Here is a 55,041-nt window from a genome sequence, read left to right on the forward strand (position 1 = left end):
CCCGTCGCACACCGGCGACAGCGCGGGCTGTGCGGTAATTGCGCCGCCGCTGGTTGCGGGCGGCAAGTTCCGCGTGCTCGAGCATCACCAGTGGCGCGGCATGGACTTTGCCGCGCAGGCGAAATCCATTGAAGACTTAACGAAAAAATACACCGTGGAGTATATCGGCGTGGACGCTACCGGCATCGGCCAGGGCGTTTTTCAGCTGGTCCGCCAGTTCTACCCGGCGGCACGCGAAATCCGCTACTCGCCGGAAGTGAAGACGGGGATGGTCCTGAAGGCCAAAGACACCATCGGCAGCGGGCGGCTGGAGTACGACGCCGGGAGCACCGACATCACGCAGTCCTTTATGGCTATCCGCAAAACCATGACCGCCAGCGGCAACCGCTCAACCTACGAGGCGAGCCGCAGCGAAGACGCCAGCCACGCGGACGTTGCCTGGGCAATCATGCACGCGCTGTTAAACGAACCGCTTACCGCTGCCAGCGGCGGCGCTAACCCTTCAATTCTGGAATTTTACTGATGAGCAAACGCAGCCGTAAGGCATTCACAGCAGCACCAACAGCACCGGCCGCGCCGCAGCAGGTTGAAGCATTTACTTTCGGCGAGCCAACGCCGGTGATGGATAAGCGCGACATTCTGGATTATGCCGAGTGTATCGGAAACGGGCGCTGGTATGAGCCGCCGGTCAGCTTTCACGGACTGGCAAAAAGCCTGCGCTCGGCGGTGCATCACAGCTCGCCTATCTACGTGAAACGAAACATTCTGGCCTCAACCTTTATCCCGCATCCGATGATGAGCCAGCAGGAGTTCAGCAAGTTCGCGCTGGATTATCTGGTGTTCGGGAATGCGTTTGCCGAGCTGCGTCGCAACAGCCTCGGCAAGCCGTTCAGGCTGGAAACCACCCCGGCGAAGTTTACCCGCAAGGGCGTGAAGGACGGCGAATACTGGTTTGTGAACGACTGGAAGGAGCCGCACCAGTTTGTAGCCGGCAGCGTGTTTCACCTGATTGAGCCGGACATTAACCAGGAGCTTTACGGCCTGCCGGAATACCTCAGCGCCCTTAACTCCGCCTGGCTGAACGAGGCGGCCACGCTGTTTCGGCGTAAGTACTATCAGAACGGCGCGCACGCGGGTTACATCCTGTATATGACCGACGCGGCGCAGAGTTCCAGCGACGTTGACCGGATGCGTCAGGCGATGCGCGATACAAAAGGCCTGGGCAACTTCCGTAACCTGTTTATGTACGCGCCGAACGGCAAGCCGGACGGGATTAAAATTCTGCCGCTTAGCGAGGTGGCGACAAAAGATGATTTCTTTAACATCAAAAAGGCGAGCCGCGACGACCTGTTAAGCGCGCACCGCGTGCCGCCGCAAATGATGGGGATTATCCCGGATAACTCTGGCGGGTTTGGGGATGCGGTGAAGGCGTCACAGGTGTTTGTCAGGAATGAGCTGACGCCGCTACAGGAGAGGATGAAGGAGATTAATGAGTGGCTCGGCGAGGATGTATTAAATTTCTCTCGATATAATTTTTAAATATAAAATAGATTAAGGCAAGCTACTTAATTGGCTTGCCTTAATAATTATATTCCGTATTTTGCTTTCACTTCTTCTACTTTATCTTTGAGACTACTTAATATTTCTTCGAATTTTGAGTGGTCATGCGGGTCTGCTTGCTCATAAATTATCAGTTCAATGTTATATTGTTTTTTTATTGATTCTTTTATCTTTGCTGCATATGACAAACTTCCAACCAAAGCATAGCTTGGGCTGGATGTCCCTATCCGCAATCGTATATTTTCAAGTATTAAATTAATATCCGGATCTTCAATTCCGCAACCAATAAAGAGTACAGTATTAATTTTATATAGCGATGTAACTATTTCAAATGTAACGTTATGCTCATCCCTCAATTTAAAATAATCAGACCTGCTAAGTATTATATTTCTCGAATGTTGAGCGCAACCGTGAAACTTTAATAAAATTGTTGCTGGGGATCTAATAGCATCGATTAAACCATCAGTATTATACTCGAAGGAATGAAATGAATTCCTACCAGATATTTCAATCATTGCATCTTCAATTATAGAATCATAATTTGTAGTTACAATTATTTTTGGGGACACTTCGACTATGATGTTATGTGAACTAGAAGGAATATAGCGTTTAGTAAAAAAACACTCAGTTATAATGCTGTAAAAGTCAGCTTGATGCCCGTGGGTTCGTATAATCTCGGCCGCGTCCAAGAATTTTTTCTCGCTGATAAACTCACTCACTAATAATCTCAGTCCAGAGTCTGACACAACGCGGTCATTTAAGTCTGTTAAAAGATTACTCCAACTGAGAGGTCGCTCCTGATTTTCATCCACTGATTGACATGACAAGCCCGACCCAAGATGAAAGATGCACCTGTTTTCTGCTATTTCTCTTGCTAAAGATTCAGGCCAGCTCATGAGACTCTCCTAAATTTCTCATTATTTTTTGACTTATTTCATCAAAAGCCTTTATGTAGTTTTTTGCTTGAGTATATTGTGACCCAGCCATACCATCACCTGAATTCAGGTTAACAATTGGAGCAGCAACAAACTGAGATAGAGCCAATATCCCAAACATGTGAGGTATTTCACCTAAGTTAAGATCTTTAAAATTACTTATTTCATCTTTTTTAAATGAGCTTAAATTGCCATTTATTTCAGGCTCGAAATTATCAATTATTTTTTGGTAACTTTGAGTTGTCCTGATTGTACCATCACCATGTTTTCTAGATATATAAGACTGCAATGTGTAGCCTATAAATCCTGAGTTTATATTTACTTTCTCCTTTATTTCAGGTGAAATTTTATCCCATATATGGGCCTTGTCCCTCTTGAATTCTTGAGATTTACTATCGTAGAACCCTATCCATTTATCAAACCATTGTTTTATGTTCTTAATGGCAATTAAACTAAAGATATCGCAACTCATAGGGGATATAAAATAATCGGCAGCCAGTAATGAAGTTCTATTTATAGCCCCTAAACTTGGACTTAAATCAAGAAATGCGTAATCATATTCATCTTCATATTCTTTTAATAAGGTATAAATCCAATTAGATATCCTCAAACCACTAACATTGTCGGGATCGTTCAACTCATTCCATTTTTTACTTAAAACATCCTCAAAGGAAGCTAAGAAAGGATTACCAGCTATAATTGAGCAATTAAATCGCTCACACCATATCGGTTTGATCTCAACATTGATAATACTTTCACCCAATTCGTAATTATCGAATGCGTCAACAATGGTGCCATTATTCTTAGGAATTTTTCTATCATAATAAGGGGCAATTATAGCACTAGCTAAATCTTCTCCAAGCATATAATGCGTCATGTTAGCTTGGGGGTCTAAATCTAAAACTAATACTCTCTTACGATGCCTTACTGCAAATTGTGTGGCAAGATTAGCGCAAAAAGTGGTTTTGCCGACGCCACCTTTATTATTGAATACTGCAATAGTCTTCATTTTAACCAGCTTGTTTACAGAGGATTTTTGATAGGGTAGTTTCAAAAATTACACTGTCTTTTTTGATCTGTCTAGTATGAATCACTATCATGCGCGCAATGCTATCCCCGCCACGCCTGCCCGCTTTGTGCATCGCTTTTAATGCAGTTGCATGACCCAGCCAGATCCGCGCCAGTTCTGGCCTTCAAAGGGATCCTTAGAAGGTATCGAAGCATGCAAAACCATGCACCTGATGCATGCATGGCTGCTTACCCGTTTTGCTGACAGTCACCTGAAATTATTTTTGACAAGATACAGTCGAAAATGCGACCGAAAAATTTCCATCTGAAAGCGTGTTGTTGGCTGCGATCTCGGCGATCAGATTCAGCGCGATTTCTCTGTCCCGCTCTTTACACATCCCTTCTGTTGTCAGCCTGGCTATCAATTCGACACGTTCAAGCGTGACACGCTCTTGTAACTCGTTATCCACATTCCCTCCCATCTTTACTGTGTTTTTATACAGTATCACAACCTCAAATCCTAGCGTAAGAAAATTCTCATGCCAAATATCAATTTTTATCTTACTGATTAGAATGGGTTTTCATGCATAGCGTGGATTTAGCGTTTTTACTTTAAACGCTGGGTAAGTTGCGCTTTAAAGTTAGCATCTACTCCAGCGCATTCTTTGCCCTGCCCTTATCCGCCAGCCGGTTGAATCTGCTTAGCAGGCTTTCAGCATCAATACGCTTTTTCGGTCTGAACAGCTCTCCACTGGCAGAACTGCGGAACAATTGCCCGTCGATTTTGGTTTCTGTGCCGCTAATAAGGCGCACGGCAACCGCCCGGCTGATGGTTTCGCGGGTGATGTCGCGTATCTGGCCGATCACGTTGTCGCACGCAGCCTCTGTTTTGTCAGAGCGGCGTAGCCGGATATGCCTCTTTTCCGGTATATCAGCCCTTACCCTGGCTAACAGCCTCCGGCGTTCCTTACGGGTTAACGCTGAAAGGTCACGATCACCAATACTTTCCGGCAGTTTCGAATCTTCGGATCTCAAACCTTCCGTACAGTTATTGACAGAACTCCGAGAGGACGCGGACGCGTCCTTAAAATCAACGGCCAGGTCAACGGCGCGCTTTGGCACAATCTTCCACTGTGCGAGGCGGGTTAAGATCGGGGTGTCTTCACCAACTGACGTGGCGTAAACGCCCTTAATGCGCACGGTTTCCTCGCCGTACTCGTTGCAGTCTTCGCTTGCCTGATACCAGGTGCGCACGGCCAGCTCGTCACGCTTCACGAACGGGCCGCCCTGGGCGTTGACATATTCCGCCCAGTCGCCCGCGTCTGCAGCATCGTGCGCGGCGGCAAACTCAATGCTTAAGCCCTGCGCCGTTTCGCTGTCAGCCATACGGCGCAGCTCACGATAAACCGTTACCGGCGCACCGCCGACAAACTGGAACTGGCGGATGTGCCAGCGCGCCGCCCAGGCAGATACTGCGGGCGCGGTATCTTTCAGCTCTTTCCCGCTTTCGTCGTCCAGCTCACCGTCAAGCGCGTAGCCGTCGATATTCTTGGAAATATACTTAGCCACATAGCCGGTCGCGCTGCCTTTCTCCGGGGCAATGGCTTCCGCGTGGAAGCGGGCCTTTCTGGCTTTGTCCGTGGTCAATTCGTAGCTGTCCTGCTGATACGCGTAATCGCGGATCACCTGACGCACGCGCTGTACGTCTTCCGGGCGCATGAACATCAGCATATGCCAGTGTGGCGTACCGTCGTGATGCGGCTCGGCCACGCGAATGCCGAAAATGCGGATCTCTTCCCGGTGCAGTTTGGCGCGGACTTTCTGCCAGACGTTGCAGAGATAGCGCTGCGTTTCCGCCGGGCTGGCACCGCTCCATTTGCGGTTGCGATAGCCGGTCTTGATTGTGGCGTGATAGCGGGCGGGTGCGGTCAGCGTATAGAAATCGCCGACAAAGCCCATATTGTTGCAGATATTTTCAAAGCCACGGATGCGGGTCATCAGCTCGCAGCGACGGATCGCCGGGTTCGCCACGCTGCCATCGTATTTTTCAATCAGGCTGATACGGTTGCCTTCCTCGTCTTCCAGCTCCATGCCCTTGAGGAATTCACGCGTGCGACGCTTTTGCTCGCGCCACTCGTTTACAGTCATGGTGCTGGCGTAAGGGGTATGTTTTTTACTGACGTTTGCGAGCGCTATTTGCAGGTGCTCGCGCCATGAGGCAGCCACGCGGCGCAGGCGTCCTTTCCACCATTTTTCGGTCTGCATACGCATGATCGCAGGCGTCACGTCTTCCGGGCAGAAAATACGCGAGGTAACTTTCTCCCACAGTGGCGGGATCTGCTTCAGTTCGCGGGTGATGGCCGCAGCCGTCATGTAAACCCGGTGCGTGTATTTATAGTCTGATTCATTCTCAGACTGGCCGTGCGCCTGCACCATTTCCGCCAGGATAAAGCTGGCGATATCCCCGGCCAGTAAATCCACGTCGGCACGGGCCAGATCCGGAAGGCGGTTAAAGCGGTTCATCAGCTCCCACAGCGTACCCGCCGCACCGGCGGCCCCGGTTTTATCAGAGGCGTTACCGGTAAGCAGCGTAAAGGTGCCGGCGCTCATTTCGCCGAGGCGATACTGCGAGCTGACGCTTTCAACGCGTGGCAATGTGCGCTCGACGAACGTTTTCGTTAAGTACGCATTGGCACGCGCTGTGCCGTGAGTTTTTTCCAGCTCACCGGTGCGGCGCTTTACGTCAAGCTGAACGAGCGTCGGCTGCTTCTCCAGTAAATCCTGTGCATGCGACAAAGCCGCAATCATTCGACTGCGGCTGCGCTCTTCTTCATAGGTGCGATAAGGGCTGGCAATTGCTTCCCGTGGAGCATTCCACGGGTAAGCGTATTCCTGAATCATTGCGCGCTGCTCTGACGGTGTCTGCTTTGCAGCTCGTCCATTTCCTGACAGGCCACGCAGCGGGTAACACCCTGAACGGCACGGCGGCGCGCTTCAGGGATAGGCGCATCGCAGTCTTCGCAAAAAGAGGCACTGACAGTTACCGGGCGATAAATTACCTGGGCGATATTACGCGCCAGCATTTCTTCAGTGCGAAGCTGCACCAGATCCATTGAGTCGGCCATCAGTGCAGCTCCTGCGATTCACTGGTGTAACGCTCGGCCTCACGGCGGATAAGTTCGGCGGCTTCGGCACCGTTCAGTTCCTGCTGATGAATATGTACGGCCAGCTCAACCAGGCGATCGGAAACGGCCATCGCAAGGTCTTTACGCTCTTCAATGCGGGCCTTATTCAGCAGCGCGGTCAGCGCCTCTGTTTCGCTGTCAAAATTACGGGTTTCGATATTTCTCATTTCTCTTTTTCCTGAATGCGGGCAAAGGGATGCCCGACGGGTTGACGTCATTTATTTAAAAAGGATGATTAGTTGGGCAGAGTCATTCTCTTGGGAAATAAGCTCACAACTGCACGAAAATGGTTCATCGCACGGATAAGCGCGCTTCTTTCATCAGTGGTCAGCTCACTGAAATCAAGCTCATGCCGCTCAGTCCGAATATTCGCCAGATAGAAAATAGCGCTTAATGCCCGCTTGTTTTCCTGATAGTTCCGGTCAGTGGTATCGCGCATTTCATCAAAAAAGCGGGTGATATCTTTTCCGCAGTCATTGCCCCAAAATTTAGAGCGCAGCTCGGCAACGTGATTCAGTCCTGCCACTCGCGCGCCTGTTTTTATTTCAGCCAGTGCTGTTTCAGCTTCGATAGCCATGATTTACCTCTTTTGCTTACTGCCATATTTTCGGCGGGTTGCTGCTTGCTTAATGTCGGGTGCCAGCGCTGGCCTTCTTTAGTCATAATCCAGCCATGACCGTATGCGGGCAGCGGGCTTCGGCGCTTTAATAACGCAGCCATTGAAATCGTCATAATTAACTCAGTCCCATGGAGGCACTGAGGCCGCTAATTGCATCAACGGTGTTAGCCAGGGCGGGATTAGAATGCACACGGGCGTGAACGCTTAGACCGATCAGCGACAGACAACGGATGCCTGCATTGATGTTTTCCATAAAAGCGCTCTTACAGGAAGGCGTCATTTTCTGACCTGACACGGCAGCAGCGGCCACCTTCCCTATTTCCGACGTTGCCTGTAAAACGTAGTGCGTCATACGTTCGGCTTTTGCTTCATTGACCGGCACCGCTGGCATGCATTTCATTTGTGCCAGCAAACCATCTATCAGCGTTGCGTCCTCGGTAATATCGGTAATCGCCGCTATCTCCATCGCTGTAAGCTGATGCGCCTGTTCCGGGTTCAGCTTGTTACGCAATGTCTGGTGCTTCATCCCTAACCTGTCGGCCAGCTCACGAATGTTATGGCGGCTGGCAAAAGCCTGACAGGCGTTATCGAAGTGCGGTTGTATGGAAACCTGATAATCAAACATGATTCGCTTCATCCTAGCTGATACGATCTTTTTACGCCTGAAGTGATACGTTGCATTCACTTAGCGCCTGAATAGTCAGCGCCGCCATGTTCACTTCTACTAAGGCCTTTTTCTGTTTTCCTTTAGCCTTGATAGGCAGTTTTCCGTATTCAATCAGGTTCTTAGCTGTCTCTTTGTTGGTGCCTGTCCTGCGGCAGTACTCATCCAGCGGCAGATAAGGTTCGGGTATCACAATTGTAATGTTGGGACGCATGGGGCAAACTCCGTTGGTTAATCCGATAGGTCAATATCGGGCAATAAGCGTTAATACTTCCTTAAACCTACAAAGCGAAGTTTAAACTCACTTCGTGAAAACTTGCAAGGTCAAACTTTCGTGAACCTACAAATTAATTTCACTCAGGGCGGAGCTGCGGTACTGGATCGGGTTATTGAAGCGTACGGTTTTAGTACAAAACTTGCTCTGGCCGACCATCTCGGGATCGCAAGTAGTAGTCTCGCCAATCGTTATAAGCGTGACTTTTTCCCTGCTGATGTTGTGGTGAGATGTATGGCGGAAACAGGTGTGACGCTGGAATGGCTGGTTACGGGTCAGGGGCTTAAGCGCAGCGACGGCGAGCTGGATGTGTTGAGTTTTCCGCGCCACAAAATTGTGGATGGGCAGCTTTTTGATGATGGTACTTTTATGCTTGATAAGAACGCATTCTTGCCCGGAAAGGCTTTACCAAAAGATCCTGTCTGTGTGGTAGAAGGCTCAACGCAGTACATTATCGATAAAGATTTTGATGAAATTTACGATAACAGTTGGTTGATTGAGATTGAAGGTAAAACCAGCGTAAGAGTACTTACACGTATTCCTGTTAAAAAAGTGCGCGTGTCCGGTGTTGGCGCAGGAGCATCTTTCGACTGCTCGCTTGATGAAATCAATATAATCGGCCGCGTTGCTTTAACGATAAATTAGCTAAAGGATTGATTATGTTAGACTACACAAAAGCAACTGAAGCACAATTAAAAGAAGAATTTAAAAGGCTTGCACAGGTTGTAGGCGATATTCCTTTCGGTACAAAAAAAGAATTTTTCCACTTACCGAAAATTCTGAATGCATCGGAGCAGCCTTTAGCCATTGCCAGCGGAATGATGGATGGTAATACCTGGCTAATAACCCTGACCAATCAGCGCATCATATTCCTGGATAAAGGGATGCTATTCGGCGTGAAGCAGGTTGATGTGAACCTCAGAAACGTTGTCAGTGTCGGGGGCAAAACTGGTGTACTTCTCGGTGAGATTTTTATCAGCACAAGCGGGCAAAATTACACCATTAAAAACGTGCAAAAAGGTACGGTTGTCCCTTTCACTAACCTAATCAATGCAACCCGCAATGCGATGGACGAAAAGCCGCGAGCACCAGAAAGCGGCGCGCCTACAGATATCGTCTCCCAACTTGAACGGCTTGCTACGCTGAAAGAGAAAGGCATCTTGAGTGATGAGGAATTTCAGCAGCAGAAACAAAGGATTTTAAACAGCTAATTATGCCAGTCAGAAAGCTCCCCAACGGTCAATGGATCGCTGATTTCTACACTATTGACCGTAGCAGCGGAAAAGAAGGTAAGCGCGTCCGCAAGAAGTTTGCGACCAAAGGCGAAGCCCTGGCGTTTGAAAGCTATACGCTTGAGAAAATAGAAGCGGCTCCTTGGTTGGGTGAAGCGAAAGAAACGCGCCGCTTAACTGACCTGGTAGAACTTTGGTTCAGCCGTCACGGTATTACGCTCAAGGATGGCGAAAAGCGTAAAGCCGCTATGACGTGGGCGTGTGAATGTATGGGCTTTCCGCTTGCAGCAGAATTCAATGCACAGCTTTTCACTTCCTATCGAGCTAAACGGCTTGAAGGTCATTTCGCTCGCACTAAGCGAATAAGTAAGGTCGCGCCGCGAACCTTGAATCTGGAACTGGCTTATTTTCTTGCCGTATTTAATGAACTTAAAAGGTTAGGCGAATGGACGTTACCGAATCCCCTCGAGAACGTCCGCCATTTTCGCGTCGATGAAAGCGAAATGGCTTACCTGACTACAGATCAAATCGCATTGTTATTAAACGCCTGCGAAGCCAGTTCAGCGAAAGACCTACTGATGATCGTTAAGCTATGTCTGGCGACCGGCGCGCGATGGAGCGAGGCGGAAGGACTGAAACGTTCACAGGTTTCAGGACAGCGTATTACCTTCGTCAAAACCAAAGGGAAGAAGAATCGCACCATTCCCATTTCTTCAGCCTTGGCCGAAGAACTGCCTAAAAAGAACGGCGCGCTTTTTACACCTTGCTATTACGCGTTCCGTTCAGCTTTAGATCGGGCCGGAATCGAGCTGCCTGATGGTCAAATGACGCACGTGCTGCGCCACACCTTCGCCAGTCACTTTATGATGAATGGCGGGAACATTTTGGTACTGCAGCGAATACTCGGTCATACCGATATCAAAATGACGATGCGTTATGCGCATTTTGCGCCCGATCACTTTGAAGATGCCGTTAAGCTCAATCCGTTAGATTTCCAATATAAGGAAAGAATGAAATGAATGTCATTTTAAAAATAATTTCAGGAATAATATGTTTAATCGTCATAGCCCTTCCAACCATTTTTTATGTGAAGAATTTTGATACACCTTTATCTGGAAAGACAGAAATATGGGGGTACTTTGGCTCATATGTTGGTGGGATATATAGTTCCTTATTCGGTTTTATAAGTGTTATATTACTTGTTATAACTTTAAAAGAAACGCAGAAGCAAAACCGCAACCAGACCAACCAGAGCAGAAGAGACCAAGCAATATCAAATATTGTTTTACTGACAAACATATTAAAAGACTCTTTTTCATCAATACCATTAGTGCAAGCATCAACAGTTAATGAATCTTTTAAATGGATCACAGATAATTTATACAGAGATGTTAAAGATGGCTGTTACAATCATGAGCTCGAAATTAAATCATGGGCTAATATTAGAATGGAGAAGGATAAAGGGTTTCTTGAACATCAAATGATTATCCTTAAAGAAATATTAAAAAGGATTGAAAATTATGATGAAAAAAATACTCAAGAGACTTTAAAAGTTTTAGTTAAAGGCATGTTAACCAGTAACCAACGATTATGGTTAGAAAGCTATGCTAACGTGTGGGATGAAGACAACAAAAAATTACTCTCACGGTGGCCTGATTTCGCCCCCCTTGAACCTAGACTACAAAAACTAATCGTACCTGCGACATGAATGTGTCGCAAAAGTGTCGCTGAAAAATAGGAATACTGACCCATATTGCCCTGTATTGACTTTGTAACTTACTGATATATATGTAAGTTACTGTTTTTTAGGGGTGCTGAATGGTTCTCATAATCGCTTGGTCGCTGGTTCAAGTCCAGCAGGGGCCACCAGAATTTTCCTGTTAAATCAGGGCATTAAGCCACCTTTCGAGGGTGGCTTTTTTGTTTGTGCTTTGTGAGTGGCGATGAAATGGCGATAGGTTTTTGCTTTTGCAGAATGCAGGCACAAAAATCCCGTTTTTCTTATCATGCAAAATCGTCTTTATTCATAGATTCTCATGTAACAGCATTAAGCCATAGCAACCATGCCCGAGCATGGTCGAAATTATCACAAAAGAGAGGAAATACATGCAACACAATGTACTCACGCTTACTGGATCAATAGGCTTTTGAGCAAGGCGTAGAGCTGCGGCTTATACAGCCGGGCAAGCCGACCCAGAACGGTTTTATTGAGAGTTTTAACGGGCGATTTAGAGATAACTCACTGAATAAGCACCGCTTCAGCGATATAGTTCACGCCAGGAAAAAGATTAATGACTGGCGGCAGGATTATAACGAGTGTCGTCCACATTCATCGCTAAATTACCAGGCCGCGGCTGAATTTTCAGCGGGCTGGCGAAACAAGAAATATGAAGAAAAACTAACCGACCTTACTAACTGAAGGTTGTATCTAATCCTGGAAGCAGGTCAATTGACATAACGCATCATCTGTCAGGCATCATACGGTTAATTTAGCAGCACAAACGCCAGTTATGACGATCCATATCTCACCTTTCCCCTCCTTCCACTAGAGTCAACTGACTCTTGATGATATAAGGACAAGCTGCTAACACATTCCAGGCATTGTGCTTAAACATCAGAGTAATTACTATGAATTCAGATACATTGAAAGGCCTACAGGCACTCCGAGGGCTGGCAGCCTTGAGCGTCATGTTTTTCCATTTCCGTTGGAATATCAATGATGTCTGGCCAGGCATGGGTGACAAACTATTTGGCTGGGGAGCTACAGGCGTTGACCTTTTTTTTCTGATAAGTGGTTTTGTCATTACCTTGACGGCAAAAAAAAGCGCACCTGACTTTACAGGATCCTTTAATTTCCTGAAGCGACGTGCATTAAGAATAGCTCCCGCTTACTATATTATTTTTCTAATTACATTCTTTTTATCTGGCGCAATGAGTACATTCCACTACCCGGATAAAACTCAAAACTTTATTAGCGCTTTGTTTTTCCAACCAATATATCCTGACCATGGGCCATTCTATGTTGATGATAGTGGGATGTATGGTATTCGGTGGAGCCTGAATTATGAAATATACTTTTACTTAATTATAGGTATTTTAATGATAACGCCTTTTCGCTGGCTAACTACATGTTTATACTTCTCTCTCACATTAGTCGGGTTACCAATAATGGCAGAGAAAGGGTTTTCATTTTCAGCAGAAGGTTACCATACTGATTCAGCATTTTTTGGCCTTATTACTAATCCAATAATATTTCTTTTTCTTGCCGGAATGCTTGTAGGCCATACTTACCCGATAATTAAACGTCTTAACGGTACCATAATGAGCATATTGCTTATATGCTCGTTAGCGTTAGCTTTTGTCATGTTCTGTGATGGACGATTTATTAGTCATGGCCTTCTAAGTTCGGGGTGGATTTATCTGTTAATCATGATATTTACAATTGGATCAGAGAAAAAAATTGGAAAATTTACACCTTCTTTTTTGGTTCGATTAGGTGATATATCATTCTCTCTTTACCTTGTTCATACTCTCATGAATGCTGGCATTGGCAAAAGGCTGGAAAAATTCGGGATTGAAAATGGCCCTGAGAGATTTTTCCTCTCCTGTGTACTTTCATTAGTGCTCGCATGGCTTTCATGGCGATTTATCGAAGCGCCTTTTCTAAATAAAAAAAAGCATAATGCAAAAAAAAGTGAATCAACCGGCCCGACATTTTAAATATAGTTGTCGGCGGCATAAATATATCGGATTGTGAAATAAAAAAATCAAAACCTGCGATATGCAGGTTTTAATTTATATGTAATTCAATATGAATAAAGCTCACCGCTGGTGAAACGTTACAAAACTGCTCTTATTTCTAATTAAGTGAAGTAAGGGTTAGCCTGTTAATAATAAAAAATCACGCCTTTTCTCATAGCGCTAAAACCCGCCGGACTATGCTAAACCGGCCGCCTGTATCGGCCTGCCGCAGCGCAGCTTTGCCAGCACCAATATGAAACATTAGTGCTGTCCGGCCCGATGTAGTTTGATCTTCTTCCTGACCAATGATAACAATTATCATTTATTGAGTTAGCCGGACGGTCCTGAATGAATACCTCTACCCCTTCTTCCTGCTGCATCGTCGGCGCCGGCCCGGCCGGGCTGATGCTGGGTTATCTGCTGGCGCGCAACGGCATTCCTGTGACGGTACTGGAAAAACACGGGGATTTTTTACGGGATTTTCGTGGCGACACTATCCATCCCTCTACGCTGGAAATTATCTGGCGGTTGGGCTTTCTGGATGAGTTTCTGGCGCTGCCGCACCAAAAAGCAGAAAAGCTCTACGGCGAGATCGATGGCCAGCCGGCTACGATGGCGGACTTCACTCATCTGCCTACCCGCTGTAAATATATCGCTTTTATGCCGCAGTGGGATTTTCTGAACTTCCTGCACGCTAAAGCCTTACAGCTGCCCGGTTTTCAGCTGATCCAGAACGCGAAGGTTGACGCATTAATTGAAGAGCAGGGTCAGATCAAAGGCGTTAAGGCGACAGTGGAAGGCGAAGCGCGCGAATTCCGCAGCGATCTTGTTATTGGCTGCGATGGCCGCCATTCCGTTATTCGGGCGCTCGCTGGCCTGGAAGTGCAGCGTTTCGGTTCGCCACGGGATGTTCTGTGGATGAAGGTGGCTAAACAAGCCGACGATCCTGAATGGTCGCCGGGTCATCGTGGGCCTAAGAACCATTTTATAATGATCGATCGCGGCGACTACTGGCAGTGCGGCTATTCGATTACCCAGGGCAGCTTTACTGCTTTGCAGGAAACCGGACTTTCCGCTTTTCTGCAGCAGGTTGCCAGCGCTTCGCCATTTTCCCTTGAGCGACTCCAGCTGGAAATTGCCGACTGGGATCGGGTTAAGCTGCTGGAGATCCGCATCGACCGTTTGCAGCAGTGGGCCAAACCTGGCCTGCTGTGTATTGGGGATGCCGCGCACGCCATGTCACCCATCGGCGGCGTGGGGGTCAACCTGGCGATCCAGGATGCCGTAGCGACCGCTAATCTTCTGTCAGGGCCGCTGAGAAAGGGTTCGCTGACTTTGAAAGACCTGGAGAAAGTCCAGCGGCGGCGCGCTTTCGCTACCTGGGCGACGCAGTCGCTGCAAATAATGATTAGCAAGGCGGGGAAAAAGCCTCGACGCAAGCCGCCGGGTCGTATGGAGCTTTGGCTGCGTCGTCGCCCTTTCCTGCCATTTTTATTCGGCAGGCTAATAGGGATGGGATTTTATCGTGAGCTGCCTGAAGAAGCGCAGAAATGAAAGCGGCCCCGCAGGGCCGCATTTAATCAGCTGGCGGGCGGTGTTTTGCCTTCCTCAATAAACTCTGGGTCCAGCTCTTCGCTGTTGCCTTCGTGATCGCGTCCGGAAAGCAGGTTCCAGCAGGCAATAAACATTGCGGCAATCAGCGGGCCAATGACAAAACCGTTGATGCCGTAGATTTCCATTCCGCCTAACGTAGAAATGAGGATCAGATAATCCGGCATCTTAGTGTCTTTGCCTACCAGCAACGGCCGCAGGAAGTTATCCACCAGGCCTACAATCACCACAAAGAAAGCGACCAGGAAAATGCCTTTCCAAATTAATCCGGTAGAGAAAAAGAAGATGGCGGCGGGCACCCAGACAATAGCCGAACCTACGGCCGGCACCAGCGACAGGAAAGCAATCAGCGCGCCCCACAGCAGGCTGGCATCAATGCCGGTCACGTAGAAGGCGAAGCCACCAAGCGCGCCCTGCACCACCGCTACCACGACCGTGCCTTTTACCGTGGCGCGGGCCACCGCAGCGAACTTCGCCAGCAGATGGTGTTTCGCATAGCGTGAAAGCGGCAGCGATTTCAGAATAATGTTGACCAGCCAGGAGCCGTCTTTGAGCAGGAAGAACAGCAGGTAAAGCATGATACCGAAGCCTAACGCAAAGCTCAGGCTGCTTTTCCCGATCAGGAACACGCTGCCGGCCAGATACTGGCTGCCCCGCAACGCAACCTGAGAAAGCTTCTGCTGAATGCCGCCCACGGTATTCAGCTGATGATCGGCCAGGTAATTTTGCGCCCATTGCGGAAGATGGTGCACCGTATTCGTCATCATTGTCGGTAGCGGCGTGCTGTTAGCCTGAATTTTGCTGTAAACGATGTTGAACTCAACCGCCAGCGACGAGAGGATCAGCGCCAGCGGCGTAATAACGATCAGACAGATAATCGCCACGGTCACCAGGGAGGCGGCGCCGTTTCTTTCTCCCATCCACTGGCGGATTTTGTTTTTCATCGGATGGAAAATGACCGCCAGGATCGCTGCCCACAACACAGCAGAATAATAAGGTTGCAGCACCTCGAAAAAAGCGACGGTCACGATAAGCAGGATTAAGAGGAAAAATCCTTTGGTCAGGCCGGGAAATCTCATTTTATGCTCTCTGAAGCAAGAATTTGCTAACGCAGCATAGAGGGCTGTGCTGGTTTTGCAATACCAGCACAAAGATGAGGCCGTATGCCCGGCCCTTTTATCCACGCTTTTTTCCGCATATGGCTTTAGTGCCGTAAAAAAACTCTCTTTGCAGCAGTGGTATAACGAGATGCTGATGGCAATCAGGCAACCTGACACACATCCCTCTCCCTGACTTCCTTCTCCGTTGCTTTTCAGCGGGTAAAAGGCTACCTTTCATGTTGTTGTGACATAAGGGTTGGCCTCACTTTGATAATATCGGGTGGGGCCTTTCTCTTTCTGTCCCTTGCCATGCCCGGGACCGAAAGATCCAGAGCACCCGCCGCGCAGTTTACCCCTTTCCCTTTGTTATCCCACCGGCAAAGCGCGGAGTTGCGTGACGGCTCGGCAATTCCTGCAACGGCGTCAATGGATCGCATTCCCGATCGTGGGGTCGATCAAAAAAATACCTTACTGAACGTTAAAACAGAGCCGCCACAAATATAATCCGCAAGTCCATTTATCAATATTTGTGGCCCTAAAAAAAGAGTAACGTACAAAAAGAAGGGTGCTCGTGGATCATGCCGCAACAGGCGGCGGGACTAAGCCCGCCGCCGGGTCGCCTTACCTTCCGGATTCGTAAGCCAGGCTGGCGACAACCTCCGTTCCTCCCTGTCTGATATGCAGTTCACACAGCGAGCCGCGCGTTATCCATGTAAATATCAGTACCGTTACACAGAAGATGAGCAGGCTCAAAAAGAGTAACTTTGCTGCCTTCATTGGCTTCCTTCTCCGTTGCTTTTCAGCGGGTAAAAGGCTACCTTTATGTTGTTGGACATAAGGGTTGGCCTCACTTTGATAATATCGGGTGGGGCCTTTCTCTTTCTGTCCCTTGCCATGCCCGGGACCGAAAGATCCAGAGCACCCGCCGCGCAGTTTACCCCTTTCCCTTTGTTATCCCACCGGCAAAACGCAGAGTTGCGTGACGGCTCGGCAATTCCTGCAACGGCGTCTGGGGAGCCAACACTCAGCTGTGGGGTCAATCAAATAACAGCGATCCGAACGTTATAAAAAGGTCCGCTATAAAATGTAAGATTTTAGTTTTTAATAATATGCACTTGGTACGAAAAGAAGGATGAAAGTACCTGAAGGTTAAAAGCTTCAGCGATGATGGCGCAACGGCTGAGTTCAGCCTCCACCGAATCTACCGAATCTACCGATTCCGTTAACTCTAACGACCGCACCAAAGCCATCAATTCCAACGACTCCACCAAGTCCAGCGACCATACCAAATCTATCAAGTCCACCAAGTCCACCAAGTCCAACCACTCTACCAGGTCCAACGACTACACCAAGTCCAACCACTCTACCCATTCCAACGACTACACCAGGTCCACCCACTTCCGTTTTATCCAATTAGCCGGGCATACATCACAATTTTATCTGCACCGCTTTCGGAAACAGGGCGCCGCCGCTACAGTGGAACTCATCCGACCACTTTGACGATCGCAACTATGAGCCGCTCACTTTTTTCGCCTCTGGATTTAGGGTTCACGCAGTTAAAAAACCGTGTGCTGATGGGATCGATGCATACCGGGCTGGAGGAGCATCCCGACGGCCCGCGCCGCCTGGCCGCTTTTTATGCGGAACGCGCGGCCGCAGGCGTGGCGCTGATTGTTACCGGCGGGATTTCTCCCTCGGCGGAAGGCGTGGTCACGGCTGGCGCTTCCGTCCTCAACCATCCTGACCAGCTTGCGCACCACCGCGTAGTCACCGAAGCCGTGCATCAGGCCGGCGGCAAGATTGCGCTGCAGATTTTACATGCTGGTCGTTACAGCTATCAGCCAGGCCTGGTTGCGCCGTCCGCATTACAGGCGCCCATCAATCCCTTTAAGCCAGCCGTGCTGAGTCATGAGAGCATCCTGACGCTTATCGCTGATTTTGCGCGCTGTGCCGCACTGGCGAAACAGGCAGGCTACGACGGCGTGGAAATCATGGGTTCAGAAGGCTACCTGATTAACCAATTTCTGGCTGCCAGAACCAATCAGCGCGACGACGAATGGGGCGGCGACGAGCAGCGGCGCATGCGGTTCGCGCTGGAAATCGTGCGGGCGGTTCGTCAGGCGGTCGGCGAGGCGTTTATCATTATCTATCGCCTGTCGATGCTCGACCTGGTGGAACAGGGCAACACGCTCCCGCAGACGGTGCGGCTGGCACAAGCCATAGAAAAAGCGGGCGCGACGCTGATTAATACCGGCATAGGCTGGCACGAGGCGCGCATTCCCACTATTGCCACCTCCGTTCCGCGCGGCGCTTTCGGCTGGGTGACAAAGCAGCTGAAGCAGCACCTGACCGTGCCGCTGATTACCACTAACCGCATCAATCATCCGGACGTGGCGCAGGCTTTGCTGGATGAAGGCTGCGCCGATATGGTGTCGATGGCGCGTCCTTTCCTGGCCGATGCGGCCTTTGTACGTAAGGCGCAGGAAGGCCGCAGCGATGAAATCAATACCTGCATCGGCTGCAACCAGGCGTGCCTGGATCAGATATTTGCAGGCAAGCTGACCTCCTGCCTCGTTAATCCGCGTGCCTGCCACGAAACCGAAATGGCGATCGCGCCCGCGGCAAAGCCGCAAAACCTGGCCGTAGTCGGTGCCGGGCCGGCCGGACTGGCTTTTGCGGTAAATGCTGCCGCACGAGGACATCGCGTCACGCTGTTCGATCGGGCAGCCGTTATCGGTGGTCAGTTTACGCTTGCCAGGCAAATTCCGGGCAAAGAGGAGTTCAGCGAGACGCTACGCTATTACACGCGCCAGCTGATGCTGAATAACGTTACGCTGCGGCTTAATCATGCCGTCACGGCAGAAGATCTGGCCGGATATGACCAGGTGGTGCTGGCAACCGGCGTATTGCCGCGCACGCCGGAAATCCCCGGTATCGACCATCCCAGCGTGCTGAGCTATCTGGCGGTGCTGCGCGATAAAAAACCGGTGGGCAAGCGCGTGGCGATTATCGGTGCGGGCGGTATCGGTTTTGATATCGCCGAGTATCTGAGCCAGCACGGCGAGCCGACCAGCCAGAACATCGCGGCTTTCTGTCAGGAATGGGGCATTGACCGCACGCTGCAACAGCCTGGTGGCCTGACAACGCCGCAGCCTCCGCAGAGCGAGCGCCAAATCTGGCTGCTTCAGCGCAGGCCAGGCAAACCCGGCGCCAGCCTTGGCAAAACCACCGGCTGGATCCATCGCGCCAGCCTACAGATGCGTCAGGTCAAGATGTGGGGCGACGTGCAGTATCTGAAAATTGACGATGACGGCCTGCATATTCTGCATCAGGGCGAGCCGGTTCTGCTGGCGGTGGATAACGTGGTGATCTGCGCGGGCCAGCAGTCCGATCGTCGTCTGGCGGAAGCGCTGGGCGACCGTCCGGTGCACATTATCGGCGGCGCGGATCGCGCGTTAGAGCTGGATGCACGGCGCGCTATCGCCCAGGGCACGCGGCTGGCGTTAACGATTTAGCCTGTTTAAAGCCAACGCGACGAAGCTTTTCCTGGCGGCGGCAACAAAAGTTATTCGCCGTTCACATCGCCAGGTTAAGCTGTCAGGACTCAGGACATCCGTTAAAAAGGTCGCCCGATGCCGCACGCTTACCATTCCACCCTGCTCTCTTCTCTTGCCTGGCTCGATCATGCTTTTCAGCCCGCTGGCGAGCCGCCGCCGCCGGAAAGCATCATGAATCGTCAGCGCCATACGGCCAATGTCCTGCTGAGCAGCGAAGCGCTGCCGGTGAAAAGCCACGAAGCCGACGGCCTGATTGCCACAGATTCGTACCCCGTTGCGGTCTATACCGCCGACTGCCTGCCGGTGCTGATCGCCGACGTGCGGCAGAAGCAGGTCGCCGCCGTTCATGCCGGGCTGAACGGCGCGCTAAAAGGCGTGCTCATTCAGGCTATCCATCGGCTTTGCGAGCGCGGTGCAACGCCGGACAGCCTGTATCTTGCCGTTGGCCCGTCGATTGGGCCGTGCTGTTATGAACTGGGCGAGGATCGCATCGCGGCTATGCGTCAGGAGAACCCGCACGACCTGCGGCCGTTGCTGGCGTACTCCACGCAGCAATATCGCAATCCGCAGGCGGTAAGAGCGCAGGCAATCGGCACCACGCAGGGCGTCTGGTTCGATCTGCCGCTGCTGGCGAAACGCATGGCGATGCGCGCAGGCGTGCCGGAAGCGCAAATCGAGCTGAGCGGCATCTGCACCTATTGTATGGCGGAAGAACAGGCGAGCTATCGCCGCAACGGCCATTTTCAGCATGGCTATCAGCAGCGATATGCCTGGATCAGGCGGCGTTAACGCAGTTTTACCGAACGCAGGATCACAAACTTTTGGTTAGAGGCGACGGTGGTGCAGTTGCCGAACAGCTTCTTCATTTTGCGATAGTAGTCGAGATGACGGTTGCCGACGATGCGCAGCTCGCCGCCGTATTGCAGACAGCGGCGCGCATCGCGGAACATCTGCCAGGCAATATGATCGGTCAGCGTGTTCTGCTGATGGAAAGGCGGATTGCAAAGCACCGCATGCAGGCGATCGGAAGGGAAACCGGCCAGCGAGTTATTGACCGCAAAGTGGCTGCGCGCCATGTCCTGCGGGCGGTTAACCTCCACGTTCATCCGGCTGCTGGCAACCGCCATCCAGGATTCATCAACGAAATGCACTTCCGCCGTGGGATTCTGCTCCAGCGCCATCAGGCCGATCACGCCGTTGCCGCAGCCCAGATCGACAATTTCACCGTCGATATTATCCGGCAGATGCGCCATAAAGAAACGCGCGCCGACGTCCAGCCCGCTGCGGGCAAACACGTTGGCGTGGTTATGAATGTGGTAAGGCGTGCCGTCCAGCGGCCAGCTGTAGGTTTCCGCGCCTGCGGCCAGTTCCGGCAGCGCTGGCGTACAGTAGATCAGCCGCGCTTTTTTTACCGCCAGCGACGTGGTGGTTTTCCCCAGCACGCGCTCGAACAGCTGTAGCGTCGAGGTATGAATATCTTTTGCTTTACCCGCCGCGATAACCTGCGTTTTCGGCGTTACCACATGGCGCAGCGCGCGCAGCTGTTGCTCCAGCAGCGCAAGGGATTTAGGGATTTTTATCAGCACGCGGCCCGGGCTGGCGGGCAGCGCGGCCAGGCTGTCCAGAAAATGCACGTCGCCTTCGTCCATGCCGTTTTCCAGCAGGTTCTGCCGCGTCGCCTGCTGGCTGATCCACGAGTCGCTGATGCTAAAAAGTTCTTCGCCCACCAGCGCACAGGCCAGCGCGCCAAAGGTGTCGTTAAAGATCAGCGTCGTGCCGTTGGCAGGCTTGTCCGCAACCTGTTGCAGCAAATATTCATCGGCGGCGTCCCACGCCTGTAACGGGCTTTCTTCACGCATCTGGGGAAAACGGTGCAGCGTCAGCGTGCGGTGGCTCAGTTCGAATTGGCTCATGGGATCTCCGGCTGGATAAAAATTCCCGCGAGTTATCCCCTAAAATGCGCCGACAGTAAATGTTTTTCTTGTTCAGGCGAGAGTTGCGACCGCTGTCACCTTTTCTTCTTTTGTCGCCACCGTGCCGCGCTGACTTTGTTATCGCCTGAAATTGCTGATTTTTTCCTGACGGATCCGCGCTGCCTGCGGCTGCCGTCAGCCGCGGGTTGCCTGATGCTGATGAATAATAGCGAGAATGTCCTCAATGGTTGCGTTTAACAGCCGACCTTCCCGATAGGCCTGTAGCTCGGCTTCACCGCCGTGGATCGCTTTTTCCGGTCTTTCCACAAAAGTGCCGATCGGCTCAAACTTCTCATCCAGCACCACGGTAAAAGGGATCCGCACCTTATCCAGCGCCAGCGCGGGCAGCAGCGTACGTTCCGCCCGGCTTTTGCTGATAATCGCCTGGGAGATGGTCGGCTGTAGCTCGCTGATAAACTGCATCGCGGTCACGTTGCGCTGGCAGTCCGGACACCACAATTCCGCTGCGGTCAGCAGATAATAAGCGCCGCGCACCTGTTTTACCTGCTCCTTCAGCTCGCTGGAAACATACTCTTCCGAGTTCAGCTTCGCGCGCGCCTCTTTGACGGCGGCAATTTCGCCAGCCAGGCCGGTTTTGGCAAAAGCCTCAAAGCCCGCGCCCGCGCTGAACAGCTCTCTGTAATCAATCATGATGACTCCGAATCATTCACTAAACCGACAGTATGCGAAAAGGTCTTAAGGCTTGCAACGTCACGCGCCGTCGACGCAAAGATCCCCCGGCGCGGCGTCCGCATGATAAAATCCGGCTTTCGACCATTATTTATGTGGGAGCGCCTGTGTCTTTACTCTATTTACAAGGTTATCCGGAGTCATTGCTGACTCAGGTGCAGCAGCTAATCGATCAGCAGCGGCTGGGCGAAGTACTGCAAAAACGCTATCCCGACACGCACGCCATCACCAGCGACAAAGCGTTATATGACTACGCGCTGACGCTGAAAAACCAGGCCCTGCGTAACGCGCCGCCGCTGAATAAAGTGATTTACGACAGCAAAATCAAGGTAATGAAACACGCGCTGGGGCTGCACACCGCCATTTCCCGCGTGCAGGGCGGCAAGCTGAAGGCGAAGGCGGAAATCCGCGTGGCGACCATTTTTAAACAGGCGCCGGAGGCATTTTTACGCATGATCGTGGTACACGAGCTGGCGCACATTAAAGAGAAAGATCATAACAAGGCGTTTTATCAGCTTTGCTGCCATATGGAGCCACAGTATCACCAGCTGGAATTTGATACGCGCCTGTGGCTGACCGAACAGGCGCTGCGCGGCAGAGAAAGCTAGCGCCGCCGCGACGTGCCTCCGTGCTCGCCGCGACCTGCTGTCGCATTATAAAAAGTCCTTCGCTTTCTGGATCAGGCTGGTTTTGGTAAGCGCGCCCAGAAACTTGCGCTCGACGGGATTATTCAGCACCGGCAGACGCTCCAGCGTCACCCTGGCGAAGGCTTCCCAACCTTCCGTAATGGTTTGATTCTCAAAAATATAAGGGAAATTCTCGTCCGTTACGCAGCTTATCGGCGAGTTCAGCGTAATCTCCTTATCCAGCACCTTGCGCGAAATATCGTGGATCGACACCGCGCCCATAAACTGACCGGTTTCGTTAATCACATAGACGAAACGTTCGCGCTTCAGCGAGCTCACCGCCAGCGCCTTGCCGACGGGATCCTGCGGCTGTAGCGCCGCGCCGGAAACGATAAACTGCGAGATAATGCCGTTGTCAAAATCGAACTTGGCGTCCGAACGGCTGAAATGGCGCTGAATAACCGGATAGGTGCTGCTGGATTGCAGACGGTACACCACCATAAAAGCCAGCACGCAGGCGATCATGGTTGGAAACAGCAGGCTGCTGTTTAGCGTCATTTCCAGCACCATCAGCATCGCCATCAGCGGCGCCTGGCTGACCGAGGCCAGCACCGCGCCCATGCCCACAGCGGCGAAAATGACGACGTTATCCACCGGCAGCCCGGCCAGCGCGGCCAGGCTGGCAACCACCACGCCCAACAGCGCGCCGGTCAGCAGCGATGGCGTAAACAGCCCGCCGACAGCGTTGGAGCCAACCGAAATAGCCGTGGCCAGCATCTTTAACAGCAGCAGCGCAATCAGCCCTTTTAGCATAAAGCTGCCGGCCATGATCTCCACAATCACCTCATAGCCGTTGCCGAGCACCTTAGTGCTGCCGATAGCCAGCACGCCCACCATCACGCCACCCAGCCCCAGCCGCAGCGGCAGGCTTTTAACGCGGCTAAAGCGCTTACGGCTCTGCGCGATCAGCCAAATCAGCGTCCAGCCGGCCAGGCCCGCCAGCAGGCCAATCAGCACCGTCAGCAGCATGTTTTCCGGCGTCAGCGCAAACTGCGCGTGGGCAAAAGGGTAGATGGCGGAACGATAGCCCAGCGCGGACATGGTCAGCACGGCCACGCCAGCCGAGATAATCAGCGGGATCAGCCGCTGTAAGGCGGAAATGCCGAACGCGATTTCCGCCACAAAGATAGCCGAGGCAAGCGGCGCATGATAAACGGAAGAGAGCCCGGCTGCCGCGGCCATCGCCACGACGTCCGTGTTCTTCAGCGGCAGATTTTTGAAGCAGAAGCGTCCCATCAGGCTGCCTACCAGCGCCGAAAGCTGCACCATTGGCCCCTCTTTACCAATGGACGCGCCGCTGCTGATGCTGGCGATGGAAGAGAGCGCGCGAAACAGCGAGGTTTTGGTCGGCACCGCGTCCAGCCTGGCGTTGATCACTTCCAGATAATCGGTGCGAACCGTCGCTTTCTGTTCAATAGCGGTGGCGTAGCGCAGAAAAAATCCGGCCAGTACCCCGCCGCCGCCGACAATCAGCGGCCACGTATACCAGGGCCAGACGCCGATAGCCTGGGTCACATCCTGACGGCTGCCGAACATCAGCAGATTGATGCCTTCTATCAGCAAGCGGAAACCCAGCGTCACCAGCGAAGCCGCCAGCCCCACAGGAATAGCGACCAGCAGGCTGGTCCAGTTAAGTGCATGTTTACTGCCTGTGGACATGAATTTTTTAACCTCGCCGCCGTTAACCTGCTCTTATCGTGAGAGAGGCAGCGTTAAAAATCAAATAGTCAGCGCGCCCGCCGCGCTTTTTTGCCTGCTACGCTGGTAGATAAGGTTACGGCGCGCACGGCGCCCGGCTCAATGAATCAACCGTTCGGGAAAAATTATGATCCGCTTCGCTGTTATTGGAACCAACTGGATTACGCGTCAGTTTGTCGACGCCGCGCACGAAACCGGCAAAATGAAGCTCACCGCCATTTATTCACGCACGCTGGAGCAGGCTCAGGCCTTCAGCCGCGACTATCCCGTTGAGCATTTTTTTACCTCTCTCGATCGGCTGGCGCAGACGGATGCGGTAGACGCCGTTTATATCGCCAGCCCCAACGCGCTGCACTGTCAGCAGGCGCTGCTGTTTTTACAGCACAAGAAGCACGTGATTTGTGAGAAGCCGCTCGCCTCTAACCTTCGCGAAGCGGAAGCGATGATCGCCTGCGCGCGCGCTAATCAGGTGGTGCTGTTCGAAGCGTTTAAAACGGCCAGCCTGCCGAACTTTCACATTTTGCGCCAGGCGCTGCCGAAGGTCGGCAAGCTGCGCAAGGCGCTGTTTAGCTACTGCCAGTATTCATCACGCTATCAGCGCTATCTGGAGGGAGAGAACCCGAATACGTTTAATCCGGCCTGGTCAAACGGCTCGATAATGGATATCGGCTACTACTGCCTGGCAGCGGCGGTCAGCCTGTGGGGCGAGCCGGCGCGCGTGGTCGCCACGGCTTCGCTGCTGGAGAGCGGCGTCGACGCCCACGGTACGGTGGTTATGAGCTACGACGGTTTCGACGTGACGCTGCTGCACTCCAAAGTCAGCCAGTCCGATCTGCCCGGCGAAATCCAGGGCGAAGCGGGATCGTTGGTTATCGGGCAGCTGGCCGACTGCCAGCAGATCCATTTCATACCGCGCGGCGCGAAGCCGCAGGATCTTAGCCAGCCTCAGCACATCAACACGTTACTGTACGAAGCGGAAACCTTTGTCCGGCTGGTGGAGGAACACGCTGTAGACCATCCGGGCCTGACCGTGACGCGCATCACAGCGGCGCTGCTGACGGAGATCCGTCGTCAGACCGGCGTGGTTTTTCCTGCCGATGCGCTGGCCGTCGTGTAAATATTGCTAAATATTTCTGCGTAAGATTGACCAATGTGCTCGCGGCCACTATCTTCACTGCTGCAAAGGGGAGTAACTTCTTCGTCGGTCAATCGTCATTACGGTGCGTAAGCGCCCGGTTGCCGGGCAGTCAGCAAGCTGACTGTAAGTGAGACCTTGCCGGAAGGCGAGGTTTGCTCACAGCAAAAATAGTGTGGCTGACGTCTTCCGATGTTGGCCATTTTATTTTTGACAGGACAAAACTATGAATACTGTAGGCACGCCGTTACTTTGGGGCAGCTTTGCTGTCGTGGTGGTGATTATGCTGGCCATCGATCTGCTGATGCAGGGGCGGCGCGGCGCGCAAACCATGTCGATGAAGCAGGCCGCCTTCTGGTCGCTGGTCTGGATTAGCCTCTCGCTGCTGTTCGCCGCCGGGCTGTGGTGGTATCTGAAAGAAACCGTCGGGCCGCAGATCGCCCATACGCAATCCCTCGCCTTTCTGACCGGTTACGTGCTGGAAAAAGCGCTGGCCGTCGATAACGTTTTCGTCTGGCTGATGCTGTTCAGCTACTTCTCCGTTCCTGCTGCGCTTCAGCGCCGCGTGCTGATCTACGGCGTGCTGGGCGCCATCGTGCTGCGTACCATCATGATTTTCGCCGGCAGCTGGCTGGTGTCGGAATTCAGCTGGATCCTCTACCTGTTCGGCGCGTTTCTGCTGTTTACCGGCGTCAAAATGGCGATGGCAGGCGGCGATGAAGGCGCGGTAGGCGATAAGCCGGTGGTGCGCTGGCTGCGTGGCCATCTGCGCATGACCGATAACCTGGAAGGCGAAAAGTTCTTTGTGCGCCGCAACGGCCTGCTCTACGCCACGCCGCTGCTGCTGGTGCTGATTATGGTCGAGCTGAGCGACGTTATTTTCGCCGTGGACAGCATTCCGGCTATTTTTGCCGTTACTACCGATCCCTTTATCGTCCTGACCTCTAACCTGTTCGCTATTCTTGGCCTGCGCGCGATGTACTTCCTGCTGGCTAACGTGGCGGAACGCTTCTCTATGCTGAAATATGGTCTGGCGATCGTGCTGATTTTTATCGGTATCAAGATGCTGATCGTCGATTTCTATCATATTCCGGTGGCGGTTTCGCTGAGCATCGTCGGCGGTATCCTGGCCATTACGCTGCTGATTAACGCTCTGGTTAACCGCCGCAACGATCGTTTAGCGCTGCGGAAATAACTTTTACCCTGACGTAACAGCCAGGCCCGACGGCAGAATATTCCGCCGCCGTCGGGCCACTTTTCGCTTCCCCTGCCAACACATTTCCTTATACTGCCTGCGCAAACACACCGATGCCGTCAGTTCAGCGCACACGACGCTGAGGCGCATTCCATCACTTTTACAGCTGGTTTTTATATGAGTATTGAAAAGAATCGTCCCGGCCTGTTGCAGCGTCTGATGCAGGCAGGCCTGGTTACGCAGATCTTGATCGGTCTGGTCGCTGGCGTGGCGCTGGCGTGGTTTTCCAAAGAGAGCGCGCTTTCCGTCAGCCTGTTCGGCTCGCTGTTTGTCAGCGCGCTGAAAGCCGTAGCGCCGCTGCTGGTCATGGTGCTGGTGATCTCCTCTATCGCCAACCACAAGCAGGGCCAGAAAACCTCTATCCGCCCTATCGTGATACTGTATCTGCTGAGCACGTTTTTTGCCGCCGTGCTGGCTGTGGCGTTCAGCCATTTGCTGCCGCAGACGCTGACGCTGAGCGCCGCCAATAATGAAATCACGCCGCCGTCCGGTATCCTGGCCGTCTTAAACGGCCTGCTGATGAGCATGGTTTCCAACCCGATCGACGCGCTGATGCATGCCAACTATATCGGCATCCTGGTGTGGGCGATTGGCCTGGGCTTCGCTTTCCGCCACAGCAGCGACACCACGCGCGCTTTCCTGAATGATGCCTCCGACGCCGTGACTTACCTGGTGCGTATTGTGATCCGCTTCGCTCCTGTCGGTATTTTCGGCCTTGTGGCGTCGATTCTGGCCTCTACCGGCTTTTCGGCGCTGTGGCAGTACGCGCATCTGCTTGCCCTGCTGCTGGGCTGTATGCTGCTGATGGCGCTGGTTATCAACCCCATCCTGGTCTACTGGAAGATCCGCCGTAATCCTTACCCGCTGGTCTTTACCTGCCTGCGGGAAAGCGGCGTCACCGCCTTCTTTACCCGCAGTTCGGCGGCCAATATCCCGGTAAATATGGCGCTGGCGAAGAAGCTTAATCTGGATGAAGACACCTATTCCGTCTCGATCCCCGTGGGCGCCAATATCAGTATGGCGGGCGCGTCCATCACCATTACCGTGCTGACGCTGGCGGCGGTGAATACGCTGGGCATCCATGTAGATATCGGCACCTCGATCCTGCTTAGCCTTGTGGCCTCCATCTGCGCCTGCGGCGCGTCCGGCGTGGCGGGCGGTTCGCTGCTGCTGATCCCCGTCGCCTGCAATATGTTCGGCATCCCTAACGATGTGGCGATGCAGGTGGTAGCCGTAGGCTTTATTATCGGCGTTCTGCAGGACTCCGCCGAAACGGCGCTGAATTCTTCCGCCGATATTCTGTTTACCGCCGCGGCCTGCATGGCCGAAGAGCGTCGGGTAGAACAAAAAGCTTAACCGGCGGCGCCGTCAAAAGATGGCGCCCTGCTCAGCGAGAAATCCTGCCCTGCCGAACGGGTGGGGTTTCTCGCCCTGTCGCGCAGCGTTACGCGCCCGCTATAAAGTCACCCCGCTTTTAAAAATCGCCAGCTCGCGAAAATCATTCAGCTCGTTTCTGGTCTGACGGCCGCAGGCGATTTCCACCAGCAGATCGATAAATTTTTCCAGTAGCGTCGTCATCTCCACGCCCTGAAGCAAAGGCCCGGCATCAAAATCGATCCAGTGCGGTTTCTTCGCCGCCAGTTCGCTGTTGGTCGCCAGCTTAACGGTGGGCACAAAGCCGCCGTAGGGCGTGCCCCTGCCGGTACTGAACAGCACCATATGACAGCCCGCCGCCGCCAGCGCGCTGGTCGCCACGGCATCATTGCCCGGCGCGCTGAGTAAATTCAGCCCCGGCTTGCGTACGCGCTCGCCATATTTCAGCACGTCCACCACCTGGCTCCGACCCGCTTTCTGCGTGCAGCCCAGCGACTTTTCCTCCAGGGTAGTGATGCCGCCCGCTTTGTTGCCCGGCGAAGGGTTTTCAAAAACGGGCTGATGGTGCTGCAGGAAATAACGCTTGAAATCGTTAATCATATCGACAGTTTTGCGAAAGGTTGCTTCGTCCCGACAGCGGTTCATCAGGGTCTGTTCGGCACCAAACATTTCAGGCACTTCCGTCAGCACGGTGGTGCCGCCGTTGGCTATCACCTCGTCTGAGAAACGTCCCAGCAAGGGGTTAGCGGTAATGCCGGAAAGGCCATCCGAGCCGCCGCATTCCAGGCCAAACGTCAGCTCGCTTAGCCGTCCAGCCTCGCGGCGATCGTTACGCATCGCTTTATACAGGCGACGTAGTTGAGCCAGCCCGGCTTCCACTTCATCATCGTGCTGCTGTAGCGTCATAAAGCCGACGCGATCGGCATCCACTTCGCCCAGCGTCTCGCGAAAAGCATCGATCTGATTGTTTTCGCAGCCCAAACCTATCACCAGTACCGCGCCGGCATTTGGATGGCGCACCATATTTTGCAGCAGGGTGCGCGTATTGAGATGGTCTTCTCCCAGCTGCGAGCAGCCATACGGATGGGTGAAGAGGAAAACGCCGTCAATATCTGTCGCGCCCTCGCTTTCTGCCATAAAGCGGGCCACCATTTGCTTTGCTATACCGTTGACACAGCCAACCGTTGGCAGTAGCCAGAGTTCGTTACGAATGGCGGGCCTGCCGTCACGGCGGCGGTAAATCTGCACTTCGCGATCGCCAGCCGGTTTTGGCAGCGTGACGAAATCCGGCCGATAGCGATAGGCATTTACGTCCCCAAGATTGGTACAGAGGTTATGAGAATGGACCCCTTCCCCTGCGGCGATCGCCTGGGTGGCATGCCCAACAGGCAGGCCATATTTTATAACCGGCTCATCCACAGCCAGCGGTAAAAGGGCGAACTTGTGCCCACGCGCGACAGGCTGTTGCAACACGATTACGTGCCGGTTTGCTTCCAGCGCCTCGCCTTCCGCCAGGTCAGCCAGCGCGACGGCGACGTTATCTTCAGGATCGATCCGGATATAACGCTGCATGATGTTTTCCTCAGCTAAGCGGGGCTGGCGTATGCCCTTGCTGATAAGTCGTGGCACAAATACCGTTACCCTTGCGGTCAGTCCCGGTACGGCATTGCGCTCCTTCCCCGGTATTGCGTTTCGCCCAGGGCGTTTTCTGTCCGTACTGGTAGCGGAGCCGCAACGGTTCAGGACGGCGGTTACAGCTCAACGGCAAAATAGTCGCGCGCATTGTTAAAACAGATGTTTTCCACCATTTTGCCCAGCAGATTGAGATCGGCCGGTGCTTCGCCGTTATCCACCCAGCCACCGATGGTTTCACACAGCAGGCGACGGAAATATTCATGCCGCGTGTAGGAGAGAAAGCTGCGGCTGTCGGTTAACATGCCAACGAAACGGCTGAACATGCCCATTTGCGCCAGCTGCGTCAGCTGTCGCGTCATGCCGTCTTTCTGATCGTTGAACCACCAGGCGGAACCGAACTGCATTTTGCCCGGCGCTCCTTCGCCCTGAAAATTGCCGGCCATCGTGGCGATGACTTCGTTATCCCGTGGGTTCAGGCAGTAGAGAATGGTTTTTGGCAGCGCATCCTTTCGGTGCTGGGCATCCAGCAAACGCGCCAGCGGTACGGCGATCGGAGCGTCGTTAACAGAGTCATAGCCCACGTCCGGCCCCAGCCGCGCAAACTGACGACTGTTGGCGTTACGCAATGCGCCGATATGATACTGCTGAACCCAGCCGCGCTGAGCGTACTGCGCGCCAAGCCATACCAGCACCGCCGTTTTAAATTGCGCAATCTCCAGCTCGTGCGGGCTTTTCCCGGCAAGACGCCGCGCCAGGATGCCGTCCAGCGTGGCTTCGTCCGCATCGGCATACAGCACAATATCCAGCGCATGGTCGGCAATTTTACAGCCGTGAGCGGCAAAATGGTCAAGCCGGCGGCTGAGTGCCTGGCGGAGATCGTCGAAGCGGACAATATCCGTATCGCTAACCGCAGCCAGTTTTTGCAGATAGTCACAGAAGCCGCCAGCCTCCAGATTGAACGCCTTATCAGGACGCCAGCCTGGCAATATTTTGACAGCGAAACTGGCATCTTCAGCGAGCAGGCGATGGTAGCGCAGGTCGTCGACCGGATCGTCGGTCGTGCCCGCCATTTTCACATTCATCTGCTGCATGATACCGCGGGCGCTGAACGCATCCTGTGCCAACAGCGCGTTGCACCGCGACCATATTTCTTCCGCCGTTTCCGACGACAGCAGCGTGTCCGTAATACCAAAAGGTCGGCGCAGCTCAAGATGCGTCCAGTGGTAAAGAGGATTGCCAATGGTATCGGGCACCGTGCTGGCCCAGGCGGCAAACTTCTCACGATCGCTGCCGTTACCGGTAATCAGCGCTTCCGGTACGCCATTCGCCCGCATCGCTCGCCATTTGTAATGATCGCCTTTTAGCCAGATGTCATACAGATTTTTGAATCGATAATCCTCGGCAATCTGCTGCGGCGGCAGATGGCAGTGGTAGTCAAAAATGGGCTGCCCGGCCGCAAACTCATGGTACAAGCGGCGCGCAAACTCCCCCGACAGCAAAAAATCTTCCTGCATAAAACCCGACATACCCTTCTCCTGTGGTCAACATCCTTTGCTGCAAAGTTATCATACCAATTATTGAGATACGGCGTAATTTTGTGCAACCTCGATCACAAAAATGCCATTTACGCCTGACGGCGTTGCCGGGATAAAAAATAACCTATTGATTAATATGATATTAAAAAAACATTAGCCGCCTGGGCTGCAATTGTGACGTTTCTCTCCTTTAGAATCTGTATGACAAGTTATTGTTGCGGCATTCAGCCTCCTGACAGTACGGCGGTTGGAGAGTTAACGTGCGGGTGCCAACCAGCAAGCCGTCCCGCGTTGAAAAGGAAGCCATAAATCAATAGGGATTAGAAAAAGCGGGAGAATTTTATGCGTAAAATCAAAGGACTGCGTTGGTATATGATAGGTCTGGTCACGCTGGGCACCGTGCTGGGCTACCTGACACGCAATACGATTGCCGTTGCCGCGCCTACGCTGGAATCACAGCTGCATATCACGACCCAGCAGTACTCCTATATCGTCGCCGCCTATTCGGCCTGCTATACCGTGATGCAACCCGTCGCGGGTTATATCCTTGACGTGCTGGGAACGAAAGTGGGTTACGCTCTGTTTGCCATTCTTTGGGCGATTTTTTGCGGAGCCACGGCGTTGGCCAATAGCTGGACGGGACTGGCGCTGGCTCGTGCCGCCGTAGGCGCGGCAGAGGCAGCGATGATCCCCGCCGGATTAAAAGCCAGCAGCGAATGGTTTCCGGCCAAAGAACGATCTATCGCGGTAGGCTATTTTAATGTCGGCTCGTCCATTGGCGCCATGCTGGCACCGCCTCTGGTTGTCTGGGCTATCGTGGCGCACAGCTGGCAGATGGCCTTTATTGTTACCGCCATCCTTAGCTTTATCTGGGCGTTATGCTGGCTGATTTTTTATCAGCATCCAAAAGATCATAAAAAACTGCATGAAACCGAGCGTCGGTACATTCTTTCAGGCCAGGAAGCGCACCATCAGGTCAGCAATGCGACCAAAATGAGCGCCTGGCAAATTGTTCGCAGCAGGCAATTCTGGGGGATCGCGCTACCGCGCTTTCTGGCTGAGCCCGCATGGGGAACGTTCAACGCCTGGATCCCCCTGTTTATGTTTCGGGCCTACGGCTTCAATCTGAAAGAAATTGCGCTGTTCGCCTGGATGCCGATGCTGTTCGCCGATCTTGGTTGCATCATCGGTGGCTATCTACCGCCGCTGTTCCAGCGCTGGTTCGGTGTCAATCTTATCGTCTCGCGTAAGCTGGTGGTTACTATGGGCGCGCTCCTGATGATTGCTCCCGGCACCATTGGCTTATTTAGCAGTCCCTACACCGCGATTGCCCTGCTTTGCGTAGGCGGCTTTGCTCATCAGGCGCTGTCGGGCGCGTTAATAACTCTTTCCTCCGATGTGTTTGGCCGCAATGAAGTGGCGACCGCCAATGGCCTGACGGGGATGGCGGCCTGGAGCGCCAGCACGCTGTTTGCGTTGATCGTCGGCGCCCTGGCGGACACGCTGGGATTCAGTCCGCTGTTCGCCGTGCTGGCGCTGATGGATGTGCTTGGCGCAGTAGCTATCTGGACGTTATTAAGCAACCAACCCGCAGTCGATCAGAAGCAGCAGAGCGTCAGGTCGGCCGGGGCCGCCGCGCGCTAGTCCGGGTTTCTCCCGCCCGGCGGAAGTGGTATAACAAATTCCATCATTGTGCGGCAGGAGAAAGATTATGGTGTTGGCCGAATCCCGACGTCTTTACCAGCAGCTCGCTGCGGAATTTAAACGTCGTCTGGAGGAAGGGGTTTATGCCGTTGGCGAGAAATTACCGGCTGAACGCTTTATTGCAGAAGAAATGGGCGTCAGCCGCACTGTGGTGCGTGAAGCGATCATCATGCTGGAAGTAGAAGGATACGTTGAGGTACGCAAAGGCTCAGGTATCCATGTGATCTCACAACACCAGAGAAACAGCGTCGTTCCGGACGAACAGTCAGAATTTGCCAGCTTTGGCCCGTTTGAACTGCTACAGGCTCGCCAGCTGATTGAAAGCAATGTGGCAGAGTTTGCCGCCACTCAGGTAACCCGGCAGGATATTCAGCAGTTAATGGAAATCCAGCAGCAGGCCAGAAAAGAAGATCGCTTCCGTGATTCAGAATGGGATTTAAAATTCCATGTGCAGATTGCCCGCGCCACGCAAAACGGCGCGCTGGCCGCTATTGTAGAAAAAATGTGGCTGCACCGTTTGCACAACCCCTACTGGCTGAAACTGCATGAACACATTGACGACAGCGCTATGGAAAGCTGGTGTGACGATCACGATCGCATACTTAACGCCTTGATGCGTAAAGATCCGGCCGGCAGCAAGCTGGCCATGTGGCAGCACCTTGAACATACCCGCCAGATGCTGTTTAAAGCCACTTCAGACGATTTTGAACCCAGCATCGATCGTTACATGTTTACTGAAAATCCCGTTGTCGCCATCAAAGGCATCTCTGTGACCGATAAGTAAGGGTTTTGCCGCCGCCAGGCGGCGGAATTATTGCAGTTAACCCTCTAATTATGTCAGCCTGTGTAAAACTCCTTTGCACCTCCTGATTGCGCCTGTACAACAACGGTAATGCTGGCTTTGCCCAGGCTTATCAGACCGCATTCATAACGATTTGACGGCCCGGCGTATCAAGCCCGACAGGCCGTTTATTTTCACCTTTGTTTCTTTTTTTCGTGTTAAGACCAGGTTCCGCACGCATACTAACTACAACCATTTGTGATGAACTTTGCCGGAACATGGCGAAAATGCTATTCAGGGACACTTTATGGATATTTTAAAAGCGCTGGTCCATGCCCTCTGGCACCAGGATTATGTCATGCTGGCCGATCCCTCCTTGGTCTGGGCAATCTATTTAGTGCTGTTTATGATCTTATTTCTGGAAAATGGCCTGCTTCCTGCCGCTTTCCTGCCGGGCGACAGCCTGCTGATCCTGGTCGGCGTGCTGATTGCCAAAGGCACGATGAATTTTCCGCTTACGCTGCTGGTATTGACTACCGCCGCCAGCCTGGGCTGCTGGGTAGGCTATATTCAGGGGCGCTGGCTGGGCAATACGGCCACGGTGCAGCGCTGGCTCGCCCATCTACCCGCGCAGTACCATCAGCGCGCGCACGCTTTGTTCCATCGCCACGGGCTTTCGGCCCTGTTGATCGGCCGCTTTATCGCTTTTGTCCGCACGCTGCTGCCGACCATTGCCGGGCTGTCGGGCTTAAACAACGCGCGCTTTCAGTTCTTCAACTGGGTGAGTGGGCTGCTTTGGGTACTGATCCTGACGGTGCTGGGCTTTGCGCTGGGCAGAACGCCTCTTTTTCAGCGGTATGAAGATCAGCTGATGGCTTGCCTGATGATGCTGCCGCTGATTTTATTGGTTGTCGGCCTGTTTGGGTCGCTTTATGTTTTATGGAAAAAGAAACGCACTATGAATGAGAAAGGAAACTCATGATGAAAAATTACGCTTCCCGCAAACGAATACTGGGCCTGGTGGCGCTGGCATCGGTTGCGCTGACAATGATTGCGCTTTTGCCTGCCCTGTTTGGCGGTGAAACGGCGCTGCAAATTCGGGCCTCTCGCCAGGGTATTACGGTGCCAGACGGCTTCTATGTCTATCAGCGGCTGAACGCGGAAGGCATCCATATTAAAAGCATCACGCCGGATAAAAACACGCTGGTGATTAAATTTGATTCACAGGAGCAAAGTACCGCCGCCGAGAAAGTACTGCGCCGCCTGCTGCCGGAAGGCTTTGATATCGCTCAGCTCGAACAATCTTCTGAGTGGCTCAGCCGCATCAGCCCGCATAAGCAGAGCATCGGCTAAGAAACGTGCCCGGCAGTGCCACTTCCGGGCCTCTATCCTTAAGAATCTTCTCTCTTTTTGAGCTTTCCGCATTTCCTGACTATGCTTAACTGGCCGGCGTAAGCGGCAAGCATGACAGGATTAACGGGGTTGTATCAGCGAACCCAAACAATGGAAGGTCACTTTATGAAATACCGCACGATCCTTGGCCTCAGCCTTTTATCCCTGACCACTTTCGCTCAGGCGGCAGACTCGCTGTGCCTGCAAAAAGAGCAGGACATTCAGCACGAGATCGATTTAGCCCGTCAGCACGACAACCAGCGCCGCGTTACTGGTCTGGAGCGGGCGTTGACGGAGGCTCGCGCGGGCTGTACGGACGACAAACTGAAGGCGAGCCATCAGGAAAAGATCGATGAGCTGCAGCAGAAAGTGGAAGAGCGGCAAAAAGAGCTGAACCAGGAGAGAGCGGATGGCGATGATAAAGAGAAAATCGCTAAACGTGAACGCAAGCTGGCAGAAGCAAAACGTGAACTGAAGGAAGTCCAGGCCGCCCCTTACTGAGGCAGGCAGGATTCTCATTACTGATTATAAAGGAGTTTGTTATGTCAAAAGATATCACTTCCGATCATCTGCGTGCGGAATTAAAGAATCTGGCGGATACGCTGGAAGAAGTGCTGAGCAACACCACTGACAAATCAAAAAACGAGCTGGACAAGCTGCGTAGCAAAGCACAGAGCGCGCTGAAAGATACCCGCGCACGTTTAGGCGACTCCGGCGATCGCCTCGCCAAAACTTCGCGTGAAGTTGCCGATAATGCGGACGTTTACGTGCGCGAAAATCCATGGACCAGCGTGGGCATCGGCGCCGCTATCGGCGTAGTGCTGGGCGTGCTGCTGACGCGTCGATAACAATGAAAGATTCCCAGCAAAGCCAGGGCCCAGGCAAAGGGGTCATCAACATCGGGCAGCGCCTCGTCACCACTCTGGTCGGGATTGTAGAAACCCGCGTCAGGCTGGCCGTCGTGGAGCTGGAAGAAGAGAAGGCGAACCTGATCCAGCTGTTGATCATGGTCGGGCTGACCATGCTCTTTACCGCTTTTGGCCTGATGAGCCTGATGGTGCTCATTATCTGGGCGGTGGATGCACAGTATCGCCTGATGGCTATCGGCATTACCACGGCGGTGCTTTTTGCATTAGCGCTGTTCTTTGGACTCTGGACGCTGGCCAAATCTCGTCGTTCCACCCTTCTGGGCGCTACCCGTAAAGAACTGAAATCCGATCGTAAGCTACTGGAGAACGATTAATGAGCCGCGAGCGTGACGAGCGTAAGGCCGAACTGCTGCGTCAGATCCAACAGCAGCGGCTCGATCTCAGCATCCAAAAGAAATTCTGGCTGGAAAGTACCGCCCGTTACGATCGCGGCTGGCTAACGCTGCTCAGCCTGAAGCGTTATATTGCGGTCGGCAGCGGCCTGGCGGCTATCTGGTCGGTGCGTAATCCACGCCGTATTACCCGCTGGGCCAAGCGCGGCCTGGGTATCTGGAGTACGGTGCGTATGGTACGCAACTTCCTGCCGGGCCGCTGATGCTTTCTGTTCTTTTTCAGGTTCGGCCTCGCTGAACCTGAATACTCAATTTTTCTGAAGAACTTTGACAGTTTAACTCGCTTACAATCCTCTCTCCTGACGAATATTATCTTCTGCAACGACCGGGAATTAACGCGTATTCAGCGTCATAACCGGGCCTCATGCGGCCAGGAGCTATTCCGGCCAGATAAAATTTATCGGGGATTAACATGAAAAAATTAGAAGATATCGGCTTTCTGGTCGCGCGTATTTTGATGCCTGTCCTGTTTATCGTGGCGGGCTGGGGAAAAATTACCGGTTATGCGGGCACGCAACAGTATATGGAAGCAATGGGCGTACCGGGCTTTTTACTGCCGCTGACCATTTTGCTGGAGTTCGGCGGCGGTCTGGCTATCCTGTTTGGCTTCCTGACGCGCTTTACCGCTATCTCCACCGCTATTTTTACGCTGATTACCGCATTTGTGTTTCACAGTAATTTCAGCGTGGACGGTAACTCTATTAACTTTATGAAAAATATGAGTATCTCTGGTGGTTATCTGCTGCTGTTTATTACCGGCCCTGGCGCATACAGCCTCGACCGCTTAATTAAAAGAAAAAAATAAACAATGATTAAAGCAGGGCTTTATGCCCTGCTTTCAATAAGCGCCAGCGTATCTGATTAAAAGATTAACCAATTTCTTAACCAGACGACTATAACGTTAATTTTTCTGTACGGTATAAAAATAATGCCAGGGGATGTGACTCTCCGAACCAGACCGCCAATTAAGCCGATTTATTTTTGATCTGTGAGATAGCGCTGATGCCAAAATTAACGATACCGACGATGCCGGAACCGATATTCGTAATAGCGCTAATGAAATCCAGTTCCAGAATGCTGCCGATACCGGATCCCAGCGTACCCGCCGCCGAGGTTGCATCCGTTGTCAGGCCGCCAGCAGAGGTGCCCAGATCTACCACGCCTCCAATTGCTGCGCCAATGCTTTTACCTAAATCGGCAAAGAAGCCGGCACCTGAGACGACGTCAACTTCCTGGCTGTTTAATTCACGCATAAAATTCTCCTTTTTTATTAATAACCCCACGCCATAAAACAGGCGAGGAACTATTTTAATGACAGCCAGCAAAAAAAGTCAAATATCTACAGACCCAAATCAACACAGAATAAAGGCAGCCTTAAAACAGGCGTTGTATTAATGGTGAAAACCAGAATGTAATTAGCGCCTTTAATTATAAAACAGTGGAATTACATCCAGTAAAGTTAAAAAAACCAACCTGATACCCTCTATTTTATCGCATAACTATTTTTAGGAGAAAGTAACGAGCTTTTTTCTGATAACAGGTTATATTCTTTTATTATCATTTAATTATCAGGGAGTTTACATGGGACAGCTTATTGACGGCGTCTGGCACGATAACTGGTACGACACAAAATCCACGGGCGGACGTTTTAAACGTTCTGATTCTGCCTGGCGCAGTTGGGTAACGCCCGACGGCTCTGCCGGCGCAGACGGCAAAGCTGGTTTTCGTGCCGAGGCGGATCGCTATCACCTCTATGTTTCGCTTGCCTGCCCCTGGGCACATCGAACGCTGTTGATGCGTCAGCTAAAAGGGCTGGAAAAGCTTATTTCCGTGTCGGTAGTCCATCCGCTGATGCTGGAAAACGGCTGGACGTTTGATGAAGATTTTGCGGGCGCGACGGGCGACAACCTTTATCAGAACGAATTCCTGTATCAACTTTATTTGCACGCTGATAAGGACTATACCGGCCGGGTCACCGTCCCGGTACTTTGGGACAAGCAGCAGCAGACTATCGTCAGTAATGAATCAGCCGATATTTTGCGAATGTTTAACAGCGCATTCGACGCGGCAGGCGCCCGCGCCGGCGATTACTATCCGGCGGACTTACGCGCCAAAATCGATGAGGTGAACGGCTGGGTTTACGACACCGTTAACAACGGCGTCTATAAAGCGGGGTTCGCTACTTCTCAGGCGGCCTATGACGAGGCGGTCACCGCCCTTTTCCAGTCACTGGACAGGCTTGAACAAATGCTGGGGCAGCATCGCTATCTGACCGGCGACCGGCTGACCGAGGCGGACCTGCGTTTGTGGACGACCTTAGTTCGCTTCGATCCGGTTTATGTGACGCATTTCAAATGCGATCGCTACCGTATTGGCGACTATCTGAACCTGAGCGGCTTTTTACGAGAAATTTATCAGCTGCCGGGCATCGCTGAAACGGTCGATCTGGCGCATATCCGCCATCATTATTACCGTAGCCACAAGACGATCAATCCCTACGGCGTTATCTCGACCGGCCCGGCTTTCGACTGGGACGAGCCACACGGGCGCGATGAACGCTTCCGCTAGCCGGCGTTATCCCCTGAGCGGCACGTGACGCTTCGCCAGCAGCTTAGGGATCTCCCGCAGGCACCATGATTTGGCTTCGCCCATGCTGTCGCGGCGCCAGGCCATAATGATATCGACCTCTTTGCTGTATTCCGGGCTGACAACACGCAGACGCCCTTCGGCAATATCTTTTTCCACCATCGGGTACGGCATGGACGCCACGCCCAGCCCGGCCAGCAGCGCACGGCGCTTATCTTCGATTGAACTGACGGTCAGCCGCTGCTGCTTATCCAGTAGCTGTACGGTCAGTACCGGGCGCTCGCGCGCCGTATCCGCTACGGCAATACCCCGATATTTCACCCGTGATGGTTCCGATAACGGTTCCGGTTCCTGATGGATAGGATGATCCGGGCTGGCGACGATCACACTCATAATGCTGTACAGTTTGCGGGTGTTGATCTCTGAAGAGGCGCGAAAATGCATATCCGGCGCGATAACGATATCCGCGCGGCCCTGCTCCAGCCTTTCCCAGGCGCCCGCCAGTACTTCCGTCACCAGCGCGATTTGCGTATTGGCTTTTTCGGCAAGTTTATCAATCAAAGGAAAGAGATATTCGCAAGGAACCAGCGCTTCGGTAACGATAGTCAACTGTGTTTCCCAGCCCCGCGCCAGCGCTTCCGCATCGGTGGTCAGCTTATCGGCCGCTTCCAGCAAAATCCGGCCCCGCTCCAGCAGCATGCGTCCTACGTTGGTAAACTTAGTTCGGTGTCCGGAGCGGTCAAACAGCACCACGTCCAGCTCCTCTTCCAGCTTTTGCATGGTGTAGCTGAGCGCTGAAGGGACGCGGCCCAGCTCATCTGCCGCCGCCGCAAAGCTGCCGCGTCGATCGATAGCATCCATTACTCGCAGCGCCTCCAGCGTCAGAGCGCGATCTTTTGCCATAGCGGTTCTCTTTCAGGATTTTTGAATATGGCAAGCAGATTAACTGGCTAACAATCTGGCGTCCAGCGCCTTACTATAGCGGCATAATAAATGACCGACGCGGTTTGCCGGTTAATAAGGAGGAAAATATGATTACCAGTCGCACCGTACAACAGTGTGGTCAAGCCGATTACGGCTGGCTCCAGGCGCGATACACGTTTTCCTTCGGCCACTATTTTGATCCTCAACTGCTGGGCTACGCCTCTTTACGCGTGCTCAATCAGGAAGTGCTGACACCAGGGGCTTCCTTCCAACCCAGAACCTGGCCAAAGGTCGATGTTGTTAATCTGATCCTGCAGGGCGAAGCGGAGTACCGCGACAGCGACGGCAACCATGTCGTGGCGCGCGCGGGCGAAGCTTTGCTGCTGGCTGCCCAACCGGGGATCAGCTACAGCGAGCATAATATCAGTGGCGAGAAGCCATTGACGCGTATGCAGCTTTGGCTGGACGCCTGTCCCGACAGGGAAAACGCGGCGATTCAATGCCTGTCGATCCCGACTAACGCGAGCGCCATACTGCTGGCCTCGCCGGACGGTGCACAACAGAGCCTGCAGCTTCGCCAACAGGCCTGGATTTATCATCTGAGACTGCAACCGGGCGAAGATGTGACGCTGCCGTTACGCGGTTCGCGCGCCTATCTGCAATCAATTCACGGCGGCTTTACCGTGACCGCATCTTCAGCGGATCGGCAGACGCTTGCCTGCGGCGACGGCGCATTTATCGAAAAAGAGCAGAACGTGACGATAGCGGCAACCACGCCAACGCGCGCGCTGGTGATTGATTTAGCCGAGTAGTCGCCGTTGCCTACTCCTGTAAAAATCGCCAGCGATGCATGACGGGTTTAGCTGCCTGATACGTCAAATAAGCTGATGGGCACGGCGACCCTCTCGCCGATTGACCAGCCTTTTTTGCCTAAAATATGCTGAGGCGTGTTTTCCGGCACGGTAAAAAAGAAGGTGTTGCTCTCTTCTTCTACTTTTCCCTCGTCTAAATCTTCAGGATCCAGATCCATCTCGTCCAGCTCTTCTTCAGACAGCCCTAAATGGGTGGCCAGTATCGATCTTTTCATCGTTTATCTCCTCAGCGTTAACGCTTACGGTTAAAATTTTCAAAGCGCCGTAGTTATTTTATATCCTCAGGTAAATTTCGTTCGTTAATCGCACGTTGATTTTCTCTGGCCTATTGTCAGAGGTGAGCGATAACACGAGGAGCAGGGAATGAAAAAGCTGGCTGTGATGTTTGTGCTTTTACTGGTTGGCTGTGTCGATTTAGGGCGCATTGGGACGCATCCTGACATGAAACAGGTCTACCTGAAGGGATATCCACACAATGTTGCCGACTGTCTTTTTGCTGCGGCGCAGAGTCAGCACCTTCGGCTGGAGCGGGACGGCCGCCTGACTCAAGGTATTGAAAAGTATAATCTGACGGACAGAAATTACGACAACGTGGCCTGGATTGAAATTGCGGCAGCAGGCCGTCAACAATCCAGCGTGACCTTCTATTATGCTAAGGAGCCTGACGTCAGCGCGGCGGTTTCCGCCATGGCGGCGCGCTGCAAAGACTCGCGCTTTTAAGCTTTTGCTTTCACAAAAAGCATTGTGAACAGGCCGCACAGCAGAAAGCAAAAAACCCGCCGAAGCGGGTTTCTTACTGCTGACAAACCTAAATAGCGGATGCATCCTGGTGTTTCTTACAGCAGCCCAGCTGTTTCACGGCGGCAGAGGCTGAGCGGATAAGCGGACCGTTTTGGCGCATGGACGCGCCAAACGAGCCTACAGGGACGTATTTACGGCGTGTCCGTGTTCCGATCTGCCTCTGCGGCTGTTCACCAGCCCGATAGCGACCTGATGCCCTTAAAAGAAAGCAAAAAACCCGCCGAAGCGGGTTTCTTACTGAAAATGTTGAAGCTGACCGGTAAGCCGGGTTCTGTCGTGGACAGTCATTCATCTAGGCCAGCAATCGCTCACTGGCTCAAGCAGCCTACCCGGGTTCAGTACGGGCCGTACCTTGTGAACCCCTATTTGGCCTTGCTCCGGGTGGAGTTTACCGTGCCACGAACTGTTGCCAGCCGCGCGGTGCGCTCTTACCGCACCCTTTCACCCTTACCTGATCCCACAAGTGGGCCATCGGCGGTTTGCTCTCTGTTGCACTGGTCGTGGGCTTGCGCCCCCCAGGCGTTACCTGGCACCCTGCCCTATGGAGCCCGGACTTTCCTCCCCTTTGTCTGTCTCCCCCGAAGGAGGACGGCAACAAAGCGGCGACTGTCTGGTCAGCTTCGGCGCGGATAATAGGGCATTCCGCGCGGTTTGTCACCCCTCTTGCTGCTCCAGCGCATACTTATAGAGCGCATTCTTTTTTACGCCGTGAATTTCGGCGGTCAGCGCGGCGGCTTTTTTCAGCGGCAGCTCCTGCTGCAACAGCGCCAGCGTGCGCAGCGCTTCCGGCGGCAGCGCGTCTTCCACGGCCTGATAGCCTTCCACAATCAGCACCATTTCGCCTTTGCGGCGATTTTCGTCTTCTTTAACCCAGGCCAGCAGCTCGCCCACCGGCGCGCCGTGAATCGATTCCCAGGTTTTGGTGATTTCCCGCGCCAGGACTACGTAGCGCTCGCTTCCCCATACGCTGACCATATCCTGTAAGCTTTCCAGCAGGCGATGGGTGGATTCATAAAAAATCAGCGTGCGGGATTCCTGCTCCAGCGCGCGCAGCGTGTCGCAACGGCCTTTGCTTTTGGCGGGCAGAAACCCTTCGTAACAGAATCGATCGGACGGCAACCCCGCCGCGCTTAATGCTGTAATCGCCGCGCAGGCGCCAGGCAACGGCACCACGTTTACGCCCGCTTCCCGGCAAAGACGAACCAAATGATAGCCGGGATCGTTAATCAACGGCGTGCCGGCATCGGAAACCAGCGCTATGCTTTGCCCGTCCCGAAGCTTTGCCAACAGCGTTTCCGCCTTCTGCTGCTCGTTGTGATCGTGTAATGCGAACAGGCGCGCATTGATGGCGAAATGTTGTAGCAACAGCCCGGTATGACGTGTATCTTCCGCTGCGATCAGGTCGACGCTGGCAAGCACCGAGAGCGCACGCTGGGTAATATCGCCCAGGTTACCAATCGGTGTGGGAACGATGTAGAGCGTGCTGGCCGAAATCTCTTCGCGTTGTTTCATTGTTTGATCCGAATTGCCGATTTAATATTGAGCATCTTGAAAAAAACATAACTGGATACAGTATGCTTCCTTCGAAAGTCATTCATAACAAAGCAGGACGCTGCGTGCCTCTGCTGCTGGCGGCCCTGATTTTTGCCGGTTGTTCCGGCCAGGGCCCACAGGCGCCGACGGTCAACGTGCAGGGCACCGCGACAGGCACTTCCGACTCTTATTTGCAGCAAATGCAGCAAAGTTCAGATGATAACAAGGTTGACTGGCAATTACTCGCAATCCGGGCGCTGCTGAACGAAGGAAAAATTCCTCAGGCCAGCGACCAGCTGGCCAACCTGCCGCAGCAGCTGAATGATGTCCAGCATCAGGAATCGCTGCTGCTACAGGCGCAGCTCAAGGTGATGCAGAAGGATGCGGCCGGCGCGGCGCAGCTTTTGCAGCAGATTGATGCCGCCTCCCTGTCGAAGGAGCAGCAGGCCCGTTACTACCAGCTGCAAATTGCCGGCAGCCAGGGATTAACGCAGCTGCGCGCTTATATTGCGCAGGAACCGCTGCTGAGCTCGCCAGCCGATAAGCAGAAAAATATTGATGCAACCTGGCTGGCGCTGAGCCAGATGACGCCAGAGCAGGCCAACGGCCTGGTGATCAACGCCGATGAAAACACGCTACAGGGCTGGCTGGATCTGCTCAACGTCTATAGGGCCAACGTCAGCGATCCCACGATGCTGAAAGCGGGCATCAGCGACTGGCAGACGCGCTATCCTAACAACCCGGCGGCGAAAATGCTGCCAACGGCGCTGAGCCAGGTGCAGAACTTCCAGCAGTCGTCGACCGGTAAAATTGCGCTGCTGCTGCCGTTAAGCGGCCAGGCGCAGATCTTCGCCAAAGCGATTCAGAAGGGGTTTGACGACGCACGCAATGGTGCGCTGGCCCAGCCGGCTGCACAGCCGCAGGCCGCCGCCGCCAGCACCGCGCCTGTTGACGCCAATACCGCCACGCCTGTCGATGCCAACACCGCGCCAGCAGCAGCCAGTCCGGCCACCGATAGCACTGCTGCTCAGCCAGCTGCGCAAAACAGCGATAGCGCCGCTCAGCCTGCCGTGCAGAACGGCAGCGTGGCGCAAACCGCGCCGCCATCCAGTTCGGCGCAGGTTCAGGTCTACGACACCAGCAGCCAGCCGATAGATCAGGTGCTGGCGCAGGCGCAGAAAGACGGCGCCACGCTGGTGGTCGGCCCGCTGCTGAAAAGCAACGTCGAGCGTTTAGCTGGCTTACAAACGCCGTTGAATATCCTGGCGCTTAACGAGCCGGAGACGGTACAGAACCATCCGAATCTTTGTTACTTTGCGCTTTCTCCTGAAGACGAAGCGCGTGACGCCGCGCATCATATGTGGGATCAGGGCAAGCGTTCGCCGCTGCTGCTGGTGCCGCGCAGCTCGTTAGGCGATCGCGTCAGCAAAGCATTTGCTGCAGAATGGCAGCAGCTGGGCGGCGCGACCGTGCTACAACAGCAGTTCGGTTCGCAGGGCGAGCTGAAGCAGGGCATTAATAGCGGTGCGGGCTTGCGTCTGACCGGTACGCCGATCGTTGCTCAGCCGCAGCAGCCGCAGGGCGTAACTATTGCGGGCCTGACCATTCCGGCGCCGCAGGCGGATACGCCAGCGGCAGGCGACGGCAGCGTGGATTCGCTGTATGTCGTGGCGACGCAGGACGAGATGGCGCTTATCAAGCCTTCCCTCTCCATGCGCGTCAGCAGCCGCAATATGGCACAGATTTATGCCAGCTCGCGCAGCTATCAGGCAGGCAGCGGCCCGGACTATCGTCTGGAGATGGAAGGCGTGCAGTTCAGCGATATCCCGCTGCTGTCGGGCGCTAATCCCGCGCTGATGCAGCAGGCGGCTAAAAACTTTAACAACGATTACTCTCAGGTTCGTCTCTATGCCATGGGCGTGGACGCCTGGACCCTGGCCAATCACTTCAATGAAGTGCGCCAGCTGCCGGGCTTCCGGCTGCAGGGGGAAACCGGCAACCTGAGCGCCACCCAGGACTGCGTCATCAACAGGAAGTTGGTATGGAGCCAGTATCGCCAGGGACAAATCGTTCCGGCATCCTGAGCCGTCAGCAAACGGGGGCGGGCTATGAGCTACAGGCCCGCCGCCTGCTGGAAAGTGCAGGATTAACTTTTATCGCGGCTAACGTCCGCTTTCGCGTCGGAGAGATCGACCTGATTATGCGCGATGGCGAGACGTGGGTTTTCGTAGAGGTGCGCTATCGCCGTAACGATCGGTTCGGCGGCGCCGCCGCCAGCGTAACCCGCAGCAAGCAGCAAAAGCTGCTGAAAGCCGCAGCCTTATGGCTGAACGGTCGCCAGAGCAGCCTTGAGAGCGCCCGCTGCCGCTTTGATGTGGTAGCGATAACCGGCGCACGAACGGACTGGTTGTCCGATGCTTTTACGGCGGAGTAATTTCGCCAACCACTTGCCAGGTGAAAAACGTGCTGGAAAGAATCAAAGTTTGTTTTACCGAAAGTATTCAGACGCAGATAGCCGCAGCGGAAGCGCTGCCGGATGCTATTTCGCGCGCGGCGATGACGATTGTCCAGTCGCTGCTGAACGGCAATAAAGTGCTGAGCTGTGGCAACGGCACCTCCAGCGCCAACGCCCAGCACTTTGCGGCCAGTATGATCAACCGTTACGAAACCGAGCGCCCCAGCCTGCCTGCGGTAGCGCTGAGCGCGGATAACGTGCTGCTGACGGCAATCGGCAACGATCGCCTGCACGACGAAATCTACGCCAAGCAGGTCCGCGCGCTGGGCCATGCTGGCGATATTCTGTTGGCCATTTCAACGCGCGGCAACAGCCGTGATATTGTGAAGGCCGTTGAGGCAGCGGTAACGCGCGATATGACGATTGTCGCGCTGACCGGCTATGACGGCGGCGAACTCGCCGGTTTGCTGGGTCCACAGGACGTGGAAATTCGTATTCCCTCGCACCGGAGCGCGAGGATTCAGGAAATGCATATGTTAACCGTGAATTGCCTGTGCGATTTGATCGATAACACCTTGTTTCCCCACCAGGACGTTTAAGGAGCTATGATGAAGCTGATTTCCGCAACCGCCATCGTGCTGTCCGCGCTGATGCTACAGGGCTGCGTCGCCGCCGTGATCGGCAGCGCGGCGGTCGCCACCAAAACGGCCACCGACCCGCGTACCGTGGGCACCCAGGTTGATGACGGCACGCTGGAGTTACGCGTCAGCAACGCGCTGGCGAAAGACGACCAGATCAAAAAAGAAGCCCACATCGTGGCAACGGCCTATCAGGGCAAAGTGCTGCTGACCGGCCAGGCGCCGAGCGCCGATGTCGCTAACCGCGCCAAACAGATCGCCGTCGGCGTGGATGGCGCAACCGAGGTCTATAACGAAATCCGCACCAGCGAGAAGGCCAGCTTTGGCACGGCCTCTTCCGATACCTGGATCACCACCAAAGTGCGTTCCAACCTGCTTTCCAGCGACCAGGTCAAATCTTCTAACGTGAAGGTCACCACCGAAAACGGCGAGGTGTTCCTGTTAGGTCTGGTCACTACCGCAGAAGCCAAAGCGGCGGCCGATATCGCCAGCCGGGTCAGCGGCGTGAAGCACGTCACCACCGCGTTCACTATTCTGCAATAAGCAGCAAAAGCCCGGCCAATGCCGGGCTTTCACTTTTATCATACCGCGTCGCCCGCTATAGCCGACTCAGACAATCCATCGCTACCGCCTTGAAGCTGACAAAATCCTTGCTGTCGCGCAGCCGCGCCATCGCCCGCTCGCGCAGGAACGTCACGAACAGATCGTAAATCGCCATCGCCTCTTCATAATCGCTTTTGCTGATTGCCAGCAGAAAGATCACCGAGGCCGTTTCGTCTCCCCATGCGATGCCCTGCGGCGCCAGCACGGTATAGACCACGCTTTTCTTCGCCAGCAGGCCCAGCGAGTGCGGTAGCGCAATGCCTTCGCCAAACATCGTGCTGACAATGGCTTCGCGCTCCACGACGGAATCGTGAAACGTCTGGTCGACCGCGCCCTCTTTTTCCAGCCGATCGCAGAGCATACGGAACAGCTCCGCCTGGGTTACGGGCTGGTCGATAACAAGAAAATGGCCGGCGTCAAAGAACTTTTCCAGCATATAAGGCCGGGTGCGATCCACCAGCACCAGTTTGCCAATCTGCTCCAGCTGGTATTCCGTGGGAAAAGGCGACATCACCACCACCGGCTTCTGTTTCTCGACCAGGCGCGTAGTGGAGATAACAAAATCTTCTTCAATACCCGGCTGCTGCTCATACTCGCGCTGCGAAATAATATTGTTGACCACGATCTGCGGATATTTCCGCATCAGCATCGCCTGGATCATGCGCACAGTGGAATTGCCGGTATCGCACACCAGCAGCACCTGCGGATGGCGCCGGTAGCCGACGTCATAGTGCCGCTCCAGGCCGACGCCGATATGCAGCACCAGAAATCCCATCTCATTTTCACTGATGGTATAAGGCGTGTATTTTCCCCAGCTGGATACGGCGGCCAGCGTCACGTCCCACGCCATCGGATAGTGCTGCTTAATGTTCGCCAGTAGCGGGTTAGGAATAGCGATCTGGTAACGCACACGGGTGATCATGGTTTTAATATGCGTCAGCAAATCTGCCCGCAGCTGCCTGTCGCTTTGCAGGTTAAAGTTGTAGTGAGTATTGATGTAGCTAAGGATGTAATTGACCAGCGATTCGCCGTCGTCCGGGCTGATGGCATCCGGCGCAATCGCCTCAACGCGCCGTGCCGCGATATTAACGCGCAGGTAGGCTTCTTCTGCGGCTGAGAACGCTTTGCCGGTGAGCGGCTGTAGTAGCGCAATCAGATGGCGCGCCGCGCCTCGCACGTCGTCATCCACGTCGTCAGCCGTGAAATCGGAAAGCGGATAGCCTTCGCTGATGCGCCTTACGGACACCGCACAGTAGAGGCGCAGATAAAACTCACCCTCATCCGTCATCCTGACGGCAAAACGCCCCAGCGACTGGCTCAGCAGCGGCTGTAGCGTAGCCAGAATGCCGCTGTTCAGCACCTCCAGATGCAGCAGCGGATCGTCGGCATCCTCCTGTGCAATCTGGTAGAGCAGATCGGTCAGGCAGGTGCGCACGGCCATTTCGCTGCCGAACAGCTTCATGCCGTAGCGCGGCCGGGTTTCAATCACCAGCTGATAGCGCGCCAGCCACTCTCTCACTTCAGCCATATCGCTTTGCAGCGTGGCGCGGCTGACAAACCATTCATCGGCCAGATCTTCCAGCTTAAGGGAATAGGCTGAGGTGAGAAATCGGGTTAACAGGTAATGCACTCGCGCCGCCGAGGTGCGGGGAATGCGTAAAGACGAAGGCGACTGGTGCCGCAGCTGGCTGTAGCGCTGCGCATCTTCAATTTTTAACCGATAGCCCTCGCCCCGATTCAGCACAAAGCGGATGCCGTGATCGGCCAGTAGCTCATTCAGCGCGGTAATGTCCGTACGTACGGTGCGGGTAGATACCGCAAAACGGCGCGCCAGCTCATCCTGAGGCAGCGTTTCGTTTTGCAGCGTATCGAAAAGTCTTGCAAGGCGTTGGTTAGGGAATCTCACCGGGTTTCCTGTGGTTGTCTTGGTTGCTCTCCGTTGACGAAACGGGCCGGGATCGCCCGGCCTTGCTCGCGCTTACTCCACCAATTTTTTTGTCATGGCCAGCAGCGCGCGGACGTCGTCCGGACGAGTATTGCCGGAAGCCTTATCAATAATCGAGCTGTAAATGTGCGGGATGATTTTGCTGACGCCCGCCTCCAGCGCGATTTGCAGAATGGCGGCATAGTTATCCAGGTCGATGCCGCCCGTCGGCTCCAGCCAGAAATCCTGCTCGGCGCAGGCTTTCGCCACCGCGCGAAACTCCTCGACAGCCTTTAGTCCGCCCATCGGGAAATATTTCACCGAGCTGCCGCCCATATCTTTCAGCAGCGCAATCGCGGTCGCTATCGGTACTATTCCCTCTGGCGCCTGCGAACTGAGCGGCCCGGTGGAAATTTTGACCATGCCTGGCCTGCCCGTCGGCGAAATCAGGCCGTTAACCACCGTCTGGCGCTGGCCCAACAGCGCGCGGCTGGTCGCCACGCCGGTAAACACCTGGTTCACGTGCTGCGGTTGCAGCTGGCTTGCAATAGCGCTGACCATCGCCGACTGGTTCGGATCGCCCGCCCCCAGCCCAACGGAGAGCGCATTGTCGATCAGCGCCGCGTAGTCACGCATATCGGCAACGGCGCTTGCCACGCTGTCATAGTTTTTCGACAGCACGCCAACCAGCACGTGGCCTTCAGCCGCCTGCCAGATCTCGCGGGCGTTCTCTTTCGATCCTGCCAGCACGTTCAGACAAACGCGATCGCGATAGAAATTTGGCATAAGCGTCATGCTGTTTTCCCTTCTGATAATAATGCTCTGACGGAAACGTAAATAGTATGCAGCTGCTCTGGCGAGACGCTGCGCACGTCGACCTCGACAATGCCTTCATTGGCTTTATAGCCGCGAAAATAGATCGCTATCTCGCCTGTTTTTAACCTCTGCACGACGTCGCCCGTGGTCAGACCGATCTTAAGCTCGTCGAAATGGATTTCTGCCCTGGCGATATCTCGTCCGGCGGCATCCCAAACCACGCGCGCGCTGATGCCGTCCAGCGCGTTCAGGTTGTCGATAAACGGCGTCATCTTCTCGACCATCTGTGCGCCGGACATTTTCGGCTGTTGCAGATAGTTTTCGATCGCCTGCGTCAGGCCAAGGATGCCTTCCTTGCCGACCTTCATTGCCCGGCCGATGCCCTGCGACTGGCGCTTCACCCACTCAACGTATTTTTTGCGCCCCATCACCAGCCCGCTCGTAGGGCCTTCGATAGCCTTCGCGCCGCTGTAGATCACCAGATCCGCGCCGCCCTGGTAGTAGCGCTGTAAATCTTCTTCCGCCGCCGCATCGACAATCAGCGGCAGATTATGCTGGCGCGCAACGGCGGCCGCCTGTTCGACGCTGAGGTGGCTTTTCTGCACGCAGTGATGCGATTTGATATAAAGAATGGCCGCCGTTTGCGGCGTCACGGCGGCGGAAAGCTGCGCGGCGGAGCATTCGTTGGCGTAGCCTGCTTCTACCAGACGCCCGCCGCCCAGCGCGACCATAGTGCCGACGGGCGCGCCGTAATTAACGTTATGGCCTTTCGGCACCACGATATGGTGAGGAACAATCAGCGGCGCGGCGTGTAGGTTTTCCAGCAGCCAGTCGTTATCTTTGACGATGACCGCCGCCACGGATTGCGCGATGCCCGCCGACGCGCAGGAAACCACCACCGCATCCTCACAGCCGAGCAGGCTGGCGATATAAGCGCCGGTTTTATCAACCAGATCGTTCATTTCAAAATAGTGGTTAAGGCCGTACTTTACCGTGTCCACCACGTCGGCGGCAGGGGTAGAGACGCCCAGAATGGTCATGCGGCCCGAAGCGTTAATGACCTGTTTTAAGCCATATTTCTCATAAATCGAAGACATGATGCTTTTTCCCTTCTTCGGTAACAAACCAGCGGCCAGCCACCACGGCGGCCAGCGGCACCAGCTGCTTTTCGCCCGTGGCCGACTGGCCTTCGGAATCGGTAAACACGCAGGACGCATCCTGCACGTCGAAAATAGTCAGATCGGCGTCATAGCCCACCTCCAGCCGTCCCTTCTGCGATAGCCGCAGGCCGTCAGCCGCGTTGGTGGTCACGCAGTCAATAATTTGCGGCAGGGTCATGCCTACGCTGAAGAATTTCGCCATCACGTGCGCCAGCGAATGCACCGGCCCGTTAAGGCGGTTGCGACAGTAAATATCCGAGCTGATGGTTTGCGGCAGAATGCCCTGCGCGATAGCCACGCGCGCCACGTCGAAGCTGAAGCTGGCCGTGCCGTGCCCCACATCCAGCCGCACGCCGCGCTCCAAAGCACGATGAACGGAGGCGCGCAGCTGACCGGCAGGCGTCAGGATGCGGTTGGGCTTGCCGTTATAGCAGTGGGTGATGATGTCGCCGCTGTCCAACAGATCGGTTATTTCATCCAGATCGGGCGGGTTATTGCCAATATGCACCATCAGCGGCAGCCCGCCGTTTTCCTGCTGGATCGCTTTGGCACGGATCAGCGGCTGCACGCCGTTTTTACCTACCACGCTGCTGCTGATGCGCGCCTTGATGCCAAGAATAAACCCTGGCAAACGCTGCACCGCCTCACGCACGCCGACACGGTCGATTTGCGTCATATCCGCCAGCTCGTTTTGCGTTACGATGCCGGTGCGCGCGATATTCAGCAAGGCGTAAACCTGCGTGCGGGCGCTGCGGGTTAAACGACAGAACTCGTCAACATCGTCCGCGCCGGTGCTGCCCGCATCCACGACGGTCGTCACGCCGGTAGCGACGCCGATGCAGTCCGCTTCGTCGTGATAAATCGGCGAATTGGGATAGCAGTGCACGTGCGAATCGATCCATCCGGCGCTCAGGTAAAAACGCCCGGCCAAATCGTACTCGCGCGTGGCCTGGCCGCTGACCTCGCCCAGCGCGGCAATTTTTCCGTTGTGTACGGCGATATCGGTCAGCCCGCCGTCCGCCAGGCGCGCCCGGCGCACAATAAAATCAAACATGGCAAACTCCTCCGTCTGCAAAAGCGGTCGCCAGCGCCGCTGAGCCCTGGCGATCGGGCTAGAGTGCCACCGGGAAAAATGCGCCCAGCAGCATCGCGCCCAGAATGGCGCCGCCGGTAATAGGCTTGTTCCAGAGATAAAACAGCAGCGCGCCGATGAGCGAACCCAGACCGATGGGAATGGAGGCGGCCATAGCCGAGAGAATAATTAGCGGCCCGAGGAAACGCCCGGACGCGTTGCCCGCGCCCATCATGACGTCGGCGCCATAGGTTGAATCGCTGTTATTGATGGTGAACCTGCGCGCCAGAATAATGAGGTAGCCGATCGCCAGGCCCAGAATCAGGCCGGTCAGCAGCGAGGCGGCAAAGTTGGCCACGGGGAAGATAAACCCGGCGCCCAACAGCAGCGCCGGCACGCCAAGGCCGACGCCCGTCTGGATGGCGCCGCCGATATCCAGAATGCCCACCAGCGACCCTTCGATAATACGGGCGAACAGAAAGCTCGCGCCAAAGGCCGCCACCGCGCCATAGACGCCGGTTTCCATACCCGCGCGCAGCATAGAGACAAAGGCGACCTCGTTAAACGCGCCCAGCCCATAGACGTAATACATATGCGTTCCGGCGAACACGCCGGCGGAAAGCAGGCCGACAAAGATCGGGAAAGACCAGTCGGCATACCAGAAACCGCTTTTTGCTTCCATTTTCCTCTCCTTATTTTCCGCTCAGCGCGTTATGGAACATCGACAGCCAGTCCGGCACGCCCAGCCGGAAAGATTCCAGCATTTTCATATCGAAGCCGCGGAAGAAGCCACTCAGGACAAACAGCAGCACGATGGCGAACATCATCACTTTGGTGACGCGATGCCAGCCGCTCTCCTCAACGCCCTTGCCGATCAAAATGCCCAGCACCAGTCCCGGCACCGCATTGCCCATAATCATCTGCGCCAGGCCGCCGAAGATGGTGGCCCAGAATCCCGATTTTTTACCGGCATCGATTGCCGCCAGCCAGAAGATCACTGGCATCACGGTATTGACCAGCAGGTTAGCCGCAGGCACCAGCACCTTAACGGCGGTGATCTGGAGCGCCGCCGGCACGGCCGAAGCGGTAGAATTCAGAAAGGCGACCACCACCATGCCGATCAGGCCGCAGGCGATGGCCATTTTTTTCGGATTGTGCAGCGTTTCTGCCAGGTTGCGGTTTCGGATCATCAGCGCCGCCGCGCCCCAGTTCGGGATAATGCGGTGGTCGACGTCCTGGGTAAACGAGCCTGCGGCAACGGAAGAAGCCCAGGCGTTAAAGAAGAAGCCCAGACCAAACGAGAAGTGAGAGGCGGGATCGCCTTCACAGGAGTTGAGTTCACCCAGCGTGCGAAAGGCGCCCATGCCCTGAGTCGCCGGCGCATGAAACATACGCGCGGCGCCAGCGCCAACGCCTACTCCGACCAGGCCGCCGATAATAAGAGATTTAAAAAGGATAATTAAAAACATCACACTTTCCTTGCAGGCTTGCGCCAACGTTTTTAAGTTATGTTTGCCCGGCTAGCGCGTGAGGAAATCGATTTTGTCGACATCGATAGCGTTCACGCTGACGGTAATTTCCAGTTCGATGCTGTAACTCCGCCGCTCCCTCGCCAGAAAGAAAAACAAAAAGCGTTCTTTCCTGACGCTTTCCCGCGCCAGCACCACCCTGACCTCCTGCGGCTCAATGCGCAGCAGCACCTTACCGGTCGTCTTTAGCAGCGTGCTCTGCACACGGCTCAGCGCATCGGCGAACGCTTTCTCTTTGCTGTCGCCTTTGCCGCTGACCTTTACCGCTGTGGTAAATTGCTCCTTCATCGGTCAGGCACCGTGCTTCTTGTTCCAGGCCTGCACCAGGCGTTCGCCCAGCTCTTCTTTGTCCATAAAGCCAAAGCCGAGCACGTTCGCGCCCTCGTTGATGGCGGTTACGCCCTCTTCTACAGAGCGCATGCCATATTTCGCTTTGTAGCCGTGTTTGGTTTGCGCGGTAATAGCGCCTGCGCCGCCGCTGCCGCAAAAAGAGATGCCAAAAGTGGCGTTTTCCGCTTTCATGACGTCGCCCAGCTTCATGTCCGCCGCCACGCCCGGCACCACCACGGCCTTCCCGCCCGCTTTCTCGACGCCTGCCGCGACTTTCTGGCCTTTCCCTAAACGATCGCCAATAACAACAATGACTTGTGACATAAGCATTTTCTCCGGCTGGTAAATTTACGGTTGGTTTTCTTTTGCGACTTCAACGTGAACGGAGAGCAGCCAGGCTTCTTCCTGGGGCAAGTTGCCAAAGAGATCCACCACCTGCTGGGCCAGCAACATGGATCCCGGCGAGATCTCATCAAACAGTTCAGCCTCGACTTCCGGCAGCGGTTCGCCCGTTAGCGAGCGCGAAGCCATTGCCCGCACGTGCGAAGCCAGCATTTTTTGCTGAACGGCATCAGGATAAATATTTTTGGCAGCAAACAGCTCGCTGATTTGCATCATCACTTTGTCGGCAAGCGCCTGAACCGCCTGTTGCTCGTCGGTTTCTTTTACCGCCACTGCTCCGTCTTTCACGCAACGCCCCTTATTTTCCGTTTTGGTTCGGCTGTAAACCGAATTTATTCGCGAGAGAAATAAAGTAGCGCCGGAGGTAGCGATTTTGTAGACCGCATTTTTCCGTTTCAAAGTGGAAATAAGCGCGAAGCCAGGGAAATCCTTCACAAAATGGTTATTTCACTTAACAGAAGAGCAAAAGTGGAAGGTAAATCACAGTACGACAGAAAAAATGTCTGCCTGATCGGCCGATAACGGCGATCGCAGCGGCTATCCTGATGGAAACCATAGGAATTGCTTATGGTAGTGGAGAACGAAATCATTATTTAAATAAAAAAAGAAAGATTAGCTCTATTTAAGAAATAAAACAGACATAAAGTAAATTCCCAGATAGTGAGAAGCCCCTGCGCGCTGACACAGGGGCAAAATCAGAATTCACGCTTGACAATCAAATAACCGTTAAA

General features: G+C 54.0%; 61 protein-coding genes, 1 other RNA gene and 1 pseudogene (2 of these 63 only partly in view). 31 read left to right on the top strand and 32 right to left on the bottom strand.

Translation table 11 applies throughout. The features are described 5' to 3' along the window. Positions 1–523, top strand: the end of a protein-coding gene (locus AB3U87_RS06830) for a terminase ATPase subunit family protein (RefSeq protein WP_394148748.1). Its footprint begins 1,235 nt before the window's first position; the window shows 523 of its 1,758 coding nt (coding positions 1,236–1,758); its start codon lies off the left edge, out of view; the stop codon is at positions 521–523. After that, positions 523–1,539 (top strand): phage portal protein, encoded by a 1,017-nt coding sequence (locus AB3U87_RS06835; RefSeq protein ID WP_394148749.1) that lies wholly within the window; start codon positions 523–525, stop codon positions 1,537–1,539. Before AB3U87_RS06830 ends, AB3U87_RS06835 begins: the two co-directional genes overlap by 1 nt. A gap of 47 nt (positions 1,540–1,586) precedes the next feature. On the opposite strand, the gene AB3U87_RS06840 is transcribed toward AB3U87_RS06835, so the two are convergent. From AB3U87_RS06840 to AB3U87_RS06885, 10 genes are all read right to left on the bottom strand, one after another. Continuing rightward, complete coding sequence (locus AB3U87_RS06840; RefSeq protein WP_394148750.1) at positions 1,587–2,456, bottom strand: SIR2 family NAD-dependent protein deacylase; 870 nt, start codon at positions 2,454–2,456, stop codon at positions 1,587–1,589. Beyond that, positions 2,443–3,504, bottom strand: coding sequence for a ParA family protein (locus AB3U87_RS06845; RefSeq protein ID WP_394148751.1), 1,062 nt, complete (start codon positions 3,502–3,504; stop codon positions 2,443–2,445). The genes AB3U87_RS06840 and AB3U87_RS06845 overlap by 14 nt, the downstream gene beginning before the upstream one ends. 277 nt (positions 3,505–3,781) lie before the next feature. Beyond that, entirely contained in the window at positions 3,782–3,973 is a 192-nt protein-coding gene (locus tag AB3U87_RS06850) for a hypothetical protein (protein ID WP_394148752.1), read from the bottom strand. Positions 3,974–4,151: 178 nt separating this feature from the next. Further along, complete coding sequence (locus tag AB3U87_RS06855; RefSeq protein WP_394148753.1) at positions 4,152–6,404, bottom strand: replication endonuclease; 2,253 nt, start codon at positions 6,402–6,404, stop codon at positions 4,152–4,154. After that, positions 6,401–6,628, bottom strand: coding sequence for a TraR/DksA family transcriptional regulator (locus AB3U87_RS06860; RefSeq protein WP_253455657.1), 228 nt, complete (start codon positions 6,626–6,628; stop codon positions 6,401–6,403). Before AB3U87_RS06860 ends, AB3U87_RS06855 begins: the two co-directional genes overlap by 4 nt. Beyond that, positions 6,628–6,855 carry a DUF2732 family protein gene (locus AB3U87_RS06865; protein WP_394148754.1) on the bottom strand — a complete coding sequence of 76 codons (228 nt, stop codon included), beginning with the start codon at positions 6,853–6,855 and terminating at the stop codon, positions 6,628–6,630. The genes AB3U87_RS06860 and AB3U87_RS06865 overlap by 1 nt, the downstream gene beginning before the upstream one ends. 68 nt (positions 6,856–6,923) lie before the next feature. Beyond that, a complete protein-coding gene (locus tag AB3U87_RS06870) occupies positions 6,924–7,265 on the bottom strand; it encodes a DUF5347 domain-containing protein (protein ID WP_301730271.1) in 342 nt (113 codons plus the stop codon). Then, positions 7,229–7,420 carry a phage filamentation protein Fil family protein gene (locus AB3U87_RS06875; RefSeq protein ID WP_394148755.1) on the bottom strand — a complete coding sequence of 64 codons (192 nt, stop codon included), beginning with the start codon at positions 7,418–7,420 and terminating at the stop codon, positions 7,229–7,231. The genes AB3U87_RS06870 and AB3U87_RS06875 overlap by 37 nt, the downstream gene beginning before the upstream one ends. Before the next feature lie 2 nt (positions 7,421–7,422). After that, positions 7,423–7,932 carry a phage regulatory CII family protein gene (locus AB3U87_RS06880; RefSeq protein WP_301730272.1) on the bottom strand — a complete coding sequence of 170 codons (510 nt, stop codon included), beginning with the start codon at positions 7,930–7,932 and terminating at the stop codon, positions 7,423–7,425. A 31-nt stretch (positions 7,933–7,963) separates the two neighbouring features. After that, positions 7,964–8,185 carry a regulator gene (locus AB3U87_RS06885; RefSeq protein WP_253455671.1) on the bottom strand — a complete coding sequence of 74 codons (222 nt, stop codon included), beginning with the start codon at positions 8,183–8,185 and terminating at the stop codon, positions 7,964–7,966. Positions 8,186–8,305: 120 nt separating this feature from the next. Here AB3U87_RS06885 and AB3U87_RS06890 point away from each other — a divergent pair, with 120 nt between their 5' ends. The 7 genes and pseudogenes from AB3U87_RS06890 to AB3U87_RS06920 all read left to right on the top strand — a co-directional run bounded on the left by AB3U87_RS06890 (position 8,306) and on the right by AB3U87_RS06920 (position 14,772). Beyond that, positions 8,306–8,890 (top strand): phage repressor protein CI, encoded by a 585-nt coding sequence (locus AB3U87_RS06890; RefSeq protein WP_394148756.1) that lies wholly within the window; start codon positions 8,306–8,308, stop codon positions 8,888–8,890. A 14-nt stretch (positions 8,891–8,904) separates the two neighbouring features. Beyond that, positions 8,905–9,456 carry a PH domain-containing protein gene (locus tag AB3U87_RS06895; protein WP_301730275.1) on the top strand — a complete coding sequence of 184 codons (552 nt, stop codon included), beginning with the start codon at positions 8,905–8,907 and terminating at the stop codon, positions 9,454–9,456. 2 nt (positions 9,457–9,458) lie between these two features. Continuing rightward, complete coding sequence (locus AB3U87_RS06900; protein ID WP_394148757.1) at positions 9,459–10,496, top strand: phage integrase; 1,038 nt, start codon at positions 9,459–9,461, stop codon at positions 10,494–10,496. Further along, on the top strand, positions 10,493–11,185 hold the full coding sequence (locus tag AB3U87_RS06905) for a hypothetical protein (protein ID WP_342754775.1): 693 nt from the start codon (positions 10,493–10,495) through the stop codon (positions 11,183–11,185). Before AB3U87_RS06900 ends, AB3U87_RS06905 begins: the two co-directional genes overlap by 4 nt. Positions 11,186–11,620: 435 nt before the next feature. Next, positions 11,621–11,896 (top strand): annotated as a pseudogene (locus AB3U87_RS06910) (integrase core domain-containing protein); the annotation flags it as partial. A 209-nt stretch (positions 11,897–12,105) separates the two neighbouring features. Continuing rightward, positions 12,106–13,197: an acyltransferase family protein gene (locus AB3U87_RS06915; RefSeq protein WP_394148758.1), complete on the top strand. Its 1,092-nt coding sequence runs from the start codon at positions 12,106–12,108 to the stop codon at positions 13,195–13,197. A gap of 369 nt (positions 13,198–13,566) precedes the next feature. Then, positions 13,567–14,772, top strand: coding sequence for an FAD-dependent oxidoreductase (locus AB3U87_RS06920; protein ID WP_394148759.1), 1,206 nt, complete (start codon positions 13,567–13,569; stop codon positions 14,770–14,772). A 26-nt stretch (positions 14,773–14,798) separates the two neighbouring features. Here AB3U87_RS06920 and AB3U87_RS06925 read toward each other — a convergent pair whose 3' ends face one another. Together AB3U87_RS06925 and AB3U87_RS06930 are read right to left on the bottom strand one after the other, a co-directional pair. Then, positions 14,799–15,908, bottom strand: coding sequence for an AI-2E family transporter (locus AB3U87_RS06925; protein ID WP_253455732.1), 1,110 nt, complete (start codon positions 15,906–15,908; stop codon positions 14,799–14,801). A gap of 642 nt (positions 15,909–16,550) precedes the next feature. Beyond that, positions 16,551–16,706, bottom strand: a complete 156-nt coding sequence (locus AB3U87_RS06930; protein WP_253455735.1) for a Hok/Gef family protein — start codon at positions 16,704–16,706, stop codon at positions 16,551–16,553. A 734-nt stretch (positions 16,707–17,440) separates the two neighbouring features. On the opposite strand from AB3U87_RS06930, the gene AB3U87_RS06935 reads away from it, so the two are divergent. Further along, the gene (locus tag AB3U87_RS06935; RefSeq protein ID WP_394148760.1) at positions 17,441–19,444 is read left to right on the top strand and encodes an oxidoreductase; all 2,004 of its coding nucleotides are present in this window, start codon (positions 17,441–17,443) and stop codon (positions 19,442–19,444) included. 117 nt (positions 19,445–19,561) lie between these two features. Next, positions 19,562–20,275, top strand: coding sequence for a purine nucleoside phosphorylase YfiH/LACC1 family protein (locus AB3U87_RS06940; protein ID WP_394148761.1), 714 nt, complete (start codon positions 19,562–19,564; stop codon positions 20,273–20,275). Here the strand turns inward: AB3U87_RS06940 and rlmG are convergent. After that, entirely contained in the window at positions 20,272–21,399 is a 1,128-nt protein-coding gene (gene rlmG / locus AB3U87_RS06945) for a 23S rRNA (guanine(1835)-N(2))-methyltransferase RlmG (protein WP_394148762.1), read from the bottom strand. The genes AB3U87_RS06940 and rlmG overlap by 4 nt on opposite strands. Before the next feature lie 195 nt (positions 21,400–21,594). Further along, complete coding sequence (locus tag AB3U87_RS06950; RefSeq protein WP_253455743.1) at positions 21,595–22,110, bottom strand: thioredoxin family protein; 516 nt, start codon at positions 22,108–22,110, stop codon at positions 21,595–21,597. A 146-nt stretch (positions 22,111–22,256) separates the two neighbouring features. Between AB3U87_RS06950 and AB3U87_RS06955 the strand changes: the two genes are divergently transcribed. Continuing rightward, complete coding sequence (locus tag AB3U87_RS06955; protein ID WP_253455745.1) at positions 22,257–22,757, top strand: M48 metallopeptidase family protein; 501 nt, start codon at positions 22,257–22,259, stop codon at positions 22,755–22,757. 45 nt (positions 22,758–22,802) lie between these two features. On the opposite strand, the gene AB3U87_RS06960 is transcribed toward AB3U87_RS06955, so the two are convergent. Then, positions 22,803–24,494 (bottom strand): chloride channel protein, encoded by a 1,692-nt coding sequence (locus AB3U87_RS06960; RefSeq protein WP_301252947.1) that lies wholly within the window; start codon positions 24,492–24,494, stop codon positions 22,803–22,805. 166 nt (positions 24,495–24,660) lie between these two features. Here AB3U87_RS06960 and AB3U87_RS06965 point away from each other — a divergent pair, with 166 nt between their 5' ends. The 3 genes from AB3U87_RS06965 (at position 24,661) to sstT (ending at position 28,279) form a co-directional block, all read left to right on the top strand. Continuing rightward, a complete protein-coding gene (locus AB3U87_RS06965; RefSeq protein WP_394148763.1) occupies positions 24,661–25,650 on the top strand; it encodes a Gfo/Idh/MocA family protein in 990 nt (329 codons plus the stop codon). A gap of 244 nt (positions 25,651–25,894) precedes the next feature. Further along, entirely contained in the window at positions 25,895–26,863 is a 969-nt protein-coding gene (locus AB3U87_RS06970) for a TerC family protein (RefSeq protein ID WP_253455751.1), read from the top strand. 177 nt (positions 26,864–27,040) lie between these two features. After that, positions 27,041–28,279: a serine/threonine transporter SstT gene (sstT, locus tag AB3U87_RS06975; protein WP_394148764.1), complete on the top strand. Its 1,239-nt coding sequence runs from the start codon at positions 27,041–27,043 to the stop codon at positions 28,277–28,279. Positions 28,280–28,378: 99 nt separating this feature from the next. Here the strand turns inward: sstT and AB3U87_RS06980 are convergent, their stop codons facing one another. Both AB3U87_RS06980 and uxaC read right to left on the bottom strand, forming a co-directional pair. Next, positions 28,379–29,869 (bottom strand): UxaA family hydrolase, encoded by a 1,491-nt coding sequence (locus AB3U87_RS06980; RefSeq protein WP_369895160.1) that lies wholly within the window; start codon positions 29,867–29,869, stop codon positions 28,379–28,381. 179 nt (positions 29,870–30,048) lie between these two features. Next, a complete protein-coding gene (gene uxaC / locus AB3U87_RS06985; protein WP_394148765.1) occupies positions 30,049–31,458 on the bottom strand; it encodes a glucuronate isomerase in 1,410 nt (469 codons plus the stop codon). A gap of 351 nt (positions 31,459–31,809) precedes the next feature. Between uxaC and AB3U87_RS06990 the strand changes: the two genes are divergently transcribed. The 9 genes from AB3U87_RS06990 (at position 31,810) to AB3U87_RS07030 (ending at position 37,470) form a co-directional block, all read left to right on the top strand. After that, a complete protein-coding gene (locus AB3U87_RS06990; protein WP_253455761.1) occupies positions 31,810–33,111 on the top strand; it encodes an MFS transporter in 1,302 nt (433 codons plus the stop codon). Between the two features lie 67 nt (positions 33,112–33,178). Further along, complete coding sequence (gene exuR, locus AB3U87_RS06995; protein ID WP_301252938.1) at positions 33,179–33,955, top strand: transcriptional regulator ExuR; 777 nt, start codon at positions 33,179–33,181, stop codon at positions 33,953–33,955. A gap of 304 nt (positions 33,956–34,259) precedes the next feature. Then, entirely contained in the window at positions 34,260–34,934 is a 675-nt protein-coding gene (locus AB3U87_RS07000) for a DedA family protein (protein WP_253455768.1), read from the top strand. Beyond that, on the top strand, positions 34,931–35,305 hold the full coding sequence (gene mzrA / locus AB3U87_RS07005) for an EnvZ/OmpR regulon moderator MzrA (protein ID WP_253455772.1): 375 nt from the start codon (positions 34,931–34,933) through the stop codon (positions 35,303–35,305). Before AB3U87_RS07000 ends, mzrA begins: the two co-directional genes overlap by 4 nt. A gap of 165 nt (positions 35,306–35,470) precedes the next feature. Further along, entirely contained in the window at positions 35,471–35,845 is a 375-nt protein-coding gene (locus tag AB3U87_RS07010) for a DUF1090 domain-containing protein (protein WP_148101255.1), read from the top strand. 41 nt (positions 35,846–35,886) lie between these two features. Then, positions 35,887–36,192: an ElaB/YgaM/YqjD family protein gene (locus AB3U87_RS07015; protein WP_125290365.1), complete on the top strand. Its 306-nt coding sequence runs from the start codon at positions 35,887–35,889 to the stop codon at positions 36,190–36,192. 2 nt (positions 36,193–36,194) lie between these two features. Next, positions 36,195–36,587, top strand: a complete 393-nt coding sequence (locus AB3U87_RS07020) for a phage holin family protein (RefSeq protein ID WP_125290364.1) — start codon at positions 36,195–36,197, stop codon at positions 36,585–36,587. Further along, positions 36,587–36,868 (top strand): YqjK-like family protein, encoded by a 282-nt coding sequence (locus AB3U87_RS07025; protein WP_253455775.1) that lies wholly within the window; start codon positions 36,587–36,589, stop codon positions 36,866–36,868. Before AB3U87_RS07020 ends, AB3U87_RS07025 begins: the two co-directional genes overlap by 1 nt. 209 nt (positions 36,869–37,077) lie before the next feature. Further along, the gene (locus AB3U87_RS07030; protein WP_125290362.1) at positions 37,078–37,470 is read left to right on the top strand and encodes a DoxX family protein; all 393 of its coding nucleotides are present in this window, start codon (positions 37,078–37,080) and stop codon (positions 37,468–37,470) included. A gap of 160 nt (positions 37,471–37,630) precedes the next feature. On the opposite strand, the gene AB3U87_RS07035 is transcribed toward AB3U87_RS07030, so the two are convergent. Beyond that, positions 37,631–37,918, bottom strand: coding sequence for a hypothetical protein (locus AB3U87_RS07035; RefSeq protein WP_301252936.1), 288 nt, complete (start codon positions 37,916–37,918; stop codon positions 37,631–37,633). Positions 37,919–38,246: 328 nt separating this feature from the next. On the opposite strand from AB3U87_RS07035, the gene AB3U87_RS07040 reads away from it, so the two are divergent. Then, complete coding sequence (locus tag AB3U87_RS07040) at positions 38,247–39,233, top strand: glutathione S-transferase family protein (RefSeq protein WP_394148766.1); 987 nt, start codon at positions 38,247–38,249, stop codon at positions 39,231–39,233. A gap of 6 nt (positions 39,234–39,239) precedes the next feature. On the opposite strand, the gene AB3U87_RS07045 is transcribed toward AB3U87_RS07040, so the two are convergent. Next, complete coding sequence (locus tag AB3U87_RS07045) at positions 39,240–40,154, bottom strand: LysR family transcriptional regulator (protein WP_394148767.1); 915 nt, start codon at positions 40,152–40,154, stop codon at positions 39,240–39,242. Positions 40,155–40,282: 128 nt separating this feature from the next. Between AB3U87_RS07045 and AB3U87_RS07050 the strand changes: the two genes are divergently transcribed. After that, positions 40,283–40,987, top strand: a complete 705-nt coding sequence (locus AB3U87_RS07050) for a pirin family protein (RefSeq protein ID WP_394148768.1) — start codon at positions 40,283–40,285, stop codon at positions 40,985–40,987. Between the two features lie 47 nt (positions 40,988–41,034). Here the strand turns inward: AB3U87_RS07050 and AB3U87_RS07055 are convergent, their stop codons facing one another. Then, positions 41,035–41,262 (bottom strand): hypothetical protein, encoded by a 228-nt coding sequence (locus tag AB3U87_RS07055; RefSeq protein ID WP_253455785.1) that lies wholly within the window; start codon positions 41,260–41,262, stop codon positions 41,035–41,037. A 148-nt stretch (positions 41,263–41,410) separates the two neighbouring features. On the opposite strand from AB3U87_RS07055, the gene AB3U87_RS07060 reads away from it, so the two are divergent. After that, entirely contained in the window at positions 41,411–41,767 is a 357-nt protein-coding gene (locus AB3U87_RS07060; protein ID WP_253455787.1) for a hypothetical protein, read from the top strand. A gap of 325 nt (positions 41,768–42,092) precedes the next feature. On the opposite strand, the gene rnpB is transcribed toward AB3U87_RS07060, so the two are convergent. Both rnpB and rsmI read right to left on the bottom strand, forming a co-directional pair. Continuing rightward, positions 42,093–42,470: RNase P RNA component class A (rnpB, locus tag AB3U87_RS07065), an RNA gene on the bottom strand. Between the two features lie 32 nt (positions 42,471–42,502). Continuing rightward, positions 42,503–43,360, bottom strand: coding sequence for a 16S rRNA (cytidine(1402)-2'-O)-methyltransferase (gene rsmI, locus AB3U87_RS07070; RefSeq protein WP_253455789.1), 858 nt, complete (start codon positions 43,358–43,360; stop codon positions 42,503–42,505). A 62-nt stretch (positions 43,361–43,422) separates the two neighbouring features. Between rsmI and AB3U87_RS07075 the strand changes: the two genes are divergently transcribed. The 4 genes from AB3U87_RS07075 to dolP are packed head-to-tail and all read left to right on the top strand — an operon-like array spanning position 43,423 to position 47,017. Beyond that, entirely contained in the window at positions 43,423–45,465 is a 2,043-nt protein-coding gene (locus AB3U87_RS07075; protein WP_394148769.1) for a penicillin-binding protein activator, read from the top strand. Further along, on the top strand, positions 45,423–45,815 hold the full coding sequence (locus AB3U87_RS07080; protein WP_301252923.1) for a YraN family protein: 393 nt from the start codon (positions 45,423–45,425) through the stop codon (positions 45,813–45,815). Before AB3U87_RS07075 ends, AB3U87_RS07080 begins: the two co-directional genes overlap by 43 nt. 29 nt (positions 45,816–45,844) lie before the next feature. After that, the gene (gene diaA, locus AB3U87_RS07085; protein WP_125290352.1) at positions 45,845–46,435 is read left to right on the top strand and encodes a DnaA initiator-associating protein DiaA; all 591 of its coding nucleotides are present in this window, start codon (positions 45,845–45,847) and stop codon (positions 46,433–46,435) included. A gap of 9 nt (positions 46,436–46,444) precedes the next feature. Then, positions 46,445–47,017 (top strand): division/outer membrane stress-associated lipid-binding lipoprotein, encoded by a 573-nt coding sequence (gene dolP / locus AB3U87_RS07090; protein ID WP_301730289.1) that lies wholly within the window; start codon positions 46,445–46,447, stop codon positions 47,015–47,017. A gap of 55 nt (positions 47,018–47,072) precedes the next feature. Here dolP and AB3U87_RS07095 read toward each other — a convergent pair whose 3' ends face one another. The 10 genes from AB3U87_RS07095 to AB3U87_RS07140 form a co-directional block, all read right to left on the bottom strand. Next, a complete protein-coding gene (locus AB3U87_RS07095; RefSeq protein WP_394148770.1) occupies positions 47,073–48,983 on the bottom strand; it encodes a BglG family transcription antiterminator in 1,911 nt (636 codons plus the stop codon). A 72-nt stretch (positions 48,984–49,055) separates the two neighbouring features. Then, positions 49,056–49,796, bottom strand: a complete 741-nt coding sequence (gene dagF, locus AB3U87_RS07100) for a 2-dehydro-3-deoxy-phosphogluconate aldolase (RefSeq protein ID WP_394148771.1) — start codon at positions 49,794–49,796, stop codon at positions 49,056–49,058. After that, on the bottom strand, positions 49,793–50,914 hold the full coding sequence (locus AB3U87_RS07105; RefSeq protein ID WP_394148772.1) for a DgaE family pyridoxal phosphate-dependent ammonia lyase: 1,122 nt from the start codon (positions 50,912–50,914) through the stop codon (positions 49,793–49,795). Before AB3U87_RS07105 ends, dagF begins: the two co-directional genes overlap by 4 nt. Continuing rightward, the gene (locus AB3U87_RS07110; protein WP_394148773.1) at positions 50,898–52,031 is read right to left on the bottom strand and encodes an amidohydrolase/deacetylase family metallohydrolase; all 1,134 of its coding nucleotides are present in this window, start codon (positions 52,029–52,031) and stop codon (positions 50,898–50,900) included. Before AB3U87_RS07110 ends, AB3U87_RS07105 begins: the two co-directional genes overlap by 17 nt. A 58-nt stretch (positions 52,032–52,089) precedes the next feature. Beyond that, positions 52,090–52,731 (bottom strand): DUF4310 family protein, encoded by a 642-nt coding sequence (locus AB3U87_RS07115; protein WP_125290346.1) that lies wholly within the window; start codon positions 52,729–52,731, stop codon positions 52,090–52,092. A 10-nt stretch (positions 52,732–52,741) separates the two neighbouring features. After that, positions 52,742–53,518 (bottom strand): DUF4311 domain-containing protein, encoded by a 777-nt coding sequence (locus tag AB3U87_RS07120; protein ID WP_394148774.1) that lies wholly within the window; start codon positions 53,516–53,518, stop codon positions 52,742–52,744. 51 nt (positions 53,519–53,569) lie between these two features. Beyond that, positions 53,570–53,866, bottom strand: a complete 297-nt coding sequence (locus tag AB3U87_RS07125; RefSeq protein WP_301252918.1) for a DUF4312 family protein — start codon at positions 53,864–53,866, stop codon at positions 53,570–53,572. Between the two features lie 3 nt (positions 53,867–53,869). Beyond that, positions 53,870–54,232: a glycine-rich SFCGS family protein gene (locus AB3U87_RS07130; protein WP_253455817.1), complete on the bottom strand. Its 363-nt coding sequence runs from the start codon at positions 54,230–54,232 to the stop codon at positions 53,870–53,872. 24 nt (positions 54,233–54,256) lie between these two features. Continuing rightward, positions 54,257–54,598: a glycine dehydrogenase gene (locus AB3U87_RS07135; RefSeq protein ID WP_301730294.1), complete on the bottom strand. Its 342-nt coding sequence runs from the start codon at positions 54,596–54,598 to the stop codon at positions 54,257–54,259. Between the two features lie 407 nt (positions 54,599–55,005). Continuing rightward, positions 55,006–55,041: the end of a hypothetical protein gene (locus AB3U87_RS07140; protein WP_394148775.1), read on the bottom strand. 396 nt of this gene lie beyond the right edge of the window; 36 of the gene's 432 nt are visible here — the last part of the coding sequence; its start codon lies beyond the right edge, outside the window; the stop codon is at positions 55,006–55,008.

Origin of the sequence: Erwinia plantamica, from assembly GCF_043420595.1 — a bacterium.
In the GTDB taxonomy this organism is placed as follows: domain Bacteria; phylum Pseudomonadota; class Gammaproteobacteria; order Enterobacterales; family Enterobacteriaceae; genus Erwinia; species Erwinia aeris.

Coding starts and splice junctions, on each gene's coding strand:
- AB3U87_RS06835 (WP_394148749.1), top strand. CDS start 523: ATGAGCAAACGCAGCCGTAAGGCATTCACAGCAGCACCAACAGCACCG.
- AB3U87_RS06840 (WP_394148750.1), bottom strand. CDS start 2,456: ATGAGCTGGCCTGAATCTTTAGCAAGAGAAATAGCAGAAAACAGGTGC.
- AB3U87_RS06845 (WP_394148751.1), bottom strand. CDS start 3,504: ATGAAGACTATTGCAGTATTCAATAATAAAGGTGGCGTCGGCAAAACC.
- AB3U87_RS06855 (WP_394148753.1), bottom strand. CDS start 6,404: ATGATTCAGGAATACGCTTACCCGTGGAATGCTCCACGGGAAGCAATT.
- AB3U87_RS06860 (WP_253455657.1), bottom strand. CDS start 6,628: ATGGCCGACTCAATGGATCTGGTGCAGCTTCGCACTGAAGAAATGCTG.
- AB3U87_RS06865 (WP_394148754.1), bottom strand. CDS start 6,855: ATGAGAAATATCGAAACCCGTAATTTTGACAGCGAAACAGAGGCGCTG.
- AB3U87_RS06870 (WP_301730271.1), bottom strand. CDS start 7,265: ATGGCTATCGAAGCTGAAACAGCACTGGCTGAAATAAAAACAGGCGCG.
- AB3U87_RS06875 (WP_394148755.1), bottom strand. CDS start 7,420: ATGACGATTTCAATGGCTGCGTTATTAAAGCGCCGAAGCCCGCTGCCC.
- AB3U87_RS06880 (WP_301730272.1), bottom strand. CDS start 7,932: ATGTTTGATTATCAGGTTTCCATACAACCGCACTTCGATAACGCCTGT.
- AB3U87_RS06885 (WP_253455671.1), bottom strand. CDS start 8,185: ATGCGTCCCAACATTACAATTGTGATACCCGAACCTTATCTGCCGCTG.
- AB3U87_RS06895 (WP_301730275.1), top strand. CDS start 8,905: ATGTTAGACTACACAAAAGCAACTGAAGCACAATTAAAAGAAGAATTT.
- AB3U87_RS06900 (WP_394148757.1), top strand. CDS start 9,459: ATGCCAGTCAGAAAGCTCCCCAACGGTCAATGGATCGCTGATTTCTAC.
- AB3U87_RS06905 (WP_342754775.1), top strand. CDS start 10,493: ATGAATGTCATTTTAAAAATAATTTCAGGAATAATATGTTTAATCGTC.
- AB3U87_RS06915 (WP_394148758.1), top strand. CDS start 12,106: ATGAATTCAGATACATTGAAAGGCCTACAGGCACTCCGAGGGCTGGCA.
- AB3U87_RS06920 (WP_394148759.1), top strand. CDS start 13,567: ATGAATACCTCTACCCCTTCTTCCTGCTGCATCGTCGGCGCCGGCCCG.
- AB3U87_RS06925 (WP_253455732.1), bottom strand. CDS start 15,908: ATGAGATTTCCCGGCCTGACCAAAGGATTTTTCCTCTTAATCCTGCTT.
- AB3U87_RS06930 (WP_253455735.1), bottom strand. CDS start 16,706: ATGAAGGCAGCAAAGTTACTCTTTTTGAGCCTGCTCATCTTCTGTGTA.
- AB3U87_RS06935 (WP_394148760.1), top strand. CDS start 17,441: ATGAGCCGCTCACTTTTTTCGCCTCTGGATTTAGGGTTCACGCAGTTA.
- AB3U87_RS06940 (WP_394148761.1), top strand. CDS start 19,562: ATGCCGCACGCTTACCATTCCACCCTGCTCTCTTCTCTTGCCTGGCTC.
- rlmG (WP_394148762.1), bottom strand. CDS start 21,399: ATGAGCCAATTCGAACTGAGCCACCGCACGCTGACGCTGCACCGTTTT.
- AB3U87_RS06950 (WP_253455743.1), bottom strand. CDS start 22,110: ATGATTGATTACAGAGAGCTGTTCAGCGCGGGCGCGGGCTTTGAGGCT.
- AB3U87_RS06960 (WP_301252947.1), bottom strand. CDS start 24,494: ATGTCCACAGGCAGTAAACATGCACTTAACTGGACCAGCCTGCTGGTC.
- AB3U87_RS06965 (WP_394148763.1), top strand. CDS start 24,661: ATGATCCGCTTCGCTGTTATTGGAACCAACTGGATTACGCGTCAGTTT.
- AB3U87_RS06970 (WP_253455751.1), top strand. CDS start 25,895: ATGAATACTGTAGGCACGCCGTTACTTTGGGGCAGCTTTGCTGTCGTG.
- sstT (WP_394148764.1), top strand. CDS start 27,041: ATGAGTATTGAAAAGAATCGTCCCGGCCTGTTGCAGCGTCTGATGCAG.
- AB3U87_RS06980 (WP_369895160.1), bottom strand. CDS start 29,869: ATGCAGCGTTATATCCGGATCGATCCTGAAGATAACGTCGCCGTCGCG.
- uxaC (WP_394148765.1), bottom strand. CDS start 31,458: ATGTCGGGTTTTATGCAGGAAGATTTTTTGCTGTCGGGGGAGTTTGCG.
- AB3U87_RS06990 (WP_253455761.1), top strand. CDS start 31,810: ATGCGTAAAATCAAAGGACTGCGTTGGTATATGATAGGTCTGGTCACG.
- exuR (WP_301252938.1), top strand. CDS start 33,179: ATGGTGTTGGCCGAATCCCGACGTCTTTACCAGCAGCTCGCTGCGGAA.
- AB3U87_RS07000 (WP_253455768.1), top strand. CDS start 34,260: ATGGATATTTTAAAAGCGCTGGTCCATGCCCTCTGGCACCAGGATTAT.
- mzrA (WP_253455772.1), top strand. CDS start 34,931: ATGATGAAAAATTACGCTTCCCGCAAACGAATACTGGGCCTGGTGGCG.
- AB3U87_RS07010 (WP_148101255.1), top strand. CDS start 35,471: ATGAAATACCGCACGATCCTTGGCCTCAGCCTTTTATCCCTGACCACT.
- AB3U87_RS07015 (WP_125290365.1), top strand. CDS start 35,887: ATGTCAAAAGATATCACTTCCGATCATCTGCGTGCGGAATTAAAGAAT.
- AB3U87_RS07020 (WP_125290364.1), top strand. CDS start 36,195: ATGAAAGATTCCCAGCAAAGCCAGGGCCCAGGCAAAGGGGTCATCAAC.
- AB3U87_RS07025 (WP_253455775.1), top strand. CDS start 36,587: ATGAGCCGCGAGCGTGACGAGCGTAAGGCCGAACTGCTGCGTCAGATC.
- AB3U87_RS07030 (WP_125290362.1), top strand. CDS start 37,078: ATGAAAAAATTAGAAGATATCGGCTTTCTGGTCGCGCGTATTTTGATG.
- AB3U87_RS07035 (WP_301252936.1), bottom strand. CDS start 37,918: ATGCGTGAATTAAACAGCCAGGAAGTTGACGTCGTCTCAGGTGCCGGC.
- AB3U87_RS07040 (WP_394148766.1), top strand. CDS start 38,247: ATGGGACAGCTTATTGACGGCGTCTGGCACGATAACTGGTACGACACA.
- AB3U87_RS07045 (WP_394148767.1), bottom strand. CDS start 40,154: ATGGCAAAAGATCGCGCTCTGACGCTGGAGGCGCTGCGAGTAATGGAT.
- AB3U87_RS07050 (WP_394148768.1), top strand. CDS start 40,283: ATGATTACCAGTCGCACCGTACAACAGTGTGGTCAAGCCGATTACGGC.
- AB3U87_RS07055 (WP_253455785.1), bottom strand. CDS start 41,262: ATGAAAAGATCGATACTGGCCACCCATTTAGGGCTGTCTGAAGAAGAG.
- AB3U87_RS07060 (WP_253455787.1), top strand. CDS start 41,411: ATGAAAAAGCTGGCTGTGATGTTTGTGCTTTTACTGGTTGGCTGTGTC.
- rsmI (WP_253455789.1), bottom strand. CDS start 43,360: ATGAAACAACGCGAAGAGATTTCGGCCAGCACGCTCTACATCGTTCCC.
- AB3U87_RS07075 (WP_394148769.1), top strand. CDS start 43,423: ATGCTTCCTTCGAAAGTCATTCATAACAAAGCAGGACGCTGCGTGCCT.
- AB3U87_RS07080 (WP_301252923.1), top strand. CDS start 45,423: ATGGAGCCAGTATCGCCAGGGACAAATCGTTCCGGCATCCTGAGCCGT.
- dolP (WP_301730289.1), top strand. CDS start 46,445: ATGAAGCTGATTTCCGCAACCGCCATCGTGCTGTCCGCGCTGATGCTA.
- dagF (WP_394148771.1), bottom strand. CDS start 49,796: ATGACGCTTATGCCAAATTTCTATCGCGATCGCGTTTGTCTGAACGTG.
- AB3U87_RS07105 (WP_394148772.1), bottom strand. CDS start 50,914: ATGTCTTCGATTTATGAGAAATATGGCTTAAAACAGGTCATTAACGCT.
- AB3U87_RS07110 (WP_394148773.1), bottom strand. CDS start 52,031: ATGTTTGATTTTATTGTGCGCCGGGCGCGCCTGGCGGACGGCGGGCTG.
- AB3U87_RS07115 (WP_125290346.1), bottom strand. CDS start 52,731: ATGGAAGCAAAAAGCGGTTTCTGGTATGCCGACTGGTCTTTCCCGATC.
- AB3U87_RS07120 (WP_394148774.1), bottom strand. CDS start 53,518: ATGTTTTTAATTATCCTTTTTAAATCTCTTATTATCGGCGGCCTGGTC.
- AB3U87_RS07125 (WP_301252918.1), bottom strand. CDS start 53,866: ATGAAGGAGCAATTTACCACAGCGGTAAAGGTCAGCGGCAAAGGCGAC.
- AB3U87_RS07130 (WP_253455817.1), bottom strand. CDS start 54,232: ATGTCACAAGTCATTGTTGTTATTGGCGATCGTTTAGGGAAAGGCCAG.